Annotated in this window: 54 protein-coding genes, 2 tRNA genes, 2 pseudogenes and 1 CRISPR repeat array (1 of these 59 cut by a window edge); of the genes and pseudogenes, 26 read left to right on the forward strand and 32 right to left on the reverse strand. The window is 56.7% G+C overall.

Annotation, left to right across the window (positions count from 1 at the left end):
- Positions 1-127: 127 nt before the first annotated feature.
- From F3G95_RS08160 to F3G95_RS08240, 16 genes and pseudogenes are all read right to left on the reverse strand, one after another.
- Positions 128-1,576 (reverse strand): annotated as a pseudogene (locus F3G95_RS08160) (conjugal transfer protein TraE); the annotation flags it as partial.
- The gene (locus F3G95_RS08165) at positions 1,548-1,913 is read right to left on the reverse strand and encodes a PrgI family protein (RefSeq protein WP_112146658.1); all 366 of its coding nucleotides are present in this window, start codon (positions 1,911-1,913) and stop codon (positions 1,548-1,550) included. The gene F3G95_RS08165 and the pseudogene F3G95_RS08160, both read right to left, overlap by 29 nt.
- 13 nt (positions 1,914-1,926) lie before the next feature.
- Positions 1,927-2,793 carry a VirB6/TrbL-like conjugal transfer protein, CD1112 family gene (locus F3G95_RS08170; protein ID WP_117506353.1) on the reverse strand — a complete coding sequence of 289 codons (867 nt, stop codon included), beginning with the start codon at positions 2,791-2,793 and terminating at the stop codon, positions 1,927-1,929.
- Positions 2,794-3,120: 327 nt separating this feature from the next.
- Positions 3,121-3,498: a hypothetical protein gene (locus F3G95_RS08180; RefSeq protein WP_133303651.1), complete on the reverse strand. Its 378-nt coding sequence runs from the start codon at positions 3,496-3,498 to the stop codon at positions 3,121-3,123.
- A gap of 15 nt (positions 3,499-3,513) precedes the next feature.
- Positions 3,514-3,957, reverse strand: coding sequence for a hypothetical protein (locus tag F3G95_RS08185; RefSeq protein WP_015565208.1), 444 nt, complete (start codon positions 3,955-3,957; stop codon positions 3,514-3,516).
- Positions 3,935-4,417: a DUF3990 domain-containing protein gene (locus F3G95_RS08190; protein WP_117477590.1), complete on the reverse strand. Its 483-nt coding sequence runs from the start codon at positions 4,415-4,417 to the stop codon at positions 3,935-3,937. Before F3G95_RS08190 ends, F3G95_RS08185 begins: the two co-directional genes overlap by 23 nt.
- A gap of 85 nt (positions 4,418-4,502) precedes the next feature.
- Positions 4,503-4,718, reverse strand: a complete 216-nt coding sequence (locus F3G95_RS08195) for a Maff2 family mobile element protein (protein WP_055186938.1) — start codon at positions 4,716-4,718, stop codon at positions 4,503-4,505.
- 141 nt (positions 4,719-4,859) lie between these two features.
- Positions 4,860-6,626, reverse strand: coding sequence for a VirD4-like conjugal transfer protein, CD1115 family (locus F3G95_RS08200; protein ID WP_117506354.1), 1,767 nt, complete (start codon positions 6,624-6,626; stop codon positions 4,860-4,862).
- Positions 6,623-7,087 carry a PcfB family protein gene (locus F3G95_RS08205; protein ID WP_117950360.1) on the reverse strand — a complete coding sequence of 155 codons (465 nt, stop codon included), beginning with the start codon at positions 7,085-7,087 and terminating at the stop codon, positions 6,623-6,625. The genes F3G95_RS08200 and F3G95_RS08205 overlap by 4 nt, the downstream gene beginning before the upstream one ends.
- A 24-nt stretch (positions 7,088-7,111) precedes the next feature.
- A complete protein-coding gene (locus F3G95_RS08210) occupies positions 7,112-7,549 on the reverse strand; it encodes a DUF3846 domain-containing protein (RefSeq protein ID WP_149794563.1) in 438 nt (145 codons plus the stop codon).
- Entirely contained in the window at positions 7,476-7,676 is a 201-nt protein-coding gene (locus F3G95_RS08215) for a hypothetical protein (RefSeq protein ID WP_117536130.1), read from the reverse strand. The genes F3G95_RS08210 and F3G95_RS08215 overlap by 74 nt, the downstream gene beginning before the upstream one ends.
- Before the next feature lie 8 nt (positions 7,677-7,684).
- Entirely contained in the window at positions 7,685-8,107 is a 423-nt protein-coding gene (locus F3G95_RS08220; RefSeq protein ID WP_097839639.1) for a hypothetical protein, read from the reverse strand.
- A gap of 67 nt (positions 8,108-8,174) precedes the next feature.
- Positions 8,175-9,119 (reverse strand): ParB/RepB/Spo0J family partition protein, encoded by a 945-nt coding sequence (locus tag F3G95_RS08225; protein ID WP_097791889.1) that lies wholly within the window; start codon positions 9,117-9,119, stop codon positions 8,175-8,177.
- Complete coding sequence (locus tag F3G95_RS08230; RefSeq protein WP_149794564.1) at positions 9,076-9,912, reverse strand: ParA family protein; 837 nt, start codon at positions 9,910-9,912, stop codon at positions 9,076-9,078. The genes F3G95_RS08225 and F3G95_RS08230 overlap by 44 nt, the downstream gene beginning before the upstream one ends.
- Positions 9,912-10,781, reverse strand: a complete 870-nt coding sequence (locus tag F3G95_RS08235) for a DUF6017 domain-containing protein (protein WP_149794565.1) — start codon at positions 10,779-10,781, stop codon at positions 9,912-9,914. The genes F3G95_RS08230 and F3G95_RS08235 overlap by 1 nt, the downstream gene beginning before the upstream one ends.
- A gap of 125 nt (positions 10,782-10,906) precedes the next feature.
- Complete coding sequence (locus tag F3G95_RS08240) at positions 10,907-11,335, reverse strand: helix-turn-helix domain-containing protein (protein WP_133303652.1); 429 nt, start codon at positions 11,333-11,335, stop codon at positions 10,907-10,909.
- 285 nt (positions 11,336-11,620) lie between these two features.
- Here F3G95_RS08240 and F3G95_RS08245 point away from each other — a divergent pair, with 285 nt between their 5' ends.
- The 7 genes and pseudogenes from F3G95_RS08245 (at position 11,621) to F3G95_RS08275 (ending at position 17,434) form a co-directional block, all read left to right on the forward strand.
- The gene (locus F3G95_RS08245; protein WP_149794566.1) at positions 11,621-12,157 is read left to right on the forward strand and encodes a phosphatase PAP2 family protein; all 537 of its coding nucleotides are present in this window, start codon (positions 11,621-11,623) and stop codon (positions 12,155-12,157) included.
- A gap of 614 nt (positions 12,158-12,771) precedes the next feature.
- Positions 12,772-12,954 (forward strand): annotated as a pseudogene (locus F3G95_RS08250) (replication initiator protein A); the annotation flags it as partial.
- A 14-nt stretch (positions 12,955-12,968) separates the two neighbouring features.
- Positions 12,969-13,505, forward strand: coding sequence for an HlyD family efflux transporter periplasmic adaptor subunit (locus tag F3G95_RS08255; RefSeq protein ID WP_149794567.1), 537 nt, complete (start codon positions 12,969-12,971; stop codon positions 13,503-13,505).
- A 100-nt stretch (positions 13,506-13,605) separates the two neighbouring features.
- The gene (locus F3G95_RS08260; RefSeq protein WP_149794568.1) at positions 13,606-14,535 is read left to right on the forward strand and encodes a LysR family transcriptional regulator; all 930 of its coding nucleotides are present in this window, start codon (positions 13,606-13,608) and stop codon (positions 14,533-14,535) included.
- Between the two features lie 247 nt (positions 14,536-14,782).
- On the forward strand, positions 14,783-16,087 hold the full coding sequence (locus F3G95_RS08265) for a 2-hydroxycarboxylate transporter family protein (RefSeq protein ID WP_149794569.1): 1,305 nt from the start codon (positions 14,783-14,785) through the stop codon (positions 16,085-16,087).
- A gap of 15 nt (positions 16,088-16,102) precedes the next feature.
- A complete protein-coding gene (locus tag F3G95_RS08270) occupies positions 16,103-16,924 on the forward strand; it encodes an alpha/beta hydrolase (RefSeq protein WP_015563588.1) in 822 nt (273 codons plus the stop codon).
- Positions 16,925-17,224: 300 nt separating this feature from the next.
- Positions 17,225-17,434 (forward strand): hypothetical protein, encoded by a 210-nt coding sequence (locus F3G95_RS08275; RefSeq protein ID WP_149794570.1) that lies wholly within the window; start codon positions 17,225-17,227, stop codon positions 17,432-17,434.
- Here the strand turns inward: F3G95_RS08275 and F3G95_RS08280 are convergent.
- The 9 genes from F3G95_RS08280 to cas3 all read right to left on the reverse strand — a co-directional run bounded on the left by F3G95_RS08280 (position 17,405) and on the right by cas3 (position 28,986).
- A tRNA-Ala gene (locus F3G95_RS08280) sits at positions 17,405-17,480 on the reverse strand. The genes F3G95_RS08275 and F3G95_RS08280 overlap by 30 nt on opposite strands.
- A 71-nt stretch (positions 17,481-17,551) precedes the next feature.
- Complete coding sequence (locus tag F3G95_RS08285) at positions 17,552-18,403, reverse strand: DNA glycosylase (protein ID WP_149794571.1); 852 nt, start codon at positions 18,401-18,403, stop codon at positions 17,552-17,554.
- 54 nt (positions 18,404-18,457) lie between these two features.
- Positions 18,458-21,199: a CRISPR direct-repeat array (repeat unit 33 nt; unit sequence ATTTCTATCCACGCCCTCCGCGAGGAGGGCGAC).
- Between the two features lie 183 nt (positions 21,200-21,382).
- A complete protein-coding gene (gene cas2 / locus F3G95_RS08290; RefSeq protein ID WP_015565154.1) occupies positions 21,383-21,673 on the reverse strand; it encodes a CRISPR-associated endonuclease Cas2 in 291 nt (96 codons plus the stop codon).
- Positions 21,674-21,682: 9 nt separating this feature from the next.
- Complete coding sequence (gene cas1c / locus F3G95_RS08295; RefSeq protein WP_149794572.1) at positions 21,683-22,714, reverse strand: type I-C CRISPR-associated endonuclease Cas1c; 1,032 nt, start codon at positions 22,712-22,714, stop codon at positions 21,683-21,685.
- Entirely contained in the window at positions 22,711-23,382 is a 672-nt protein-coding gene (gene cas4 / locus F3G95_RS08300) for a CRISPR-associated protein Cas4 (protein ID WP_149794573.1), read from the reverse strand. The genes cas1c and cas4 overlap by 4 nt, the downstream gene beginning before the upstream one ends.
- On the reverse strand, positions 23,382-24,266 hold the full coding sequence (gene cas7c, locus F3G95_RS08305) for a type I-C CRISPR-associated protein Cas7/Csd2 (RefSeq protein ID WP_149794574.1): 885 nt from the start codon (positions 24,264-24,266) through the stop codon (positions 23,382-23,384). Before cas7c ends, cas4 begins: the two co-directional genes overlap by 1 nt.
- Before the next feature lie 3 nt (positions 24,267-24,269).
- Positions 24,270-26,033, reverse strand: coding sequence for a type I-C CRISPR-associated protein Cas8c/Csd1 (gene cas8c, locus F3G95_RS08310; RefSeq protein ID WP_149794575.1), 1,764 nt, complete (start codon positions 26,031-26,033; stop codon positions 24,270-24,272).
- Entirely contained in the window at positions 26,030-26,728 is a 699-nt protein-coding gene (gene cas5c / locus F3G95_RS08315) for a type I-C CRISPR-associated protein Cas5c (RefSeq protein WP_149794576.1), read from the reverse strand. Before cas5c ends, cas8c begins: the two co-directional genes overlap by 4 nt.
- Positions 26,729-26,805: 77 nt before the next feature.
- On the reverse strand, positions 26,806-28,986 hold the full coding sequence (gene cas3 / locus F3G95_RS08320; protein ID WP_149794577.1) for a CRISPR-associated helicase Cas3': 2,181 nt from the start codon (positions 28,984-28,986) through the stop codon (positions 26,806-26,808).
- 528 nt (positions 28,987-29,514) lie between these two features.
- Between cas3 and F3G95_RS08325 the strand changes: the two genes are divergently transcribed.
- From F3G95_RS08325 to citC, 3 genes are read left to right on the forward strand one after another with little or no spacing between them, the layout of a single operon-like run.
- Complete coding sequence (locus F3G95_RS08325; protein ID WP_149794578.1) at positions 29,515-30,369, forward strand: LysR family transcriptional regulator; 855 nt, start codon at positions 29,515-29,517, stop codon at positions 30,367-30,369.
- Positions 30,370-30,381: 12 nt separating this feature from the next.
- On the forward strand, positions 30,382-31,749 hold the full coding sequence (gene citG / locus F3G95_RS08330) for a triphosphoribosyl-dephospho-CoA synthase CitG (RefSeq protein WP_149794579.1): 1,368 nt from the start codon (positions 30,382-30,384) through the stop codon (positions 31,747-31,749).
- Positions 31,742-32,785 (forward strand): [citrate (pro-3S)-lyase] ligase, encoded by a 1,044-nt coding sequence (gene citC / locus F3G95_RS08335; protein WP_149794580.1) that lies wholly within the window; start codon positions 31,742-31,744, stop codon positions 32,783-32,785. The genes citG and citC overlap by 8 nt, the downstream gene beginning before the upstream one ends.
- 92 nt (positions 32,786-32,877) lie before the next feature.
- Here citC and F3G95_RS08340 read toward each other — a convergent pair whose 3' ends face one another.
- A complete protein-coding gene (locus F3G95_RS08340) occupies positions 32,878-33,732 on the reverse strand; it encodes a hypothetical protein (protein WP_149794581.1) in 855 nt (284 codons plus the stop codon).
- A gap of 137 nt (positions 33,733-33,869) precedes the next feature.
- Between F3G95_RS08340 and F3G95_RS08345 the strand changes: the two genes are divergently transcribed.
- Entirely contained in the window at positions 33,870-34,379 is a 510-nt protein-coding gene (locus F3G95_RS08345; RefSeq protein ID WP_149794582.1) for an AAA family ATPase, read from the forward strand.
- Between the two features lie 816 nt (positions 34,380-35,195).
- On the opposite strand, the gene F3G95_RS08350 is transcribed toward F3G95_RS08345, so the two are convergent.
- Entirely contained in the window at positions 35,196-35,879 is a 684-nt protein-coding gene (locus tag F3G95_RS08350; protein ID WP_149794583.1) for a gamma-glutamyl-gamma-aminobutyrate hydrolase family protein, read from the reverse strand.
- Positions 35,880-35,941: 62 nt separating this feature from the next.
- Positions 35,942-36,033, reverse strand: a tRNA-Ser gene (locus tag F3G95_RS08355).
- Between the two features lie 253 nt (positions 36,034-36,286).
- Here F3G95_RS08355 and F3G95_RS08360 point away from each other — a divergent pair.
- Together F3G95_RS08360 and F3G95_RS08365 are read left to right on the forward strand one after the other, a co-directional pair.
- The gene (locus tag F3G95_RS08360) at positions 36,287-37,306 is read left to right on the forward strand and encodes an alpha-hydroxy-acid oxidizing protein (RefSeq protein WP_149794584.1); all 1,020 of its coding nucleotides are present in this window, start codon (positions 36,287-36,289) and stop codon (positions 37,304-37,306) included.
- A gap of 5 nt (positions 37,307-37,311) precedes the next feature.
- Positions 37,312-37,950, forward strand: coding sequence for a nuclease-related domain-containing protein (locus tag F3G95_RS08365; RefSeq protein WP_149794585.1), 639 nt, complete (start codon positions 37,312-37,314; stop codon positions 37,948-37,950).
- 59 nt (positions 37,951-38,009) lie between these two features.
- Here F3G95_RS08365 and F3G95_RS08370 read toward each other — a convergent pair whose 3' ends face one another.
- Positions 38,010-38,960, reverse strand: coding sequence for an RluA family pseudouridine synthase (locus tag F3G95_RS08370; protein ID WP_149794586.1), 951 nt, complete (start codon positions 38,958-38,960; stop codon positions 38,010-38,012).
- Positions 38,961-39,180: 220 nt separating this feature from the next.
- Between F3G95_RS08370 and F3G95_RS08375 the strand changes: the two genes are divergently transcribed.
- The 8 genes from F3G95_RS08375 to F3G95_RS08415 all read left to right on the forward strand — a co-directional run bounded on the left by F3G95_RS08375 (position 39,181) and on the right by F3G95_RS08415 (position 49,523).
- The gene (locus F3G95_RS08375) at positions 39,181-39,918 is read left to right on the forward strand and encodes a hypothetical protein (RefSeq protein ID WP_149794587.1); all 738 of its coding nucleotides are present in this window, start codon (positions 39,181-39,183) and stop codon (positions 39,916-39,918) included.
- Positions 39,919-40,339: 421 nt separating this feature from the next.
- A complete protein-coding gene (gene alaS, locus F3G95_RS08385) occupies positions 40,340-43,000 on the forward strand; it encodes an alanine--tRNA ligase (protein WP_149794588.1) in 2,661 nt (886 codons plus the stop codon).
- 265 nt (positions 43,001-43,265) lie between these two features.
- Positions 43,266-43,598 carry a histidine triad nucleotide-binding protein gene (locus F3G95_RS08390; protein ID WP_015565136.1) on the forward strand — a complete coding sequence of 111 codons (333 nt, stop codon included), beginning with the start codon at positions 43,266-43,268 and terminating at the stop codon, positions 43,596-43,598.
- Between the two features lie 29 nt (positions 43,599-43,627).
- A complete protein-coding gene (locus F3G95_RS08395) occupies positions 43,628-44,167 on the forward strand; it encodes a phosphoribosyltransferase family protein (RefSeq protein WP_149794589.1) in 540 nt (179 codons plus the stop codon).
- Between the two features lie 87 nt (positions 44,168-44,254).
- A complete protein-coding gene (locus tag F3G95_RS08400) occupies positions 44,255-46,288 on the forward strand; it encodes a ComEC/Rec2 family competence protein (RefSeq protein WP_188117534.1) in 2,034 nt (677 codons plus the stop codon).
- Positions 46,289-46,352: 64 nt separating this feature from the next.
- Positions 46,353-47,381 carry a DNA polymerase III subunit delta gene (gene holA, locus F3G95_RS08405; protein ID WP_149794591.1) on the forward strand — a complete coding sequence of 343 codons (1,029 nt, stop codon included), beginning with the start codon at positions 46,353-46,355 and terminating at the stop codon, positions 47,379-47,381.
- Positions 47,378-47,995 (forward strand): DUF4093 domain-containing protein, encoded by a 618-nt coding sequence (locus F3G95_RS08410; RefSeq protein WP_149794592.1) that lies wholly within the window; start codon positions 47,378-47,380, stop codon positions 47,993-47,995. Before holA ends, F3G95_RS08410 begins: the two co-directional genes overlap by 4 nt.
- Before the next feature lie 157 nt (positions 47,996-48,152).
- Positions 48,153-49,523 carry a sodium-dependent transporter gene (locus F3G95_RS08415; protein ID WP_149794593.1) on the forward strand — a complete coding sequence of 457 codons (1,371 nt, stop codon included), beginning with the start codon at positions 48,153-48,155 and terminating at the stop codon, positions 49,521-49,523.
- Between the two features lie 54 nt (positions 49,524-49,577).
- Here F3G95_RS08415 and F3G95_RS08420 read toward each other — a convergent pair whose 3' ends face one another.
- Together F3G95_RS08420 and F3G95_RS08425 are read right to left on the reverse strand one after the other, a co-directional pair.
- Complete coding sequence (locus F3G95_RS08420; RefSeq protein WP_015565132.1) at positions 49,578-49,982, reverse strand: DUF1284 domain-containing protein; 405 nt, start codon at positions 49,980-49,982, stop codon at positions 49,578-49,580.
- Positions 49,979-50,551 (reverse strand): biotin transporter BioY, encoded by a 573-nt coding sequence (locus F3G95_RS08425; RefSeq protein ID WP_149794594.1) that lies wholly within the window; start codon positions 50,549-50,551, stop codon positions 49,979-49,981. The genes F3G95_RS08420 and F3G95_RS08425 overlap by 4 nt, the downstream gene beginning before the upstream one ends.
- A 221-nt stretch (positions 50,552-50,772) precedes the next feature.
- Between F3G95_RS08425 and guaA the strand changes: the two genes are divergently transcribed.
- The 5 genes from guaA (at position 50,773) to F3G95_RS08450 (ending at position 55,571) form a co-directional block, all read left to right on the forward strand.
- On the forward strand, positions 50,773-52,323 hold the full coding sequence (gene guaA / locus F3G95_RS08430; protein WP_149794595.1) for a glutamine-hydrolyzing GMP synthase: 1,551 nt from the start codon (positions 50,773-50,775) through the stop codon (positions 52,321-52,323).
- Between the two features lie 282 nt (positions 52,324-52,605).
- The gene (locus tag F3G95_RS08435; RefSeq protein WP_149794596.1) at positions 52,606-53,163 is read left to right on the forward strand and encodes a TetR/AcrR family transcriptional regulator; all 558 of its coding nucleotides are present in this window, start codon (positions 52,606-52,608) and stop codon (positions 53,161-53,163) included.
- A gap of 269 nt (positions 53,164-53,432) precedes the next feature.
- Positions 53,433-54,098 carry a hypothetical protein gene (locus F3G95_RS08440; protein WP_149794597.1) on the forward strand — a complete coding sequence of 222 codons (666 nt, stop codon included), beginning with the start codon at positions 53,433-53,435 and terminating at the stop codon, positions 54,096-54,098.
- A 300-nt stretch (positions 54,099-54,398) separates the two neighbouring features.
- Complete coding sequence (locus F3G95_RS08445; RefSeq protein ID WP_149794598.1) at positions 54,399-55,052, forward strand: DNA-3-methyladenine glycosylase; 654 nt, start codon at positions 54,399-54,401, stop codon at positions 55,050-55,052.
- A gap of 6 nt (positions 55,053-55,058) precedes the next feature.
- Entirely contained in the window at positions 55,059-55,571 is a 513-nt protein-coding gene (locus tag F3G95_RS08450; RefSeq protein ID WP_149794599.1) for a methylated-DNA--[protein]-cysteine S-methyltransferase, read from the forward strand.
- Between the two features lie 51 nt (positions 55,572-55,622).
- Here F3G95_RS08450 and gltA read toward each other — a convergent pair whose 3' ends face one another.
- Positions 55,623-56,302, reverse strand: the 3' end of a protein-coding gene (gltA, locus tag F3G95_RS08455; RefSeq protein ID WP_149794600.1) for an NADPH-dependent glutamate synthase. The gene runs 715 nt beyond the window's last position; only the last 680 of its 1,395 coding nucleotides appear in the window; its start codon lies off the right edge, out of view; it ends in the stop codon at positions 55,623-55,625.

Here is a 56,302-nt window from a genome sequence, read left to right on the forward strand (position 1 = left end):
CAGATTTCCCATATTGTCCTGTGAGCTTCCCAACGCCGGCTTTTGACCAGTGCAGGTCACAGTAGGGTTACTCCAAATGGATAGAGCAGTGTTTATACACAATACATTACGCGACTTCGTGTCGCACTTCTGCTTCCGGGTCGCAGATGATAATATCATCATCTGTCACCAGAAACGCATTGGTGATCTCACGCTTTGCTGAGAAACTTTTGCCAGAACCGGGAGTGCCGAGGATAAGCCCATTGGGATTTTTCAGCTTCTTGCGGTCAACCATGATGAGGTTATTGGACAAGGCATTCAAGCCGTAGTACAGCGATTCTTTTCCGCTCTGGTACAATTCCTGCGTGGTAAAGGGGATGAAGATGGCAGTGCTGCTGGTGGTCAGTCCCCGCTGAATCTCGATCTGGCAATCCGCCAGCGGCAGGCTGCTCATCAGACCCTGCTCCTGCTGGAAGTCCAGTCTGCACAGGTTGCAGTTGTGCTTCTGAGCGATGGAGCTTGCCTGAAAAACATTGTTTTCCAGTTCCTGTTCAGTCCTGCCGGTGTTCAGCACCAAAAAAGTGACGAGGAACATCCGCTCGTTCTGGCTCTGCAATTCTTTCAGCAGAGCCTTGGCATCCCTGCCGTAGGTCGCCAAATCCGACGGAATGATGTCAATATCATACCCGGCACGGATAGCTTTTTTCTGCTCCTCGATCTTGCTGCGGTCCAGTTCCGTGATGGTGCGTTTCACCGTCTTGATGGCACGGTTCTGGTCAACGGACTGGATGTGCATGGTAACGATCTGGCTGGAATCCATGTCCAGAAAATCCTTCAAAAGCTGGTCGCTGATGTCGGATGCCGTGATGCTCAGAAAGCTGACGGCGCAGAAGATACCGCCCATTTGGAAGGTGCGGCTGTTCTTGAAGGCAAAGGCGGTGGGCGCAATGGCATCCTTCGCGGAAAGCCCGCTTTTCACAAGGTCTTTCCAGTCAAAGTGAAACTTGGATGCGCCATCCATGTTGAACATATCATGCATGAGCTTCAGCCGCTGGACACCGTTCAGGGATTTTGCCTGCACCCCCAGCCGGTGGAAGTTATTCAGCAGGTCATTCTGGATGTGGTCGAGCCGGGGCTTGACCTGTGCCATGCTCTCGCCCTCCACACCAAAGGTGATGAATTTGGTCTTGGTCAGACCATTATTGCCCTTGGCGAGCTGCTGGCGCAGCATCTGGCTGTACTCCGCACGAACATCATCGAAACCGTCCTTCTGGAACGGAATGCGGATGCTCTTTTCAAACTCGGTGCTGTCGGTTGCCATGTTCACAAAGGACAATTCAAACTTAATGCTGGAATCGAAGAAGTTCAGAAAACTGCACCATTCCTCGAAAATGGCGGTCTTGTCCTCCTGCTGCGCCAACTGATAATTGATGTCCTGATACTGGATGGTGCGGGTGTAGTAGTTTGCTTTCACCCGGCAGGTGCCATCCTCAAACATCCGCTGCATGGGGATGGACTGCTGGGCGGTCCGGGGCACGGCGGGTTTCTGCGGTTTTTTCTTGCCGTCCTTACCGGTCTTTTTCCAAAACGGAATCATAGGTTGCGCCTCCCTTCATCAAAATCGCATAGTAGTTGTTGGTCTTGTAGGGGCGGATCTTCGGGCGGACAAACCGGGACTGCACATAGTACGACAGCAGCTTTTCCATGGGCTGACCGTTTTTCTCGTACATCCCAAGGAAGAACGCCGGCAGCATCACCGCCATCATACCGAGGGTGGCAGCAGTGTTGCCGCCGGAATCCCGGAGAACAAAAAACAGCGGCACTCCAATGAGAGCCGCTGTGCCAAAGCAGACAAGCTGCCGTTTGGTCAGGTTGAACGCGACCTTCGATTTCACTTTCGTCAGGTCACGGGGAACTGAAATATACGCAGCCAATAAAGCACCTCCTTTAGTGCGCTCCGAGGACGGATTTCGTCACCGAGCTGGTCTTGAACAGGCTGAAACAGAGCAGAACGGTGTAGCCCACAATGCTCCAAATGGAGTTGATGGCATCCCCGGAAATCGCTACGCTTTGGATCAGCACCGCATAAATGGCAACACAAATCAAGATCAGGAAGCCCTGAAAACCCAGTGCAAACAGGCATTTCAGGTAGTTCTGCCCCATGTGGCTCTGCTCGTGGTTGCCGAAGGTCGCCATGGGGATGGGCGCAAGGCTCACCATGCAGTAAATTTCAATCATTCTTCCGTAGACGATGACGAAAATAACGATGGACAGGATGCGCATGGTGATGCCAATGAAGAAGGACTGCAAAAACAGCCCGAACAGGGGACCAACGTCCATCTGCATCAGGCTGGATTGCAGCATGGACAAGCCAATGTCGTTGACACGGGTATTTCCGGCAATGATGCTGCTGGAATCGGATACCACCTTTTGGGTGACATCGAACACCGCCATCACGATGTCAAAAGTATTGCTGATGAGCCACACCGAAATAGCAGTCTTAAAAATCCAGCGCATGATGAGGGCAGGCTCAAACTGTGCCATATTGTTGTGCTGGGTAATCATCTCGATCAGTTCGTAACAGGCGATAAAGGTCAGGATGATGCCTGCAATGGGCAGCACCACGTTCCGGGACAGCGATTCGATCATGGCGAACACCCGTGGCTCAAAGCTGGAGGGCTTGGTGCCCACCTGCTGTGCGATGTTGCCAACCTGCGTGTTTACATCGTCGAACAAACCGGAGAGATTGGACATAATGCCTGCCGTCAGGATGCCTTTGATCCAGTCGGCAATGGCTTTGAGAACGGTTTCCATTCAGTCACCGTCCTTAGCTGAAATGGTTGATAAGGGTCTTGAGGAGATTCAGGAGAAAAATAATGTGGGTCAAAAACTGCATAATAGCACCGCCTTTCATGGATGGGTGGATAAAAACGCGGCTTGGAGCACGGACATTTAATAAAACTGCAAGCTGCAGAGGGCTTTCCGCTGCTGCTCAAGCCGCCGTATGGAACAATGCCCTCATTTCATCTATCATTTTTGATTGATGAATGATAGATGAAATGATATGAGCAAACACAAAAAGTGTTCGACGGAAACAAAAAAGCCGACTGCTTTTCGGCAATCGGCAAATCATAATCAAAGCTATATAGCTGTTTTTATAAGTCGGCGAACAGGAACCTTATGATAAACATCAAGGATGCGTTTTTCTCCATTTCGCCAAAAGGGGTTCATATAATAACAATCGCATTCTTTACAATACCAAATGTATTCAGCTTCTCCGTTGATCTCTAATGTGAATGCCTTCATTTTTAGAAGCGGATGCCACGGGCAATGTTTCTGAAGCTTTTCTTTTTGACGATCAGCTTTGCAAAGTCCAAAAAGCTTACCACATTTTAGAGGGGGCGGATTAAACTTAAAACGACTATCAATGGGATTTTCTATATAATCATTGAAGTTTGATAATCCAAGTTGATTGAGAGGTCTATAATGAAGCCCTGCATTATGTTGATTTTTTGCCATTATAACAATCCTTTCTCAAGCAAGCATTTTGCCCTCCAGATAGGAGCAGCGGAGATAATCAGGATTGGTGTAGTATACGTTGGAATTGAAATCGGAGATCTCATCCGTGATAAACGACGAAAAAACATCCAGAATTGCCTGTGCAGCATCTTCATCTTTCATGGTGGACAGCACCAGCCCCTGATACAGCATTCCGATGGAGGTTGCAGAAGGGACCGTATAGCGGCACTCCGCAGCAGTATCAAAATCCCCATCCGGGATGTTGAGATCTTCAATCAGCTCATCTGAAACCTGCTCAAAGGACAGACAGTGGTTTACTTCTGCCAGCCGGAGCTGCCGTTCGATGCCGGCTTTTGTGAAGTGACGAATCACATCCTGCCGATGATTTTTGGTCTTACGGGCGATGGTCTCGATCAGGCTGCAAACGTAGAGAACATCATTTTTCTGCTTTTCGGTCATGGATGGATTCACTCCTCTCAAAGGTCAGGCAGTGCAAAGCGTTTACGGTATGAAAGCTGATCTGGTGTGTTGGATGCTTGAACTTCGCCAATGCCCAAAATGCTTCACGGCTGATCTGCCCGGACGTAAATCCATTGACATAGTCCCAGATGGTGTCATCTGCCATGGGACCCTCCACAATATCATAGGGATGGGTTTCGCCTGCACGACATTTTGCAATGAAATCCAGCCATTCGTCCGACATTTCAGGGAAACGCAGGATTTTCAGGTCAGGATTCTCTACATAGCGATAGACGTTCACAATACCATCGGCAGAACGGCGGTCTGCCCAGCGGTAGGCTTGTTGATAGCTGTTCGTGCAGTAGAATCCCCAAGAAAAGTCCTTTGTATACCGTGTGATGCGGATTTCGGGATAGACAACTTCTTCTTTACTGCCATGATACAATAAAATCTCGCTCATCTGATTCACCTTCTGTATGTGAGATCGTTACTATGGCTTTCCTTATTATAAATATGTACCGGGCGGCAATCGCCGCCCGCTGTTCTTAACCGAACAGACCGCTCAGCAGGGGAATCAGGGTAATGCCCACCAGAGCAACGCCGCCGCCAGCCATGAGCTGCTTCATGCCCTGACTCTTGCTGCCGGGGTTGTCGTTACCATAACCTTCCAGCAGGTTGATGGCACCCCAAACGCCGAGACCGGCACCCAGAGCGACAACCAGAGTCTGAAGAACTTCGATAGCAGAGTTGAAGAATTCCATAGTCTTTTCTCCTTTATTATAAAGCGTTTCCGGTCGTTTGTACACACCCGAAATCTTGTAGTTTTACGTTGCATAACCGCAGCAAGGCTGATTTTCTGGTGCACCTTTCTGACCGGGATAAAAATAAAACCGCCTACCGGGTCAGGCAGACGGGAGCGAATCAGCATCCACCACGATGAACTCATCTCCGGGTTGGATTTTTTCTTTGCGGTTCAGATATTTTTCAATATCGAAGGTGTTTTTGGGGTCGTAGTCCGAGGTCAGCTTGTAGTTAGGGTGCTGGGTCAGGTCGTACTTGTCGCTCAAAAACGGTCTGACGCCACGCAACTGCAAAATACACTTGCCGCCGTCCAGCACCGCCAGCTCGTCCCGGCTCAACAATTCGTGGCCCATCTTTTGGAACGTAGTGCCGTAACTGGGGCTATTGCCACGGGTGTCTGAGGTGTTGAAGGCGTCGATGGTCTCCTTGCCCAGCATCTCGGACAAGTCTTTCAGGGTGGTCGGCTCACTGCCGCCGAGGAAAATCTGGCTGTCCATGTTGCCCACAATGGTATCCGCGTTATCCTTGTAAATGGCTTTCAACTGGCTTCTCGCCTGCAAAACAAGGCAGGCGGAGATCTCACGGCTGCGGATGGTGGCCACCAGCTTTTCCAGATTGGGAATCTGCCCGATGTTGGCGCACTCGTCGATGAGACACCGTACATGAACGGGCAGCTTGCCGCCGTATACATCATCTGCCTTGTCGCACAGCAGATTGAAAAGCTGGGTGTAGACCATGCTGATGAGGAAGTTGAAGGTGCTGTCCGTATCGCTCATGATGAGGAACAATGCCGTTTTCTTATCGCCCAGCGTGTCCAGTTGCAGCTCATCGTACATGGTAAGGTCACGCAGCTCTTGGATGTCGAAGGGGGCTAATCTGGCACCACAGGAAATGAGGATGGATTTTGCGGTCTTGCCGGCAGCCAGCTTGTAAAGTTTGTACTGCCGCCCGGCAAAGGAATTGGGCTTCTTTTTCGCCAGTTCTTCAAACAGCAGATCCACCGGGTTCTGATATTCCTCGTCATCCTCCAGCACCTGCATGGTGTTGAGCATTTCCAGCAGGGTGGCGAAATTTTGCTCCTCCACCGGGGCTTCATAATGCAGATAGGCGATCAGGGCAGTGAGCAAAAGACGTTCGCTTTTCTCCCAAAATGGGTCCCCACCGGACCCTTCGCCTTTGGTGTTGGTCATCAGGGTTGTGACCAGTTTGAGAATGTCCTTTTCGCTGTGGACATAGGCGAAGGGGTTATAGTGCATGGACTTTTTGAAGTTGATGGTGTTCAGGATTTTCAGCTTGTAACCGTTTTTCAGAAGTGCGTTCCCGCACTCGACCACGATACTACCTTTCGGGTCAGTGACCACATAGGAACTATGACATTGTAAAAGGTTGGGTTTAAGCCAAAATCTCGTCTTGCCGCTGCCGGAGCCTCCCACCACCAGCACATTTTTGTTCCGGGCGTTTTTGGGGTCCGGTGGGCGGTTGGACATCATCAGCCGTTCCGTTTTGGTCAGGATGATGTTGTCTGCAAACTTGGGTGCCATGAACGGCTCAATATCCTTGGCGGTGCCCCACCGGGCAGAGCCGTACTCCATGCCGTGGCGGTACTTCTTGGCGTTTTTTCCACGCAAATAGACCGCCAGCCGTAACCCTGCACCGCAGCACAAGCCCACCAGCAAATCGAGCGGATGCAAGCTGGGCAGCGGGTTCGCAAACGCCACCGGAACGGTGCCCATCATCGCCATGATCTTATCCCCCAGCTCTTTGCCCTCGGCAAGCCGCCACGCTTCGCCAATGTTGGTTGCCACCAGCCCCAGCAAAATATAGGGCAGATACAGTGCCAGCAGCTTTGTCAGCTTTTTCGTGGTCACAGTCCACGCTCCTGTTCCTTATGCCGGACTTTGCCGGGGAGTTCTGCCGCCGCCTGCACCAGTTCATGCAGTTTTGCCAGCACCGAGGGGCGTTTGTCTTTGTTCAGCAGAGATGCCGAATACTCTTTGAACGCCGAGTTGAAGGCTTCTGCATCCGGGGCTTTGAAAAAGACCAGATACCGGGGCGGCACTTCGGAGGTGTCCTTGCGGATGGCATAGTCGATGCCGTACTTTTTGGCGTAGCGTTCCAGCCCACGGATGCCGGTCTTGCTGATCTCCACGCTGGACACACCCCGGTTCTGCCGCAGAAGAGTGCGGACACTTTGCTTACCTTGGGATGTCTTGGACTGGTACAGCCGAAACGCCGCCTTTACCGCCCGCAGGACAGTCCGGGCAGACAGCTTTGTGGTGGAGATCATAATGTTGAATGACTTCTGTTCGATTTCTTCCTGCAATGCCATCACCTCCCGTGCAGCAGGGTGATTTTAGCGGTCATGCTCTGCCGGGGGCTTGGTGCGGGGCTTTTCTGCGGGAGGTTCATCAGGCACCGGCAGCACCAACAGACGGTTGCCTAGCTTCAGAAAGGCTTCCGGCTGATGGAAAAGCTGCTCGTACTTCTGCGCCAGTTCTGGGGTCAGGGATGCAAAATCCTCCTCGCGCAATCCCACCACTAGAAAGTCTCCGGCAATGGCATCATACATTTCTCCGTTTTCATCCCGAAGAGCACGGTTCAGGGGCAGACCCATGAGCTTACCATCGTCATTGCAGATGATAGCCACTGGGTCTGCAAAGGGGTAAACAGCAGCAATCGTGCCGCCCACCGCCTCCTGCAAGGCTTTCAGGTTGTTGTCAATCTCGACCTGCTGCGGATACTGTCCCGGTGCAATTTTCAGCACCGACAAGGTGTTCTCGTTCTGTTCCATTATCGTCCTCCTCGAATTTGATAGAGATCTCCTGCCAGGCATGGGCGGCGTTCAACAGAGCTGCCACGAAGAAGCCGAAAAAAGCGCCGGCTTCAAAAAATGCGAAACCGATAAAAAAGTTCAGCATGGCACACCTCACTCCATGCAGATGCAGGGCAGCTTCTGGTCGTCTGCCATCAGGGTGATGCTGTGGCTTGCCAGATACTTCTGGAACAGGTAGACTTCATCGATGGTCAGCGAGATGACCTCGCCGTCCATGTTGGTGCGAACAAGAATCACCGGGCCGGTCAGGTAGTGCTTTCCGCCCATCTTCAGCACCTGCGCCGGGTTGTAGCAGAGCAGCAGCGAGGTGTTGGGAAGGTTCAGGCAGGCATCATCCTCCTCAAAGCAGGGCAGGATGCCGGGAGCCTCGTCCAGCGTGATGATGGTCAGCTCCATATCCGGGGCAATGGCAGCGAGATAGACTTCACCAGGCTTTTTTCTGCCGTTCAGAATCGTGTAGATGCGAGTATCAATGGTGACTTTCTCGGAACGGATGTGAGTGGTAGTAAAGTTCATAGACGTTTCCTCCAAAATTTTTGCAAAATAAAAGACCCGGAACTGGGTCTTTTGGTTCAGTCTGCGATCAGCGCGCTTCTTCCTGCTTCTTCTGTTTTGCCTGTTGCTTTTTTAGTTGCCACTGGTCGAGCAGCTTGATGATGATGCTTTCCATCTGCCGGGGCGTGTAATTGCGTGGAAAGTATTTCCGCAGGGTTTCGTTTTTGATGGTCACGGTGTCCAGTTCGCTTTTCTTTTCCTCATTCATAATGTTGTAGACTGCATCATAGTCAAACTCACCCTGCTGCGCCAGCTTTTTTATCCGAATGGCTTGTGAAAGAGATGGTGCGTTCTGGGAAGCATCCATTGCTTCTAAAAAATCCTGTTGCTGTTTTTCGTCCAGATAGGACAGTTCTACCGCAGGGTTAAAAGAGATTTTTTTCTCGTCCACCATGTCGAGCAATTCAGGGACAAGGTTCGTCAGACGCACAAAACGCTGGACTTGATTGCGACTTTCGCCTGAATCTTTTGCTACTTTTTCATCGGCTCTCAACTTCGTCCCAACTTGGGACGAAGTTAAATCTGACCTAGCACCTTGATTTTTTATTGCATCCAGCTTCATCTTGTACGCAAATGCCCGCTCGCTGGGCAGGATGTGTTCTCTCTGCAAATTGGAATCGACCATCAATATCGTGGCGGCATCATCCTCCATATTTCGCACAATGACAGGCACGGTGTCCAGATTTGCAAGCTCTGCGGCGTGTTTCCGACGATGCCCGGAGATGATCTCATAGCCGCCCTCTGGTCTGGGGCGGGCAATCAGCGGCGCAAGCACACCGAACTGCGAAATGCTTTCCACCGTCCGGGTCATGGAATCATCGTCCAGAACTTTGAACGGGTGGTTTTTGAACGGGAAAAGTTCGCTGACGGGAATCTGTTGTACCTGCTCCCGCTGTTCTTCCTGCCGGGATTCTTCGGTCGAAAAAATATCATCGAGACCTTTCAGTGCTACGTTTAAGCCGCTTTTCGGCATCCACCAACACCTCCTTCGCAAGAGATTGATAGGCTTCTGCCACCTTGCTCTTGGGGTCATACTGGAAAATGCTCTTGCCGGCGGCACTGGTTTCAGCAGCACGAACAGACCGGGGAATGGTCTGGTCGAACACCTTGATTTTACTACCGTATGCCTGACGAATCAAAGTGTCGATCTGCTTTCCATAGTTGGTGCGGCTGTCCGTCATGGTGAGCAGGATGCCCTCGATTTTCAGCTTCGGATTGATTTTCTGCCGGTGTACCTTACAGATTGTCTGCAAAAGCTGCTCCAGACCTTTGGCAGAAAGATATTGAGCCTGTACGGGTATCAAAGCAGTATTTGCCGCCGCCAGTGCATTGATGGTGAGCATACCAAGGGAGGGAGTACAGTCCAGCAGGATATAATCGTACTCCCGTTTTGCTCCGTCCAACACCTGTTTGAGCATCTTTTCCCGGTTCATGCTGTTTACCAGAGCCACCTCCAATCCTGCCAATTCGATGTTGGCAGGGATGAGGTCTACGCCCTCTGCATGGTGCAGGATGCCCTCACCGGGTTGGATAGGCTGGTCGTTCATGGCTTTCTGCATCAGAGTAGACAATGTGGCAGGCAGCTCGTCCGGCTGCTGCCAGCCCATGCTGATGGTAAGACTGCCCTGCGGGTCAGTGTCCACCAGCAGAACTTTTTTGCCCTCCATCGCCAGCCCGATGCCCAGATTTTCACAGGTGGTGGTCTTGCCGGTGCCGCCTTTCTGGTTGACGATGGCTATCGTGGTTGCTTTCTTTGAAATTTTCATCACCTCCGATTCGCTAAGTCGTGGTTGGTTTGGTTCTGGTAGGAAAGCTGCATGGTGGTGGGCGCATTGTACAGAGAAGCGAGCAGATATTGTTTCATGTTACGGATCGGGCTGCTGTTCTCTGCAAAGCACTTCAGCACAAAGCGGATGTGGTCGGCGTTCAACTTCATAAACCGACTGCATACCACCTCGGCGGGCTTATCGTCCCCAGCAATGTGCAGCAGCTTACGGTTGGTAGCGCAAGTGTCCACCAGCAAGTCTACGATCTGGTAGATAATGTCCTTGTCATCCGGGCAGAGCCGGAGCAAAAGGTCTATCTCCAAAGACTGAGAAAAATAATCTTCCAGTTGGGTGCGTTTGCTCATCCCATCCGCTTCTTCAGAATTGAATGGATCAGTCTCACTCATTTCAGTATCATTCTCTTTAGTCTTATTACATCGTGATTTTGAAGGGTCTTGACTTGCGTTTTTGAAGCCTCCAGAATCGTGAAAATCACGATTTTGGAATATTGATTTTGACGATTCTGCCGAAAAGTTCTTCACATACACCAAACTTGGCTTTCCCAGACCTCTGCGTTTTCGTTCAATCAGACCAAACTTTTCGAGTTCCCGGAGCAGCTTGGTCGCTTTGTTGTCTGCGCAACACAACGCCCTCTTGACATCCTCTATCGTGAAGATGATGAACACCCGGTTCTGCTCGTCCAGCCAGCCGTTTTTCACAGACAGGCTCATGCGGTCCAGCAGGATGCCGTACAGGGTTTTTGCATCGGTGGACAGACTCTGGAACCGTGGCTCCTGAAAAAGAGCCTTGGGAATGCGGTAGAATGAAAACAGTTCTCCGGCTTGTCCGTAAAAGTAGTCAAGGGTCATGTGGCTTTTTCAACGTTTTGCTCCAGCTTGTGTTCAAAAAATCAACCGCCTTTCGTTTGAAAATAAAAAGCGCACTCTTTTCTTATTGAAAAGTGGTGCGCTATGTAATATAATGGCTATATAATTTAGCTATCCAAAAGATAGTCGATGAGATATTCTTTCGGAATCATGAAAGATCGTCCGACTTTCAGGCAGCGAATTCTATGTTGATGGATTCTTCTGATGATGGCAGTCTGGCTTTTGAAACCGAGTAAAGTTGTTGCTTCTTCGACAGACAGCACATCAGGATAGTTCACAAATAATTTTTTATAATACTCTTTTGCTTGATTTTGATTCATTATCCTTGACTTTCCTTTCGTTTTGTGCCTAAGCAGAGGAGCGTTTTGCCCTGCATCCCTCCTGAACATCCCTCCAATTTCCATTTGGGCGGTCCAAACCGAAAAAACAGAGTAGAGGAAAAACGCATCGAAAAATCGTGGATATTTCAAATTATTGTTCGTTGAGGCGTGAATTTTGCCTTTGCACAGTGGGAACCAGATATCACTAGATATCACTGGATGACACCAGATGGAAGATGAGGATAAAAACTCAAAATCCCTTGTGCTAATAACACGTGTGGGTTCGACCCCCACCACCGGCATAGAAAAGCCGACTGAGAGGTATTCTCAGTCGGCTTTTCTTTTTAATTTTTCCCTTGTCCATCAGGAACGCCGGGAACTGAAATGCTGCAAAACTCAGCGGCGGAGCCGGCTGTTTTAACTACTGTTTAAGACTTTGTGGTTTTCTGTTCATAAACTTCTGGTATCCTGTACATAACGAAACGAGAAAGAGGGAGCTTTATGAACGCCGAACTCACTTTCCTGCAATTCCTGCAATCCCTGCACAGCCCCATGCTGGATGGAAGCATGTGTTTTATTACCCGTCTGGGAGACTCCGGTATTCTCTGGGTGACGCTGACAGCGGTGCTGCTGGTGTTCCGCAAAACGCGGCGGGTCGGATGTGTGCTGGCAGCGGCGCTCCTCATCGACGCTGTCCTCTGCAATCTTCTTCTCAAGCCACTGGTGGCCCGCGTCCGTCCATGCGGCATCCTTACGGAGGTACAACTGCTTATCCCGTACCCGGACGATTTCTCCTTTCCTTCGGGCCATACGGCGGCGTCCTTCGCCTCGGTGACAGCCCTCTGGCTGGCCGGGAAAAAGCAGTGGGCGATGGCGACTCTGCCGGTAGGCGTTCTCATCGCATTCTCGCGGATGTACCTCTGTGTCCATTACCCGACGGATATTCTGGGCGGTGCCATTTTGGGAGCCGCCTGCGGATGGGCGGGAGCATGGCTCGTAAAGAAAGCAGAGCGCCGAATGGCCATCCCGCAGAACTGAAAAAAGAAGAAGAGACCGCGGTACAGCAGCTTGCTGTACGGCGGTCTCTTTTGTTATGAGGCAGACCCGCTTATCTGAGGGAACATCCCGGTTTTCCGCAAAAGCCAAAAAGGCATGCAGGCAAAGCAATGCAGCCCCAAAATCGACTTCAGTAAAAAGAAAAGCACCATACTTCCTGCGAAGTACAGTGCTTTTTTGGTGGAGAATAGCGGGATCGAACCGCTGACCTCTTGCATGCCATGCAAGCGCTCTCCCGAACCACCTTGAAACGCACCCCCAGAAAAGCGTGTGTGAATGGGTATGATTTGGCGTTAATACGCCAAATTTGGTTGAAAAATGATTTTCTGCCCAACAATCAGCATAGCAGCATGAGAACAATTTAGGCACAGAATTCATTTGGCTGTATTTTACAGTCGGATTTACCTGCTGTCAAGATGTTTCATATCATTCATGCCGCTAAAGTGAGTCAATACTCTTCTATTTCAAATTACATAGCGCAATTTCGACCACCAAAATCGAAGTTGCGCTTTTTTCATTCCTCAATAAATTTTTTCACCGGAGGTTTTTTACAATGTTTATATCTCATTGTTGCTTTCAGCCCTTGACACAACCGTATGACCCTTGACTACTTTTACGGACAGGCCGGAGAACTCTTTTCGTTCTTCCGCATTCCAAAGGCTCTTTTTCAGGAGCGGCGGTTTCAAGATCTGTCAACCGATGCAAAAACTCTGTACGGCATCCTGCTTGACCGTATGAGCCTTTCTGTTAAAAATGAATGGTTTGACAAAAAAGGTCGAAGGTCGGCGACACCATGGGCAGCAGTTCTTCCACCACCGAGACGATGTGCGTCATCTACGATTTGAGCTACCTCGAGATGACGCTGGACGTCGATGAGCTGGACATTCTCGACATTCAGGTGGGCCAGAAAGCAGAGATCACCGCCGACGCCATCGACGACTGCACCTTTGAGGGCGTCGTCACCAGCATCTCCTCCGCCGGCACCACCACCGGCAGCACCACCACCTACCCTGTCACCATCCGCATCGACGACACCGGCAGCCTCATGCCCGGCATGAACGCCACCGCCGCCCTTGACATTCCCCCTTGCCGGCGTTATGTTATTGTTAAGGCGACAGCCGGTTTCGCCGTCTTTCGCCTCATATTAAAATCGCTCTTGTTTTATAGCTGTCTGGACTTTACACAAAATTTGGGAAAGATCCATTTTTGTCTAACTTTTGGGGTTCATTTCAGTATCCGGAGTCTCTTTTTTGGCATTTTCTTCAATGTTTTTGCAATTGGAATCTATAGTTTCGATAGCTGTTTTCTTTCAACGGCATGGATAAGCTAGACCTTATTGCTTTGCAGAAACAGCACATCACCCGAAATTTTAATTATTTTCGCTCTGATTCTGATATACTATCGTTAAGACATCGATTTCGGAGGTCCACATGGATACAAGTATTTTCCGTTATGTGCTCGAGGTAGAAAAATACAGAAACATCACCCAGGCGGCGAAGCGACTGTTTATCTCGCAACCGGCACTGACCAAACAGCTGAATAAGCTTGAAAAAGAGTTGGGCTTTTCGCCTTTTGACCGCACGCACAGCCCGATCAGCGTTACACCACAGGGCGAAATTTTTCTCGATTTTGCTCGGCGCTATGTGCAGCTCGAAAGCGAGATGATGGATAGTCTTCGACAGTTTAATCAGATTCCAGCAGAGCCTGTACTGATTGCCACAACGCATCGTGGTGGCGCCTACGCTGCTGTTCAGGCAGCACCTTTCATGATGACACATCCAGAGATACATCTCAGTTACCTGAATCGCAACTCTCAGCAGTGCGAAGAAGAGCTGGAAAGCGAATCCATCGACTTAGCCATCTATACTGAACCTGTACACTCCGAAAACATCGAGTATATGCCAGTACAGGAGGATCCGCTCGTATTTGTCATTCCACAGGAATCACCGATTCTGGAGGACCTAGATATCTCCGATAATTCACTCGAGCATCCGGTTGAAATCGACATCAGCCGTTTCCGTAATCCGTCGCTCCGATATATTCTGGCGACGCCAGGTCAGGGGCTGTATGATGCCGAAAAATCTTTTTTCAGAAAATATCACATCACACCGATTCATCCGCAGCGTATTGATTATGTTGACACGCGATATCTCGTTGCCTGCAGCGGCTGTGGCATCGCCCTGTTGCCGCACACGACGATTCGTAATTCATCTACTGGTCAAAACCCGGTCTATGGCACGATAAAAGGCGATACGCTGTATCGTTATGTCATCGTCGCCCGAAAGAAGGGCCGCAACTTATCCCCTTCTGCAGAAATCGTCTGGCGCTACATGATCAGCGCATCTGCTAAAAATCGATAACATTTTGGAATCAGGTTCATAACAGAAAAAGGAGAAGCACTCGTCATTCAATTTGCAGTACAGAGCGAGTGCTTCTTTTTCTGTTTTATGGCGCTATGTCCATTCCAAATGGTTATCGTCCCATAGAGGAATCGCCATTGTCGCAATCTTGCACAATTACTCCCATTTTTGTACAATACATTTATCAAATTTGCCGGCAAATAAAAGTGCTTTAAAAATTCTGTATCACTTTTTGGGAGGATTTACTGTGAATAAGTTAAAGGAAACGAAGATCCTTGGGTTCCCTCTGTGGATGTACCTTATATTCAGTATACTGATGATGGTGATGGCAGCCAATGACTGGATGCTGACCAACATGGTCGGCGCACTCGCCTTCGCGATGATCATCGGCACGCTGCTCGGCTGGGTCGGTGACCATATCCCGGTCTGGAAGACCTGGTTCGGCGGCGGCATGCTCTTCTCTTGCCTCGTAGCCGGCGCGATGAACACCTTCCACCTGATCGGTGAAGGCTCGATGGAAGCTCTGAATACCTTCAACGGCTCCACCGGTTTCCTCGATCTCTACATTCTCGTCCTGATCACCGGCTCTGTGCTCTCGGTTGATCGTAAGATGCTCATCAAATCCTTCGCCGGATTCGTTCCGACGATTCTTGCAGGTATTGCAGGTGCACTCGGCCTCGCTGGTCTCGTAGGTGCCATCACTGGCGTCGGCGCAATCGAGGCGATCGCCACCTATGCAATTCCAGTCATGGGCGGTGGCAATGGTGCCGGTATCACACCGATGAGCAAGATGTGGGCTGCTGCAACCGGCGGTGATGCCTCCTCCTGGTATGCATCTGCCTTTGCAATCATCAGCATTGGCAATCTCTGCGCCGTCTTCATGTCTGCACTGCTGAACAAGCTCGGCCAGATCAAGCCATCCATGACGGGTAATGGTCGTCTCATGGTCAGTGAAGAAAATGTCAGCACGAAGTCCAGTGACGTGAAGCCGACCGCAGCCGACTACGCAACCGGTCTCGCACTCGGTGTCGTATGCTTCAATGTAGCTAACCTCTACGCAAAGCACATCTCCATCATCAACCATGCAAACCTCGGCTTCAGTATTCATACCTTCGCTTTCATGGTCATCCTGATGGCGATTCTGAATATGACGAATATCCTGCCGGAAAACGTGAAGGCCGGCGCAAGGGGCATGCAGCAATTCTTCGTAAAGTATATGTCCTTCCCACTGATGATTACCGTTGGTATCGGTACGAACCTCGCAGACTACGCGAAGGTCTTCACAAACCCAGCGTATATCGTCATCATCATGGCGACTGTCATCGGTGCGATGATCGGAACCTTCATCGTCGGTAAGCTGTTCCACTTCTATCCTGTAGAAGGAATGCTGACTGCCGGACTCTGTATGGCAAACGGCGGTGGTGCCGGCGACGTACAGTGTCTCGGCGCTGCGCACCGCATGGAGCTGATGTCCTATGCTCAGATTTCTTCCAGAATCGGTGGTGCCATCATGCTCGTCATCGCAAGCTTCATTTTCGGTAAATTCCTGTAATCCTGGAGGTACCTTATGGCAAATCAGAATCCTTTGGCTACGAATCTCACGCTTGAGCAGCAGAAAAACCTGTTCGGCAATGCTTACTTAAATATGCTCTGGCACTGTCCGACCGACCTGCGTTTCCACTACTGGGTGCATCTCCCAGACTACTACTACGACGAAGAGGAGCATGAGTACTCTCTCCTCGTCATCATCCATGGAACCGGCTGTGCAATCGAAGAGTACATCAAGCAGGCGAAGGAACTCGCCGACAAATATCATATGGCTGTGCTTGCGCCTATGTTCCCGGGTGGACTCATTCAGCGCGATGACTTCAACAGCTATAAGCTCCTCTCCTGCGACGGCATCCGCTATGATCTGATTCTCCTCGATATGATCGAGGATATGGCGAAGCGCTATCCAGGCGTTCACACAGATCAGTTTTTCATGTTCGGACACTCTGGTGGCGGGCAGTTCGTAAACCGCTTCCTGCTCGCTCACCCTGATCGTCTGAAGGCCTGCTCCATCGGTGCACCTGGCCGTCCGACCTTCCTGAATCCAGACGAGGACTACTTCTGGGGTATCCGTGATTTCAAGGATTACTTCGGTTATGATGTCGACCTCGAAGCCGTAAAGAAGGTACCCGTCCTCATCAGTGTCGGCGAGCTCGACAACAAGTTTATCGGCGACTCCCCGTATGGCGATAACCGCGTAGCCCGTATGAAGAGCCTGCAGAAAAATTTCCAGGAGCACGGCGTCCATACGGAGCTGACGATCCTTCCGGGCTTCGCCCATGAGGCTGGTGAAAAGGAACGAGTGCAGGCCGCGCAGAAATTCTTTATCCAGTATTTATAACTCAAACTACAGTTTTTTGAATTTCCTTTCTTTGTACCCTCTTTTTAAAAGAGGGTACATTGCGTATTTCTTGCTTTTCCTTCATACTTGCGTACTTTTAGCAGATTATGAAAGCAAGCAGAATTTCTATTCTACGGAATCAACTATTCTGCACTGGAAGCTGCCGTCCGGCGAATCCAACAGGATGTTGATTTCCTGATGAAGTATCTCCCCAAGGTGCCTGATGATGCCTATGTGAAAGTGGAGACCACGAAGATTCTCAAACAGCTTCGATCTCACTCCTTACATTGAGGGGGAGTGATGCGTCCACCTGCAAAACAGTCGGACATCGAACAAGCATTTTCAAAAACAACGAAACAGCAAGAATTGGGGGTTGTCGTCCATGCGCCTGCAAAATCAGGCATTTGGCTGATTTTCAGTGTGACCTCCAAGAAAGCAAAAAGAAAAGCACCGTACTTCAAACGAAGTACAGTGCTTTTTTGGTGGAGAATAGCGGGATCGAACCGCTGACCTCTTGCATGCCATGCAAGCGCTCTCCCAGCTGAGCTAATCCCCCATGGCTGGTGTGCCGTCCCTGACGACGTGTGTTATTATACCAGCCAAATGGAGAGTTGTCAATAACTTTTTTTATTTTTTGTGAGCGACGCTGCGGCTGGTGCTGCGTTTGTAGTAGAACAGGTACTGCTGTACGATGCCAGCCTGCTGATCATAGGAAGGAAAAGGGTCGCGGCCGCCGAATTCCTCATCAATGAGTCGCTGTATCCAGACATCAATGGGAGCCATCGCGGTACGGCCATAGCCAAAGAGGCAGACGCAGTTTGCTACCTTTTTGCCGACGCCGTCCAGCTCGAGGAGGCGGGAAAAGAGCACGTCGTCGGGCAGCGCCGCCAGAGCACCGAGGTCGAGTGCGCCGCTGGAAGCCTGAGCGGCAGCGTTCTGGATGTAACGGGTGCGGTAGCCCAGACCACAGCCCATCAGCTGCGCCTCAGAGAGGCCGCAGAGCTGCTGCGGGGTAGGGAAGAGGAAAACTTTATCGCCTTCGGCACTGAGCGGTTCGCCGCAGCACCGGGCAAGGTGTTCCACGGCGGTGCGGATGGCCGGAATGCTCTTGCGCTGGGAGATGAGAAAGGTGATGAGCATTTCCCATGGGTCCTGATGCAGGATTCGGATGCCCTGCCCGAAATCGAGCGATTTGTCCAGATAGCTGCTCTGTCCCGCCAAGCTGCACCGCAGCGCGGCATAGTTCCGGCCCAAATCAAAGTAGTCGGCCCAGTACTCCCGATCTGAGCCATACCATGCGGCGTCGTATTGACCATCGCCCAGCGGAGTCAGATAAAGAAGTGCGCTGCCGGAAAGAAAGCGGTAGCGCCCGTCGGACAGCTTCTGTGGCCGGAAGCACTGGCCGCTTTCGATGATCTTGTCGAGGTCAAAGTCGTCCTGGATGGCGACGAGCTGATGGGTGAGGGAAACTGTATGCATGGAAAACTCCTTTTTGGAAAAATTGTGGCGATGCCCGATTCGCGGTGGAAACTGGTTTCTATCCGTACCCTCTGCGGGGAGGGTGACGGGCGGCGTGGCAAAGCCGAACGACACCAGTTTTAGCATTTCTATCCACGCCCTCCGCGAGGAGGGCGACGGGCCTGCTGGAGGCACTGCCTACCATCATCGAATTTCTATCCACGCCCTCCGCGAGGAGGGCGACAAAAAGGACAATCTGCCTACCCGGCAGGAGAAGATTTCTATCCACGCCCTCCGCGAGGAGGGCGACTCTTGCTCTTTTCAGGTTTGGCGGTAGACTTGGAAATTTCTATCCATGCCCTCCGCGAGGAGGGCGACGTTCGACGACGTGAGTGTGGAGAAGGCCGAGAAATTTCTATCCACGCCCTCCGCGAGGAGGGCGACCGTTCAAGCAGCTGCTCAAGCAGGCGGGCGTGCTGATTTCTATCCACGCCCTCCGCGAGGAGGGCGACCAGAAAGATCCGTTCGGTGACTCCATCATGGTGATTTCTATCCACGCCCTCCGCGAGGAGGGCGACCGGTGAGCCAGGCACTGGTGTGGTGCAGCGTGGTATTTCTATCCACGCCCTCCGCGAGGAGGGCGACTACGTTCCGGGATCCCCTCCCGCTGGGGCACGGAGATTTCTATCCACGCCCTCCGCGAGGAGGGCGACCTATGTTGTTTATATTGTCAGCAGGGCAAAAAATTTCTATCCACGCCCTCCGCGAGGAGGGCGACCCGTCCACTCGCCCAGCCGGGGCAGCGTAGTGGTATTTCTATCCACGCCCTCCGCGAGGAGGGCGACGTTTGAGCCGACCAGCGAGAGGTACATTCCGTCAAACTATTTCTATCCACGCCCTCCGCGAGGAGGGCGACCTTGCGGACCTCCCGGACGAACAGCGCGAATACATCATTTCTATCCACGCCCTCCGCGAGGAGGGCGACGACCTCAGCCGTGAGGTGTTCGTTGATGAACTGGATTTCTATCCACGCCCTCCGCGAGGAGGGCGACTCTGCTTTGTGGACTTCTGCTCGCGCTCGGTACGATTTCTATCCACGCCCTCCGCGAGGAGGGCGACTTGAGTGCATCGGGCCGCGGCACGGTGCCAAGAAAATTTCTATCCACGCCCTCCGCGAGGAGGGCGACGGCCACCGTCAAGGATCTGGCGCTGGAGCTGGTCATTTCTATCCACGCCCTCCGCGAGGAGGGCGACATTTCCTTACGGAAGACGAAGACGTTATAAACGGATTTCTATCCACGCCCTCCGCGAGGAGGGCGACCCTGCAGCGCGGCTTCGACAACCAGAGCGTCATATTTCTATCCACGCCCTCCGCGAGGAGGGCGACCACGGCCCTCACTGCTGTGCTGGTGAGCGCTGTACTTATTTCTATCCACGCCCTCCGCGAGGAGGGCGACTACACAAGCCCTTGCCCGTGACCAGCGCCGCTTTGACATTTCTATCCACGCCCTCCGCGAGGAGGGCGACCCAGATCGGCGTTGTACTCGAGGCCGCCGACCTCATTTCTATCCACGCCCTCCGCGAGGAGGGCGACGCGACCAGTCTGTTTGCCCAAATTTTATCCATTTTATTTCTATCCACGCCCTCCGCGAGGAGGGCGACCTGAGCTGATTTTGCAAACCAGAGCGCCGGGGCAATTTCTATCCACGCCCTCCGCGAGGAGGGCGACCAAACAGCAATCTGATCGTTGAGCGGGTAGCGTAAATTTCTATCCACGCCCTCCGCGAGGAGGGCGACAAGGATACAAACTTATTTTGGAGGTTACTATTATATTTCTATCCACGCCCTCCGCGAGGAGGGCGACGCTCCGTTCCCCGGCCCCGGATGCTCCCGCAGCAGTAATTTCTATCCACGCCCTCCGCGAGGAGGGCGACGTCATTGTGGGAGACGTACTTGTTTGCTGTGGTGGAATTTCTATCCACGCCCTCCGCGAGGAGGGCGACCCGTAAAATGTGAGGTTGGATGATGTCAAAAAGATTTCTATCCACGCCCTCCGCGAGGAGGGCGACTGCGCGGGGAGATGGGAAACCTGACCCCCGGAACAATTTCTATCCACGCCCTCCGCGAGGAGGGCGACTGCGACATCATCAGCCGCGACGCCTATGCGCGCCTATTTCTATCCACGCCCTCCGCGAGGAGGGCGACTGCACCGCTGAGCAGCTCGCGCTCAAGGCTATGCAATTTCTATCCACGCCCTCCGCGAGGAGGGCGACGTGCTTTTTGATTTTCTTCAAATGATGCCAATTCCAATTTCTATCCACGCCCTCCGCGAGGAGGGCGACGGGAGTGTACATCTGCGAGGCCTGCGGCACCGATATTTCTATCCACGCCCTCCGCGAGGAGGGCGACCAAGCCCCTTGCACCTCCATTTTATTTTTTTATTATTTCTATCCACGCCCTCCGCGAGGAGGGCGACTCCCGAAGGAACCTCCTAAGTCTCTGAACTGCATCATTTCTATCCACGCCCTCCGCGAGGAGGGCGACATTAATGCACGAAAGAATTGCGGCTGTACTGCTTGTATTTCTATCCACGCCCTCCGCGAGGAGGGCGACTAAATGTCTTTTCTTCAACAGGTTCGTGCCAACCAAATTTCTATCCACGCCCTCCGCGAGGAGGGCGACACTTTACGAAAGAGAGTGCTGAGGCCGAGGCAAAGATTTCTATCCACGCCCTCCGCGAGGAGGGCGACAATGTGTCTTGCAAATATCGACAAGCGGATGAAAATTTCTATCCACGCCCTCCGCGAGGAGGGCGACAGCAAAAACAGAGACAAAATCTCTATTTTCAAACAAATTATACAACATTCTGCACGAATTTAGAAGAGCCTTGATTTACAACGGGTCAAAGAACTATCCAAATCATGCAAAACGACTCAAAAATCCGGTGCGAAGGTGCCGGAAAAATGCTGAGAACTCACCCTTCGCACCGGGGCGGGAAACTCAGAACAACAGCAGGCCGTCCTGCTCGAAGGGCGGATGAACGCCGATATGCTCCACCTTGCTCTTATAGTTGTTGCCCAGCTGGTAGAAGCGCAGGCTGTCCAGCGCGGGATCGATGAGGGCCGTCAGCTCCGCCTTGAGAACGGCATACTGCGCGGCATCCAGCAGACACTCGAACACGGAGTTCTGCACCCGCTGGCCGTGGTCCACACAGCGCTTGGCGACTTTGCGCAGACGTTTGCGCCCGGCAGGAGTTTCGGTGTTGACGTCGTAGGTGATAAGGACCAGCATACACATCCCTCACTTCCAGAAAAATGGCGGGTAAAGCTCCATATCGCCCCGCAGGGTGCGGGCCAGAAGCAGAGCCTGCACATAAGGCACGAGGCCCCACGGAAGCTTTTCGTTCAGGAACGGGTGGGTGATGGTCTCCTGTTTGCGGGTCTGCCACCCGCCCAGAAAGGCGCGGCGGCCCTCATCGGTGAGAAGAACAGCCCCGTTCTCCTGCTTCTGGAAATGCTTCGGCGTCATGATTTTCTGGTTGATGCAGGAGAGCGCAAAACGGTCGGCGTAAACAGTGCGCAGCTCTTCCATGAGGTCGAGGGCGAGGCTCCTGCACCCGGGCCGGGCGCGGTGGAGAAAGCCGACGTAGGGGTCGAGGCCCACACTCTGAAGAGCCGCTGTGCAGTCGGAGGCCAGAAGCGAATAAGCGAAAGAGAGCAGGGCATTGGTATTGTCCAGCGGCGGGCGGCGGCTCCCGCCGGGGGAGGCAAAAACATCGTGCTGCTGCAGGGTGAGGGAATCAAAGCAGTCGAAATACCGCTGTGCCGCCTCGCCCTCCAGGCCGCGAAGCTGGTCGAGGTCGTCGCACTGCTCGATGAGGGGCAGCGCTGCCGCCAGCTGGGCGCTGGTGCGCTTGAGCTGTTCCACCGGCACCCGCTGGGGGTGGTCGCGGGTGGCCCGTTCCAGCACCCAGCGGGCGTTATAGACTTTGCCCAGGATGAAATTGCGCGCATAGAGACAGCTCTCTGCCTCGCTGTCTGCGATGCGGTACTGGGTCTGCCGCAGCAGGACGTTGCCCCGCTCTTCGCCTACAGCCCGGGCCAGAAAGCGGCCCTGCGGGCTGAAAAAGCTCAAATCGACCCCGAGGCGGGCGCATTTGCCCATCAGGGCAGGGCTTGCGCCGGGATAGCTGAAGCAGACGATGCCTTCCAGCGTGTGGAGCGGGACCCGGCCCATTTCAGCCTTGTTGCAGAGCAGGACGATGTTCTCCCCCTCGAGGGAAAGGTAGGCGTCCTTGTTGAGGACGTAGAGCGTGTTCAAAAACTTTCTCATGGCGCGGCCTCCTGCATCTCGTCCAGATGGGTGCGGAGATAGGCTTTTGGGTCGGCACGCTGATACAGCACGGGGAGGCAGAGCTCTTTGAGGGAGCAGGCGCTGCAGTGGGTGCCGGGCTTCGACTTGGGGGTATAGCCCCGGGCAAAATAGGTGTGCATCTCATCGGCCATCTTCTGGGTGGCCTGGCGGAGTTCTTCGGTCAGCGGCACGACCTCCCGCCGCCGCGTTTCCTCGTAGAAGAGCGCACCCTCCGGGATGCTGCACACCAGCATCTCTTCCAGCGCCATGGCCTGTGCGCAGAGCTGCAGCCGGTCGGCGTCGCTGGCCTTGGCGCGGCCATGCTTGTACTCGACAGGCATGGGCTTCCAGAGTCCTTCCGCGTTTTGCAGCGGGATGCCCTCCGGGTCGGCCCGGAACTCGACGACGTCGCAGTTTCCGCTCAGGCCCAGCCGACGGCTGACCACCTGCATTCCTCGGGTGATGAGCAGGCCGCCGCGCCGTTCGGTCTGGTTTGCGTCATGACAGCGGGCGTGGTCGAGCTGGCCTTCGACGGTGCGGCGGTTCTCCGCCCACTGCTGTTCCAGATGGATGAGCGCCCACTGGCGGCGGCAGAAGCAGAAGTGCTGGATGCCCGACAAGGGCAGCCAATCGTCCGGGCCGCCCATCAGGACAGCCTCTCGCAGGTGACTCCTTCCGGCAGAGTGTCTGCCACCGTGACGGTGTAGTCGCGGTAGCTGCGGGCGGCGCCCACATCGGGCTTGCGCTCGACGGTGACGGAGTCGAAGAGCTTGTAGGCCGGGGCATTGCCCAGCTCAGAATCGTGCTTGAACACGATGAGCTCCCGCACGGCCATCTTGCCCCGGGCGGCGCTGTGGTCGTTCTCGAACATATTCAGGATGGCAGTCCACAGAAGCTTTAAATCATCCTCGGAGAAGCCGGTGGTCTTCCGGGCGAGGTTGGCCGAGACATAGCCCTCGGCGCGGTAGAGGGCGTAAGGCACGATGTGCTTGCGGCCCATCTCAGTACCCTTCTTCTCGGCATCGGCCTCGGTGGTGATGGCCACGCGGGTGATGGTGACTTCCTGCGGGACGATGGGGTCCACCGACCGGGCAAAGCTCAGCTGGACGGGGCCGCGCACCTGACCGCAGTTCAGCGCACCCTTGACGAAGGTGGTCATGACAGCACCGAAGGTGCGGATGTCGAAGTAGTTCTCGCACATATAGTCCCGCAGCCTGGAATCGATGTCGGGGTCGGCCTTTTTGGCGGCTTTCAGGTCGGGGTCGATGCCCAGAGTTTTGATGGCCTCGGCGTCGCTGCGGTTGAGGGGAACGCCGTCCTTGATGTAGATACGATAGCCTTTTTCGTCCTCTTTCAGGGTCTCGACATAGTTGCGGATCTTCCGCTTGAGGCAGACATCGGTCACCAGACCGTAGCCCGTCTCGGGGTCGATACGGGGCATATTGCCTGCGTCGGGGTCGCCGTTGGGGTTGCCGTTCTCGACGTCGAACAGGATGACGAAATCATAGCGGTTCTTGATGGGCTCAGACATGGTTTATTCCTCCTCATTCTTTTTGGCGTAGCGTTTCTGGGTCTGGTGGTAGTAGCCGATCTCAAAGGCACCCTGCTCCGGCAGGCTGAGCCGTGCCGGGAAGCCTGTCTCGGGCAGCTGGGCCATCAGCTCGGTGAGCTGTTTGCTGAAATGCACCTCGTTGGGGGTGCTCATCTTCTGCAGATGCTTCTGAGCCAGCTTGACCAGCGTAGGGAAGGCCGTTGCCGGAGTGGCACAGGCCGAGTTGAAGTACCGGTCTTTGATGGTGGCATTGATGCCGGGATTGGCGACGCTCTGGATCGTCTCCAGCACAGAGAAGAGACGCCCCAGAACATAGGGGACATTGCTGCTTTCGTTCAGGCTCACGGTAAATACCTCCTTGTTGAGCTCGGTGGGGTAGTTGCGGAGATAGTAGGCTTTCAGGATGGCGGCGCGGCCCCGGGTGACTTCCCGTTCGGCCCGGATGCGGAGGGTCACGCCGTTGAGCAGAGTGGCGGGGTACGGCCCGCCGGTGAGGATGGCCCGGAGCAGATCGCCCACCAGCTGAGGCGATGGATTTTTGTCCCGGGATCTCTGGTTGACCGTCTCCTGCGCCAGCGCCCAGACCGACAGGTTTTCCCGCTTGTCGAAGGCGGGGCGGGTGATTTCGAGCCGGTCGGCGTGGTCCTGCAGATTTTTGGCAAACTGTCCGAAGCTGCTGTGCAGGAAGAACCGGACAGAGAGCCGGGCCGCGTTGGGCGAGATGCCCAGCACATAGAAGTTCTGGTTCGGGTCCAGCTTGTCATCGAGGAAGGAGACGGGGCGTCCCTGAGAAAGGGCTTTCAGTGCGGCGGCAAGGTCGCTTTCCGAGACGCCGCGCGCCTCGGAACCGCCGCAGAAAAACATCAGCATGGCGTTTGAGTAGGCGGGAACGGCGTTTTCGGCCCAGCAGACGATGGTGGTGTCGCCGATGCGCTGACAGCAGTTCCGGTCAGCCAGCAGCAGATTGAGGGCCGTGGTGTAGGCGAAAGCCGCGTACTCGCTGACGGGGGCGTTGGCACCCTGCTCATGGCCATAGGAGCAGAAAGCGGGCGCATTGAAGGAGACCAGCGCCGCACCGGCGGCCTGTGCGCCCATCACACCTTTGATGGCGGGGTGGATGCGGGCGATGCCGGCCTCTTTGCCGGTGATGAGGCAGCGGGCCGTCTCGGCGTCGGCATCAGAGGTGTCAAAGGCGGACTGCCAGGCGTCCCGGATGGCGTCATCTGTGGTGGCCAGCCAGTGGGCGCCGTCGGGGGATTCGTAGCCGAACACAAGGTTCGCGTTGTTGTTCAGGTCGGCCCACTGCTCTGCCAGCAGCGGGTGGGTGGGGGCTGTATCCGGCTCCCAGCTGTCAAAAAAGGCGAGGATGGCTTTGGCGGCAGGGGAGTCCACGCCGTCGAGAACCTTGTGGTGAAGGGCGGCACAGGCCTCGAAGCACTGGCGGGAGCGCTCGGGCTTGCCCTTCTCGTCTGCGCCCAGCAGATAGGACGTATTGTCGCACAAAAAGTTCGCGGCGACGCCGGAGGCGCGCTTGACCCGGTGGGGGACAGGGAGCTCACGGGGGGCGATGACGGTCTTTTTGCCCTTGGGGACTTCCTGCCGCAGGTCGTTGAGGGCGAGGAGCTGGCCGTCGGGGCCGAGGCGCAGTTCATAGCTGACCTTGAACTTACTGTCCCAGCCGGGGGCCTCCACCTTGCCCTGCTTCAAGAGCTGTTCATAATAGGCGGTGAGTGCTTGGAGTATCATGTAAACACCTCCACGTCCCGGCATTCCATCACGCCGTCCACCAGTTTTGCGCGGAAGAACTGGCTGCGGATGTTGGCCGGATCAGAGTAATCGAGGCTGTGGAGCATGAAGCCGAGGTCCTGCGTGACCTTCAGCGCCGGAATGCTGCCGCCCGGCCATTCCCGGAAATTGGCCGGGAACTCCCGGCACCCGAAACAGGGCTGGTGATAGCACTGACCTTTGCGCAGGCGTCGGCGCAGGATGTCCTGGAACTTGCCGGGATTGTCGCTGGGGGCGGCCTTGTCCGTCAAATCAAAGTGGCACTCGATGACGTAGTGGACGTCCTGCAGGACCATCGCGGCCCGCTGCTGGATGTCCTCCGAGGTGTAGAGCACCGGCGGCGTGCCGCCCTTGGCCGCACTGAGGGCGGCGGAGGACAGCAGGGTGGACTTGACCTCGTTGCGCCGGATGTTGGTGAACCGGATGGGCCGCTGGGTGTACTCCTCGGTGGACGCTTCGTCCTCGGGGTCAAGGCCGAAGGGCTTGAGCAGATAGATGGCATCGATGGTGTAGCGCAGCCCGGGGTGCCAGTAGATGGCCTCCACAAGGCCCCGCGCAGCGGATGGAGTGATCATGTCGTAGCTCACACGCTCGGTCTTCATTTCCGGACGAGTGAAACAAGCATAGTCGCCCCATACCTCAATGAGCATGGACATCAGCATCGCCTCCTTTCTAGGTGAAGTTGAATTTTCAGACGAAGATGAATGTTAGCCATTGCAACCACCTCTTTCTTTTAGAAGTAAAGGCCGATGCCCGTCTCCACATCCATGGCAAGGCCGGTCTTTTCACTGTAGCAGCTGGTGTCGGTGAGGATGGCGGAACCATCGGGCCGCAGTTCCAGCGCCCCGGCGGCGTCGAGCTTGTCGAACTGGTCCTTATAACAGGAGACACTGTAAACGCCCAGCTTCCGCAGCAGCGTCCGGGTGACGTGTCCGCTTTGCAGTTGTTCACAGAGGGCCGCCCCCTCGCCGACGGGCAGATAGACCGTGCGAGCAGCGTTCTCGATAAGGCGGAATTCCTCCGCCACCTGTGCAAAGGGGAGCTGGCAGCCACGGATGCCCCGGAGAAAGGCACCCAGAATCCCATGTTTGTCTATAGCGTTGGGAACGCTCAAATCAGAAGGCATGCCGCGCAGCTCAAGAAGCTCCTCAAAGTAAGCTTTGATGGCTTTGGGAGTGTCGAGCATGGATTGATGCCGGGCGGTGTAGTCCAGCGCGCTGACGTTCTGCCTGAGCATCTGGGGCGTGGAACACTCGTCCAGCCGGAACCGGTAGACGATGCTTTCCTCTGCGCCCCGCCGCCCCTCGCGGTTGCAGCGCCCGGCAGTCTGTAAGAGCGAGTCAAGACCGCACTGCTCCCGGTAAGCGACGGGAAAATCCACGTCCACGCCCGCCTCGATGAGAGAGGTGGACACCACCCGGCAGGGCAGACCCTTTTTCAGCCGCTGGCGGATGGCGTCCAGCTGACGGCGGCGGTCGGCGGCGCAGAGCAGGGTGGTCAGGCAGTAGCTGCCCTCGGCGGGCAGAGCAGCGTAGAGCTGCTGGGCCGTCTTGCGGCGGTTGACCACGCAGAGCACCTGCGGATGATTTGCCAGCCGGGCGGCGAACTCCTCCTGCGGCAGGGTGCCGAGGTCTTGCAGGGTGGTGCGCCGGAGCACTTCGTAGAGGCGGGCCGCGTCGGGCGTGATCTCCTGCGGGTGGAGCTCCGGCGCAAAGTGCCGGAACAGCGGCTCAAGGGCAGGCTGGGTGGCCGTGCAGAGGATGGCCGTGGAGTGGTAATGCTGGATGAGCTGGGCGATGGCGCTGACGCAGGGGGCAAGGTAGTCGCCCGGGAGGGTCTGCGCCTCGTCGAAGATGATGACGCTGTCGGCGATGTTGTGGAGCTTGCGGCAGCGGCTGCTGCGGTTGGCGTAGAGCGACTCGAAGAACTGCACCGCCGTCGTCACCACGACGGGGGCGTCCCAGTTTTCGCTGGCCAGCATCTGGCGGTACTGGGCGGGGGTCAGGTCGTCCTGCTCAACAGTCTTGTACTCGGCGTTGGAGAAGTCGGCCAGAACATTTTCTGCGCCCAACAGGCCCGAGAAGACGGCGGCGGTCTGATCGATGATGGACATATAAGGGATGACGTAGATGACCCGCTTCATCTTCTGGGCGGCGGCGTGCTCCAGCGCAAAGGCGAGGGAGGCGAAGGTCTTGCCGCCGCCGGTGGGTACGGTGAGGGTGTAGAGCCCCTGCGGGCCGTGCGCGCCTTTCTCGAGACAGGCGCGGAGGACGGTGTTGCGCTGGACGCTGACGGGTGAGGGCGACTCGGCCCTGAGATAGCGCTGCGCCTGTGCCGAGACGATGTCCCGCAGCGCGGCGATGTCCGTGCCGCTGCCCCGGGGTGCGGCCTTGCCGTCCATGAAGGTCTCGGTGTCGATGAAGTCGGCGTCTACGAGGCAGGAGTAGAGCATCCGGGTAAAGAACGCGAGGCTCAGCGGGTCGGCGCAGGCCCACGCGGGCGGCGTCGAGGCGGGGAGCGTTACTTCCTGCCAGCCGTCGTAGGGGGCTACCGGCTTCTTGCTCCGGCCAAACAGGGTGGCGTCGCCCGGGTCATCGGCGGGGCTCCCGCCGTCGGGCAGGCCGCTGTGGTGTCCGGCCACGGCAAAGGCAGTGTGGAGATGTTGGCGAACCCAGGCCTCCTGCGCCCCGGCGGTGGAGTGGTCCACCTTGGGGCCGCCTTTGAGCCGCAGCTGGAAGGCGTCGCTGTACTTCCCGACGTCGTGGAGCCACGCGGCAAATTCGGCCTCGCTCTGCGCCCCGAAGGGGGCTGCGAAGGAACCGGCCAGTCTGGCAGTGCCGGCGAGATGGTCGTAGACGGTCTGGGTGCGGGTGCCGTCCTCGCTGATGTGGGCAAGACGTGTGGAGTGCTCCATAAAATGACCTCCTGACTCTGGTTTGCAATAAGGATACGCTTTTGAAAAAGCGGCTGTCAACAAAACGCGCTTTTCAACGAAAAATTCTGGGACGTTGCACAAAAAACAGACGGAAAAATCTGCAATGTGCCAAAGAAGAAAGAAACGAGTATTTTCTTGTTTTTATGATAATGCAAATAATGTCCAATAAACTGGACTTTTTCTGATTTTTCAGGCAAAAATGAAAAGAGAACTGCGTTTGCTGTACTGCGGGAGGAAGACCGCCCGTCGGCAGAGAAAAAATGAAGATGTTGTGTACAACAACGCCGCATTAAGATGGAATTAAGGCAGGGTTAAGAAAACTGCAAGAAAAGTGCTGAGTTATTCCATCTGGGAATGGACTTTCGGGAAAATCAAGGCGAATATCCCCCTTTTCATTTACTGAAATCTGTTGTATTATGAATAACAGATATGGAATCTGAGCAAAATGCGCCTGGATGAAGCGCAAACAGGAATGATAAAATAAAGGGCAATAGGGGGAGAGCTACGATGGACGAAAAAGATTACGAGCTGCTGCACGCGCTGGACGAGACGCGCAACATCACCCACGCAGCGGACAAACTGTACATGACCCAGTCGGCACTTTCCAAGCGCATCAAGGCGCTGGAACAGGAGCTGGGGGTGGAGATCGTCCTGCGCTCACGGCAGGGCATCCGCTTCACGCCGGCCGGTGAACAGGTGCTGCTCCACAGCGCCGCCGCCGCCCGCGAGATGGAAAAGATGCGCCGCCAGCTGGCCTCCATCCAGGGCGAAGCCTGCGGCACCCTGCGGGCAGGCATCTCGGTGAACTTCTCCTACTACCGTCTGCCCGAGGTGCTGACGGAATACCACAAAGCCTACCCGAAGGTACGCCTCGACATCGCTACCGGCCACAGCCGGAACATCTACCAGCAGATGCTGGATTCCTCGCTGGACGTGGCAGTGCTGCGGGGCGAGTATCCGTGGGACGGCACCCAGTTCCTGCTCTCGCAGGAGAATATCTGCCTGATCTGCAGCGAGGAGAACAAGGACAGACCCATCTCCGATTACCTTTATATCGACCACAGCAGCGACGCCACCATCAGCGCCCAGATGGCCCGCTGGCGCTACGAGAACGGCGTGACCAACGATGCGGGCAATTTTGTGGTGGATAACATCATGGTCTGCCGCGAGATGGTGGAGCGGGGCCTTGGCTGGGCGCTGATGCCGGAAGTGGCGCTGGAGAACTTCAAGGGCTATGTCAAGCCCTGCACCTTCGAGAACGGCGAGCCCTTCGTCCGGCGTACCTATATTTTCTGCCAGAGAGACGCAGCCGCCCTGCCGCAGGTGCAGCTCTTTATGGACATGCTCAAAAAGCACCGCTGAGAGGAGAAAAACATGGAAACGACTGTTTCGCTGATCCAGATGCTGGATGCACGGGAGCGCCGGGTGCAGCACCAGCAGGAGCTGCTGGCCCGGTACCACAAGCCTCTCATCTGCTTTACCATGAATATCTGCGGCCCGGTAAAGGATTCGTCCCTCATCCGGCGGGGCTTTGGGCGGGGGCGTCAGCTGCTGCGCCAGCAGTTTCTGCGGGCAAAGCTGACGCCGCTGTATCAGGACGCCGTCCGGGAAGTGACCGGCTGTGAGGCATTCTATGTGCTGGACGCCGACCCGCTGACCATCAAGAAATTCACCACCGACATCGAGGACGCTACCCCGCTGGGGCGGCTGTTCGACATGGACGTCATCCGTCCGGACGGCCTCAAAGTGGACAGAGAGGAGCTGAACCTCGAAGGCCGCCGCTGTCTTATCTGCGGCGGGCCTGCTAAGGTGTGCAGCAGCCGCCGCATCCATACCGTGGCCGAACTGCAGGAAAAGACGACGGAGATCCTGACCGAGGCCCGGGACGCGCAGGACATCGCCGACGCGGCCCGTCTGGCCGTCCGCGCCCTGCTCTACGAAGTGACCACCACCCCGAAGCCCGGCCTTGTGGACCGGCGCAACAGCGGAAGCCATAAAGATATGGACGTCTTCACCTTCATGGACAGCGCCGCGGCGCTCTACCCCTATTTTGAAGCCTGCGCCCGGACGGGCCGCGAGACGGCGGAACAGCCCGCGCCCGAGACGTTCGCGGCCCTGCGGCCTCTGGGTCGTGAGGCCGAGGGCGAGATGCTGGACGCCACCGGCGGCGTCAACACCCACAAGGGCGCGGTCTTTTCGGTGGGCATCGTCTGCGCGGCGCTGGGACGCCTCGACCGCTCCCTTTGGGCCGACGCTGCCCGGGTGCTGGCGGAAGTATCCGCCATGACGGCGGGCCTGACCGAGAAGGACTTTGCAGGCGTCACTGCCGAGAACGCCGCTACCGTGGGCCAGAAGCTTTATATCCGGTACGGCATCACTGGTGTGCGCGGGCAGGTGGAAGCTGGACTTCCCGCAGTGCTGAATGTCGGTCTGCCGGTGCTGGAAGAGGGCCTTGCCAAGGGTTACGACTTCGACCGCGCCGGCGGCGGCGCACTGCTGGCCATCCTGGCCAACAGCACCGATACCAACATCATTGCCCGCTCGAGCCGGGAGCGTCAGCTGGCCCTCACCGAAGAGCTGAAAGCCCTTCTCGCCCAGATACCTTACCCGGATAAAGATGCCCTTGCGGCGCTGGATGACCGGTTCATTGCAGAAAATCTCTCGCCCGGCGGCAGTGCCGACCTGCTGGCGCTGACCTGGCTGCTCCATTTTGTTACTACTGAGGGGAATATCGATGAGTGAATATACCATTTCGCAGGTCTATCCGACCGATAAAACCGTTCTGGCCCAAATCGACACACTGCTGGGTCAGGAGGGCATCCGCCGCGACGGCAATCTGGACTACATCTGCGCCATGTTCGACGAGGAATACAACGTCATCGGCACCGGCAGCTGCTTCGGCAACACCCTGCGGTGCTTCGCCGTCAGCAGCGCCCATCAGGGCGAGGGTCTGCTGAACCAGATTATCACCCACCTCATCGAGGTGCAGTGCGCGCGGGGGAATATGCACCTGTTTCTCTACACCAAGGTGAAAAGCTCCAAGTTTTTCGGCGACCTCGGCTTCTACGAGATCGCCCGGGTGGAGGATACCCTTGTCTTCATGGAGAACCGCCGCGACGGCTTCGGGGCCTATCTGCGCGATCTGGAAAAGACCAGGACCGAGGGCAAAAGTGCGGCCCTCGTCATGAACGCGAACCCTTTTACCCTCGGTCATCAGTATCTTGTGGAAAGAGCCGCTGCCGCCTGCGACACGCTCCACCTGTTCGTAGTCAGTGAGGACGCCAGCCTCGTGCCTTTCGCCGTGCGCAGGAAGCTGGTGGCGGCGGGCGTGGCCCATCTGCCGAATGTGGTGCTCCACGACAGCGGCCCCTACATCATCTCGAATGCCACCTTCCCCAGCTACTTCCTGAAGGATGAGGCAGCTGTCATCGACGGCCATGCCCGGCTGGACCTCGCCGTCTTTACGAAAATCGCGGCGGCGCTGAACATCACTGCCCGCTATGTGGGCGAGGAGCCTGCCAGTCAGGTGACGGGGCTTTACAACCAGATCATGTGCGAGCAGCTGCCCAAAGCGGGTATCGAGTGTGTCGTTGTACCCCGCAAAGAAGCAAACGGCAAGGCCATCAGTGCTTCCACCGTCCGCCAGTGCCTGCAGAGCGGCGACTGGGATACCCTCGAGACGCTGCTGCCCAAGACCAGCCTCGACTATTTCCGCAGCCCGGAGGCAGAGCCGGTGCTGGTACGCATCCGCAATGCGGGCAATGTCGTGCATTACTGAGAAAAACTTCCTCTCTCTCTGTGGTCATGACAACGAAAAGTGCAAACCAAAAAAGCAGACGCTGCACAAAGCGTCTGCTTTTTTGGTATCATTCAGTTTGTGGTCTGGGCGGCGGACTGTATCATCTTCCAGACAGACTCGATGCTCTGGCGTATCTGAGCCAGCGTGGCGATGTCCTCGTCACTCATCCGGGAAGCCGGGGGAGAGAGCACCGTCTTGGCAGAAGTCACCGTGCCGGTGAGCTGGATGTGGACGTTGTGGTCCGGGATGGTCAGCAGCACATGGATGGGCGTGGTCTTCGAGAAGAGAGCGTCCGTCGAAAAGCCGAGCACGAGGGTCGTGCCGTCGGCTGCGGCGGGGAACTGATAGTAGCGGTAGCCGTCTCGCGCGGCGGAAGGAGAGACTTTTTTCAGCCCTTTGAGCGAGAGGGTGAAGCCGGAAAGGTCCTGCAGCTCGACCTTGTTCGTCTCGACGCCCAGCACGGCGGCAGCCTGCGTCTGGGAGATGTAGTCTCCCAGACTCCACTCGGGCAGAAGAACACTTGCGAGGGAGAGTTTATCGGTGACAGCCTGACGCAGAACGGTGTAGAGCTGCCCGATGTCGAAGAGCGTCTCTTCCGAGTCGATATAGACCCGGGTGAAGGGAGACGTCTTGACGGAGTCGTCTTCGTTGAGCTGGTAGAAGGAAAGCTGCAGCTTTCCGGGCGCATACTGCCCGCTGACGCTTCCGCTGGAAGCGTTCACCCGCTCGAGGATGTTCAGCAGCGGCGGCTTATCCGGGCTGTTGGGCGCTATCTCATACCGGAAGGTGAAGGATGCACCGGTTTGCAGAGCCGAGATTTTGCTGTGCAGCTGGAAAAAGACCACGCCCACAGCGGCCGCTACGGCCACCAGCACGACCGCTAAAGCAACAAACAGCGGATTGACACGTTTTTTTGGAGATGCCATCTGCAAGACCTCCTGTCATAGACTCTATGATTATAGCATACGAGCAGGCAGACGAAATGTCAAGCCGGAACTTGACGTTATCAGACGGTCAGCGTATACTGTCTGGTACGTCTTATATAAGGTAAAGGGAGGCAGAGATGAAAATAGCGATACTTGGCACCAGCGGCAGCGGAAAATCCACGCTGGCAAAGCGCCTGGGGGAGAGATACGGCCTGCCGGTGCTCCATATGGATACCGTGCATTTCCTGCCCGGCTGGGTGGAGCGGCCCTTCGCCGAGGAAGAAGCCATTGTCCGGCAGTTTCTCGACGAGAACGCAGGCGGCTGGGTCATCGACGGCAATTATAGCAAGACCTGCTATGCCCGTCGGCTGAAAGAAGCGGATAAAATCATCGTGCTCTGGTTTTCACCGCTGGTCTGCCTTTGGCGGGCGATACGGCGCTGGCAGCAGAACAAAGGCCGTGTGAGGGAGTCGTCTGCGCCCGGGTGCGAAGAGAAGATAGATGCCGAATTCGTCCGCTGGATCCTCCACGATGGGCGTACAAAGCAAAAGTGGGCGAAGATGGAGAGGATCGGGGAAAAGTACCCCGAAAAGTATGTGATGATACGAAACCAGCGGGAGCTGGATGGGTTCTTAAAGGAACTTTGAACTGGTTGTCGCGCCGGTGGCGCGGGGGTAGAGCGCGGTTACGCGAGGTTAAGTTCTCTTTTGCGTGCCAAAAGAGAACTAGAAATGGTTCTCGCGCCTGTGCGCGGGGCAGAGCGCTTTTTCATTAAGGCTAATGGTTCTCTTTTGATGTCAAAAGAGAACCAGAAAACCACCAGCGATTTCGACGCGCTGGATCCACGAGAAAGGGGCTGCTCGCCCCTTTCAGACCCCGAAGGAGTAGTCGAAACGGAAAAAAGCTAGTCGCTTCGCTAAGACGGGTTGCGGTGCCCAGCGACCACTTCGTGCCTTGAGTGGCACTCGTGTCCTGCTGACCGCGGCCCCAACAGCTCCTCCCTGTATCCGCCGCAGGCGGCGGTCGTCGCTGTTGCACATTTTTCTCACTTCTCCGATTTACGGCTTCGCCGATGGTGTTACGTTTCAGCAGGACTTTACGTTCAGCAAGGGCGTAAAGTCTGCTGCGAAGCAGCAAATTGGAGAAACGAGAAAAAAGCGTTAAGCGCAGCGACTAGCTTTTTTCCGTTTCGACCTCATCTTCGGAATCGTTAAGGGCGAGCAGCCCTTAACTCGTTGCGGGGAGAGTGGAGTCCAGAGGTAGGGAGGGGGGATTCGAAACACCCCTCCCTATCTCTGGCCCGCGCGGAGCGCAAAGCCGCTTGACCAAAAGAAAAAACCAGCCCCGCGCCACCAGCGCGAGAACCAGCTCAAAGAAAAAACCAGCCCCGCCTCTGGCCCGCGCGGAGCGCATAGCCATTTGACCAAAAGAAAAAACTGACCCCGCGCAGGCGCGCGATACACTTAACCTTTACAGGCTTCGACAAACGCCCCAAACAGCCCCTGCTGTGCCGGGTCCGCGTCGCTGAGCCACTCCGGGTGCCACTGGACGCCGAGGCAGAAGTGCGCGTCCGGCTTTTCCAGTGCTTCCACAATGCCGTCCTCGCTGAGGGCGGCTATTTCTAATTCGGGGGCAATGCGGTCTGCCGCCTGATGGTGCTGGCTGTTGACGAGCACGGTGTCCTGCCCCAGCAGGCGGGACAGCAGGGTCCCCCGCCGCACCGTAACGGTATGGACTTTCGCCCAGTGGTCATTGTGGGGAATGTGCTCGAAAGGCTTGATGTCCTGATACAGCGTGCCGCCCAGCACGACGTTCATCACCTGAATGCCCCGGCAGATGCCCAGAACCGGCTTGTCTGCCGCGAGGAACGCCCGCAGCAGCTTCGGCTCGGCGGCGTCCCGCAGAAGGTTCGGCTCGCCGCAGGCGGGGATGCGCTCCTGCCCGTAGAAGGTAGGGTCCATGTCACCGCCGCCCGGCAGCAAGAGTCCGTCGCAGGTCAGCGCTTCGGCTGCAGCGGCATCCGGGTCGGAAAGCTCTACCCAGTGTACCTCGGCACCGGCCCGGGCCAGACTTTCCACATATTTTGACTGTGCGGTGGTAAGCTCCGGGTCAGTGCTCATCCGGGGCATGGCGATGGTGACAGACATAACAAGCATCCTTTCAACTTCTGGATATAACAAAAACCCAGAACCATCGGTTCTGGGTTTTGTGGCGGAAAGATGGGGATTCGAACCCCAGAACGCTTTTGACACGTTACACGATTTCCAGTCGTGCGCCTTAGACCAACTCAGCCATCTTTCCACATCTTCAGTTCTCAGTGCTTCGGGCCGCGGCCCTCAGCGCTCCACTATAATACCTGAAAGAAGGTCTTTTGTCAAGCATTTTTTCAAAAAAGTTTGCATTTTTTCAAAAATGACGCAGCTTCGATGGCTAAAAATGAAAAGGAGACGAAGACCCCCTTGACGCAGGCGGCAAACGGGGCTATGATGAGGGCAGAGAGTATGCAGAGCGGGAAACTCTGCGGAAAACAAAAGGAATTCAGGAGGAAAAACAGATGAATTATTCAGATGTTTTGGCCAATGCCCGCGAGTGCATCGGCAAATACTGCAAGGCCTGCCCGGTGTGCAACGGCGTGGCCTGCAAGAATCAGATCCCCGGCCCCGGCGCAAAGGGCGTGGGCGACACGGCCATCCGCAATTATAATAAGTGGGCCGACATCCGTGTGAACATGGATACCCTCTGCGAGAACGGCACCCCCGACACCCACGTGGAGCTGTTCGGCCGCAGCTTCAAATACCCCTTCTTCGCCGGCCCTGTGGGTGCGGTGAACCTCCACTACTCCGATACCTACACCGACATGACCTACAACGACGTGCTGGTGCGCGCCTGCGCCGAGAGCGGTATCGCCGCCTTTACCGGCGACGGCACCAATCCTGACGTTATGACCATGGCCACCAAGGCCATTGGCAATGCCGATGGCTGCGGCGTGCCGACCATCAAGCCCTGGAACATCGACACCATTAAAGAGAAGATGGCACAGGCCAAGGCCAGCGGCTGCTTCGCCGTGGCAATGGACGTGGATGCCGCCGGTCTGCCCTTCCTCAAGAACATGACCCCTCCGGCCGGCAGCAAGAGCGTGGCCGAACTGGCTGAGATCGTCAAGCTGGCCGAGCGTCCCTTCATCGTCAAGGGCGTCATGACCGTCAAGGGCGCGCTGAAGGCCAAGGAGGCCGGTGCCGCCGCCATCGTGGTATCCAACCACGGCGGCCGCGTCCTCGACCAGTGTCCTGCTACCGCCGAGGTCCTGCCTGAGATCGCCGCCGCCCTCAAGGGTACCGGTGTCAAGGTCCTGGTGGACGGCGGCATCCGCACCGGTGTGGACGTCTTCAAGGCACTGGCACTGGGTGCGGACGGCGTGCTCATCTGCCGCCCCTTCGTCACGGCTGTCTACGGCGGCGGTGAGGAAGGCGTCAAGTGCTACATCGACAAACTGGCCGGTGAGCTGGCCGACACCATGCAGATGTGCGGCGCGCACTCCATTGAGGAGATTACCGCAGATATGGTGCGGGTCTAAAATTTATGATTTGGGTTATTGTGCTTGTCCTGATATGCTATGTCATAGTGAGCTTTGGAGGCCGGAACAGAGGTCAATGCGGCGAAAGCAAAATCTATGACACATTGGAAAAACTAAGCGGCTGTAAGGCGATGCTTCCGAATTGCTATCTCCCGACAGAAAATGGAGACGTTACAGAAGTGGATTTGATTCTGATTCATGAATCGGGAATCTATGTGATTGAATCCAAAAACTACAGCGGTTGGATATTCGGAAGTGAGAATCAGAGATATTGGACGCAAAGCTTTTCTGATGGAAAGGGCGGCAGCCAGAAGTATAAATTTTATAACCCAATCTGGCAGAATGATACGCATATAAAGGCGCTTCAATGGGTTTTGGGAGATACACGAGTCAATATTTACTCTTACATTGTGTTCGGAGACGAATGCAGGCTGATGGATATTAGACAAAATACGGATAACTATTATGTGGTACAAAGAAAAGAACTTCTGTCGAGCGTAAAGGCAAATGCGGAAGCGTACGGAAGCCTATTGTCCGACGAAATGATTGACCGGTACTATCGTGAACTGTATCCCTATACACAGGTATCAGAAGAACAGAAAATGGAACACGCCAGAAAGATACACGAAAGGTATCATATGTAAACAAAAAGCGGCATCGCAGACTGAAACTGCGACGCCGCTTTTGTTTGTATGATCAAAAATTACTTCAGCGTTCCATCCAGCACCTGCTGATAGTACCACGGTTTCGGGGCGTGGAAGGTCTTGCCGCTGAGAAACTCGAAATCGGGCTGGTTGAAGTGGGGCATGGTCAGCTCCCACGCACAGAGGGCCTGATATTTGAGCTTCAGTTCGCGGTTGGCGGTATTGTTGCCGTACTTGCTGTCGCCGAGGATGGGGCAGCCGATGCTTGCCATGTGGGCGCGGATCTGGTGGGTGCGGCCGGTGATGAGCTGCACCTTGAGCAGAGCCAGACGGCCGGAGACGGCGATGGTCTCGTAGCGGGTCTCCACGTCCTTGGCACCCGGCTGCTTGTCCTCCACGATCTTCACGATGCCGCGGTCGGCGTCCTTGAGCAAGTAGCCGCCGAGGGTGGCGTCCGGGGGCGTGGGACGGCCAAAGGTGACGCAGAGGTAAGTCTTTTTCACCTCGCGGCTCTTGATGGCGGCGAGGAACAGTTCCTCGGCCTCCGGCGTCTTTGCGATGATGACAAGACCGCTGGTGCCGGTGTCGAGGCGGTGGCAGAGGGCGGGGGTGTAGACGTCATTCTCCTTGTACTCGCCCTGCTGGTTGAGGTAGAGCAGAGCGCGGTTCAGCAGGGTGTCGTCGTCGGGACCGTCCACAGCGAGGCCGGCGGGCTTGTTGACGATGAGGATCTGCGGACAGTCGTACACCACCTGCGCCGGGCCGCGGGCGTTTTTCCACGCCGGGCCGTCCACACGCTTGTCAGCGTCCAGAACATCGTCAAGGATGAACAGCTTGATCTCATCGCCTGCCATCACGCGGGTGGAGAGCGGCTGCTTTTTGCCGTTCAGTTTGATTTTATTTTCACGCAGGGCCTTGTTCAGACGGCCTGGGTTCAGCGCGGGGAATTGCTGCATCAGATAGTTGTCCAGCCGGGTGGGGGCGAGACATTTTACTTTCAATATTTTCACGGAAGTTTCCTCTCTAAATTAAGAATAGGTTAAGATTTGCTTTTATTGTAGCGAATCCGCCTTCTTACGTCAAGTTGGTTGTTTACTTTTTCAAAAAACAAGAGTATACTGTGCCGGTGCAAAAAGAATTCATCGGAATTTAACGATGGTTTCATCATCGAATCTCCATTTATGGTATAATGAGAGCCTTACATGATTGAAGAGGGAAGAAGGTATTGATATGACGAACGACAAGAAACGGATGCTCCTTGCAGGCGTTCTGGCTCTGGGGATGCTGGCCGGATGCAGCTCTGCCAGCGCTGCCAGTGCCGCCAGCGGCATGGCCGGTTCGATGCCCGCCGCCAGTGAAGTGGAAGAGGTGAGCAGCGAAGTGCGCGTCCTGCCCGGCGAAGAGGGCGTCATGATGCCCATCGACCAGGGCAGTCTTGAAGAGATGAAGACCGGCTCCTATAAGTTCGCCGCGAACATCTCGAGCGTGGACACCAAGAAGCGCCAGATGACCCTGACGGTCTACGGCTACGACGCTTACCGCGCCGAGGACGTGGACGCGCTGGATGTGGGCAGCGTTTTCAGCACCCATCTGGACGGCGCTGTGGAAGCACAGAACGTGACTGTGGAAAAAATCGAAAAGAATGAAGAGAACGGCACCGTCTCCATCAACGGCGGCATCGAAGAGGGCGGCGTAGACCTCTGGCGCAGCGGCGACATCTACCGCACCGTCACCTACGACGACTACCCGGTCTACTACATGATGGGAGAACTCGTGCTGCCCGTGGACGACAGTGTGACCCTCAGCGACAGCTCCGCCAGCGTGGACGCTGTGCCGGTGGAGACGAGCGGCATCATCGAGGTGGGCAAGGCCGTCTCGGAGGACAAGGACAACTGGACGCCTTACAACACCACCGTCTTCACAAAGGACGGCGTCGTTAGCAATATCCTCCGCATCTGGGTACCGTGACGCGCGATTTTTGGGAAAACCCGTTGACAAATGGCCTGACTATGCTATAATCTGAAATGAACGCAAAGGAGCAGTATGCCCTTTGCGCGTGAATGGTAATTATGGCAAATGGCAAGGATGGGGCCAGAAGGATGTGTGCCGCCGCCCAGAGAGAACGCCCTTGGCTGAAAGACGTTCCGGCAGAGCATTTTTTACGCCACCCCGGAGCTTCCGGCGAAACAAACCGGACGCTGCGCAGCGTTACAGCGCACAAAGCGGCAGGAGCGCCCCGGCGGCATTTCTGCAATTTGGGTGGTACCACGGAGCTTTTCAGACAGCCTTCGTCCCTTTTCGGGATGAGGGCTGTTTTTTGTTTTTTGCCCGACTGCCATAAAAACTGCGTCCGGAGGAGGACGCCGATACACGAGGAGAGATTAAAACTATGCAATGGACCGGTTTGAATGAACTGCGTGACAAGTACCTTACCTTCTTTGAGGGCAAGGGACACCTGCGTCTGGACAGCTTCCCGCTCGTCCCGAAGAACGACCCCAGCCTGCTGCTCATCAACAGCGGCATGGCACCTATGAAGAAGTGGTTCCTCGCTCAGGAGGAGCCGCCCCGTCATCGCGTGACTACCTGCCAGAAGTGCATCCGCACCCCTGACATCGAGCGCGTGGGCATCACTGCCCGCCACGGCACCTTCTTCGAGATGCTGGGCAACTTCTCTTTCCAGGATTACTTCAAGGAAGAGGTCATTCCCTGGGCATGGGAGTTCCTGACTTCCGACGAGTGGATGGCTATCCCGAAGGATAAGCTGCACATCTCCGTCTACAAAGAGGACGATGAGGCTTACGACATCTGGACCAAGAAGGTGGGCGTTGCCCCCGACCACATGGTCCGTCTGGGCAAGGAAGACAACTTCTGGGAGCACGGCTCCGGCCCGTGCGGCCCCTGCTCTGAGATCTACTTCGACCGCGGCCCCGAGTACGGCTGCGGCAAGCCGACCTGCGGCGTGGGCTGTGACTGCGACCGCTATATGGAGATCTGGAACCTGGTGTTCAGCCAGTTCGACGCCGACGGCAAGGGCCATTACGAGCGTCTGGCACGCCCCAACATTGATACCGGCATGGGTCTGGAGCGTCTGGCCTGCGTGATGCAGGGCGTGGGCAACCTGTTCGAGGTCGATACCGTCCAGAGCGTGCTGCACCATGTGGAGCACATCGCCGGCAAGACCTACGGTGCCGACCCCAAGGAGGACATCTCCATCCGCGTCATCACCGACCACATCCGCAGCTGCACCTTCATGGTGTCGGACGGCATCCTGCCCTCCAACGAGGGCCGCGGCTATGTGCTGCGCCGTCTGCTCCGCCGCGCTGCCCGCCATGGCCGTATGCTGGGCATCAGCCGCCCCTTCCTCGTGGAGCTGGTGGAGACGGTCATCCAGTCCAGCGAGTCCGCTTACCCCGAGCTGCGTGAGCACGACGCCTATATCAAGAAGGTCATCGGCACCGAGGAGGCAAACTTTGCCCGCACCATCGACGCCGGCATGAACATCCTGAACAACATGATCGACGGTCTGGAAAAGGCTCACGAGCACCTGCTGAAGGGTCTGGACGTCTTCAAGCTGAACGATACCTTCGGCTTCCCCCTCGACCTGACCAAGGAGATCGCTGCGGAGCAGGGCATCGAGATCGACGAGGAAGGCTTCCACGCCGAGATGACCAAGCAGAAGGAGCGCGCCCGTGCAGAGCGCCTCAAGAAGAACATCTCCGGCTGGAGCGAAGACCTGTTCGGCACTCTGACCGCTGAACCCACCGAGTTCGTGGGCTACGACACCCTCAAGAGCGACAGCGTCGTTGTGGCTCTGAGCGACGAGGAGACTCTGACCGACGCCATCGCCACCGACGAGCAGGCCAAGGAAGGCGTGCTGGTCGTTCTCGATAAGACCCCGTTCTACGCTGAGATGGGCGGTCAGGCCGCAGACCACGGCGTTATCACCGGCGCTGAGTGCGTGCTGCGCGTGCAGGACGTCAAGAAGACCCCGAAGGGCTACTACGTCCACACCTGCACCCTCGAGAGCGGCATCGTCCATGTCGGCGACCATCTGACCGCCCGCGTGGATAAGGAATACCGCATGGCCATCGCCCGCAACCACACCGCTACCCACCTGCTGCAGGCAGCTCTGCGCGAGGTCCTGGGCGACCACGTCCATCAGGCGGGCTCCTATCAGGACGCTTCCATCACCCACTTCGATTTCACCCACTTCAGCGCTGTCACTCCCGAGGAGCTGGTCCGTGTGCAGAAGATCGTCAACGACAAGATCTTCGAATCGATGAACGTCACTGTCAAGGAGATGCCCATCGAAGAGGCCAAGAAGCTGGGCGCTATGGCTCTGTTCGGCGAGAAGTACGGCAAGGTCGTCCGTGTTGTTGATATTGAGGGCTGGTCCACCGAGTTCTGCGGCGGCACCCACGTCAAGAACACCGCTCAGATTGGCGGCTTCAAGATCGTCAGCGAGTCCTCTGTTGCTGCCGGCATCCGCCGTATCGAGGCTGTCACCGGCCGCAATCTGCTGATCCGTGCCAATATGCAGGAAGCGATGCTGCACACTGTGGCGAACACCCTGAAGGCAAACAACGTCGCCGCTCTGCCCGTTCGTGCGGAGGCTGTCATGGCTGAGAACAAGGCCATGAGCAAGGAGCTGGAGGACATCAAGGCAAAGGTCGCTGCTTCCAAGGTCACCAGCCTGTTCGACAACGCTGAGACCGTCGGCGACGTCAAGATCGCTTCCGCTTACTTCACCGGCACCTCCGGCGACACCCTGCGCGGCATGTGCGACACCATCCGTGACAGTGCCAAGGCTGCTGCTGTGGCTGTTCTGGTGGGCAAGTCTGACGACAAGATCACCATGGCCGTTACCGTGACCAAGGACGCTCAGGCAAAGGGTCTGAAGGCCGGCAATCTCGTCAAGGAGATCTCTGCCATCGCAGGCGGCAAGGGCGGCGGCAAGCCTGATTTCGCTATGGCCGGTCTGAAGGACGAGACCAAGATCGACGAGGCTCTGGCAGCTGTCAAGGGCATCGTGGAGAAGCAGCTGGGCTGATGTTGGGACAAAGGAGCTGCGCGTGAAAGGCTCTCCCTTTGGGAGAGCTGTCACCGCAGGTGACTGAGAGGGCAAGCCTGTGGCCCCAGAGCTGCGGCAGCGTGATAGGCAAGAGCTTTGTCAGAGCGATAGTGTCGCTGTGCTTTTAATTTCTTGTCAGCGTCCTTGCCCTCTCCGTCTGCTTCGCAGACACCTCTCCCAAGGGGAGAGGCTTGACAATACGCCGCAGTATCCAGATGATAGAAAGTAGGAAGGAGCGATTCCCATGGAAGATTGTCTGTTTTGCAAAATTGCAGCGGGGGACATCCCCTCGAAGAAGCTCTATGAGGACGAGCAGGTGGTGGCATTCTATGACATCGCCCCGCAGGCCAAGGTGCATTTCCTGGTCATCCCCAAAAAGCACATTCCCTCGGCCGCTGCGCTGACCGAGGAAGACGGCGCTCTGCTGGGCCATGTGTTTGCGGTCATCGCAAAGCTTGCCAAGGAGCAGGGCCTCGACAACGGCTACCGCGTCATCTCCAATGTGGGCGAGGACGCCGGCCAGACCGTCAAGCATCTGCACTTCCATGTTCTGGGCGGCGAGAAGCTGCCTGTCTGATTCCGAAAAAGTAAGGGAGATCGTTGAATATGGCTAAGACTTATACGCTGAATGTCGCGGGCCTGACCCGTGAGCTGACCATCTGCAAGGTGAACGACCACATGGACATTGCGGCCTTCATCATGCTGGGCGACGCCGAGCTGACGGTGGCTGCTGCCGCTGAGCTGCTCAAGAAATGCCCGGATTTTGACATCCTGCTGACCGCTGAGGCCAAGGGCATCCCGCTGGCTCACGAGATGAGCCGCCAGAGCGGCAAGCCCTACGTCTGCGCACGCAAGGGCGTCAAGCTGTATATGCCCGACCCTGTTGTCGTCGAGGACCAGTCCATCACCACTGCTGGCAAGCAGAAGCTGGTCATCGACCGCAAGGAGCTGGACAAGATGAGCGGCAAGCGGGTGCTGGTCGTGGATGATGTCATTTCCACCGGCGGCTCTCTCAAGGCTCTGGACAAGCTGGCCGAGCAGACCCAGTGTACCATCGTGGGTCAGGCCGCCGTTCTGGCCGAGGGTGATGCTGCCCAGCGCAAGGACATCATCTTCCTCGAGCCGCTGCCTCTGTTCCTCCACTAAACCGATATGCGACGCCCGCTCTGCGCGTTCTGCCTGAGTGCGCTGGGTGTGTTAGCGTTGTGCTCATTTTTGCCGCAGATGGGGCTTTTGCTGCCGTCTGCGGCAATTTTTGTTGTCTTCTGCCTGCTGGTCTGGTGGAGAGGCGGGGCCGCGAGAGGGTATGCGCTCTGCCTGCTTCTGGGCGCAGTGCTGGGCGTCGGCATCATGAAAACGACCGGCGCGCGGCTGGCAAAGATACAGGACGCCTACGCCGGAAAAGAAGTGGCCCTCACCGCCGAAGTGGAGAGCACAGGCCGCGCTTACACGGCGGGCCGGGTGAGCGCCGTGCTGATGGTGGAAAAAGTGGACGGGGAAGCTGTCCACCTCCGGGTGGAGTGCGCCAGTCTGCCCAAATGTGAGGCCGGAGGCCGCATCCGGGGCCGCTTTTCGCTGGATGTGCCGGATGCCACCCAGCGTCTGGACGACTACGCCGACGGCATTGTCCTCAGCGCGGAATATCTGTCCGGGATGCTTCGTCTTGGGCCCAGCGAAAGCTTCCGCGCCCGGACGGCTCGGCTCCAGGCGGCGCTGAGCCGCGCCCTGCGAAAAGGCATGGCCGAAAACACTGGCGGCGTTCTGGCTGCGATGGTGGTGGGCGACCGGAGCCATCTGACTTCGACTCTCCGCAGTGCCTACCGGGGCGCGGGGCTTTCCCATGTGCTGGTGGTGAGCGGCCTCCATGTCACCCTCTTCTGCGGCCTGCTGGATGCTCTGCCCCACAAGGAGCGGGAGCGCAGCCGGGCTTACCGCCGGATGCGGTCGCTGCTCCGGGCCGGAACGGCCCTTCTGCTGGTGGGCATCACCGGCGCGACGCCCTCTGTCCTCCGGGCGGCGGTGGCGGTCTGGGTCAGCTCCCTCGGCGTCTGGGTGGGAGGCCCGGCGGATACGCTCACCTCGCTGGGCGCGGCAGGCGTCCTCATGTGTCTGGGCAACGGGTACGCGGTCTATGACGTGGGCTTCGAGCTGTCGTTTGCGGCAGTGATGGGAACACTGGCCGGTGCTGAGTGCGCAGGGCGTGGGCGGGAGCGCTATTACGACAGAAAGAAGAAGCGGAAGAGCCGCCGGGAGAAACCATCCCGCGCGGTGCTCCTCTTCCGGCGCTTTGCGGGCGGCGTGTGGGACTCGCTTTGCGTCTCCCTCTGTGCCTCGGCGGCGACCTTCCCGGTGCTGGTGCTGCGGGGGATGAGCACGACGGTCTGGGCTGTGGCGTCGGGCGTGGCCGTCCTCTGGCTGGTGGGGCCGATGCTGAGCTTCGGCCTCGGTGCAGCTCTGCTGGGTCTGGCGGCCCAGAATTTCGAATCCTTGCCTTTGTTTGAGATCATCCGCCGCCCGGCGGCTTTCTGTGCCGAAGGGCTGGCATGGCTGATGAACGAGTGGGCTTTCCGGGTGTCCATTCTGCCGGGAGCGTCCCTCTGGTTTGATGGGACCTATGCCGCACTGGTGTGTCTTGCGCTGATCCTGCTCTGCGCAATGGCAATGCGGCGGCACATCCGGCTCCGGGTAGCTCTGCCGACGGTCATTCTGCTGGCAGCGCTGGCCTTCGGGCTGGAAACGGCCCTGAGCTGGAATGTGGTGAACATCGAGCTGGTGGGGACCCGGGCTTCACCCGCTGTCATTATTACCCAGAGAGAAAAGGCCGTCGTCCTCTTCCGGGGCGGCAGCACCACCCGGCGGGCGGTGGAAAGCCAACTGGAAAAGCGGGGCGTAAAGACGGTCGAGCTTCTGGTTGACCTGCGGATGCAGCCGGAAGAACCCTGCCGTATCGAGGCCCAAAAGCGCATCAATGCCGCTGCTCTGGCCGAGAAAACCACCCGCCGTGCTTCCTGCGGCGGGGGGGGCTTGGGACTTTTCCGCACCCCGCAGGGCTGCATTCTGCGGATGCGTGTCGGCGGGCAGAGGTTCATCACCCTCAGCGGCACCGTCCGGCCTGCAAAGCCCATCCGGGCCGAGTGGCTGCTGGCCTCGTCGGCAAGGCCGGAGAATATCCGGTACACCGACTGCCTGACCCTGAGCAGCAAATACCGCTGGATGGAGGGAGACGCAGAGCCTGTCTCGCGGCTGCGCCTCCGTCTCGAGGGGTGAGCGCTTTTCAAAGCGGGCAGAGTATGATAGAATAAAATAATCCTAATACAAAGGAGCCGATCATTTGGCAACGGAAACGAAACTCCGGCAGCTGGCCCAGGGAGGCTGTCCGGTCTACTATTTTTATTCCAGCGAGCGCTATCTTGTCCGACAGGCTGTGGCCCGGGCGGCAAAGCTTCTGGCCGAGGGTGAGGACGAAGAGACGACCGTTCTGGACGGTGCTGCGCCCGAAATCGAGCAGCTCATCATGGCGGCAGGCACCATCTCCTTCTTCGGAACGCGGCGCGTGGTGCTTCTGCCCGAGGTGGACCCCGCCGCCTACAGCGACAAAGACCTCGACGAGCTGTGCGCCACGCTGGCCAGCCTCGAGAATGCCGTGGTGGTGCTGGGCAGCGTGTTCGAGATGGAGCGCAATAAGCTCAAGCTGGGCAAGCGGGCGCAGAAGCTCATCGCCCAGTGTACTAAGGTCGGCTTTGCCGAAGAGCTGGCCAAACCTAAGCCCTACGAGCTGAAGGTCATGATGATGGACCGCGCCAAGGCGCAGGACACCACCCTCTCCGAGGGTACGGCGACGGCCCTGCTGGAACGCTGCGGCGAAGACCCGTTCCTTCTCGAGAACGAGGTGGACAAGCTCTGCGCTCTCTCCGGCTACCAGACCGTGACCACGGCCATGGTGGCCGAGATGGGGACTGTGAGCCTCGAGGCCGACGTCTTCGAGATGATACGGATGATCACGGCGAAAAACGCCACCGGTGCCTGCAAAAAGCTGCAAACGCTTCTCCGCCTGCAGCAGGAACCCATCCCCATCACGGCGGCCATGATCGGCAGCTATGTGGACCTCTATCGGGTCAAACTGGGCGCAGCCAAGCGGAAGAGCTACAGCACCGTGTTCAAGGATTTCGGTTACAAGGGCAGCGACTACCGGCTCAAGCGCTCTGCCGAGACAGCCAGCCACTACACGCTGCCCCAGCTGGAAGCCTGTATGCAGATTTTGCTTGAGCTGGACAAGAGTCTGAAAAGCCAGCCCGTGAGCGCGCAGACCCTGCTGGAAACGGCGCTCTGCCGTCTGGCGATGGCGGGAGGAAGAAGATGAGCGAGAAACTGGAACTGCTGCACACCGACCGTGTGCTCATCGTGGAGGGCAAATACGATGCGGCCCGTCTCTCCCACCTGACCGACGCCATGATCCTGCTGACGGACGGCTTCGGCATCTATAAAGATAAGAAGCGTCAGCAGCTCTTCAAACAGCTGGCCCACAAAAACGGCCTTATCCTCCTGACGGACTCCGATGCGGCGGGCTTCCGCATCCGCACCTACATCACGAATCTGGTGGGGGAGAAGAACGTGGTGCAAGCCTACGTTCCGGCCATCCACGGCAAGGAAAAGCGGAAGGCTCAGCCCGGCAAAGAGGGGCTTCTGGGGGTCGAGGGCGTGGACGATGCCCTCGTTTTGCAGGCGCTCCGGGACGCTCTGGGCGAAGAAGCTGGCATTGCCCCTGCAAAGCCGGAGGGGCGGCAAATTACTTATACCGACCTCTATGAGTGGGGGCTTTCGGGTACGGCGGGCTCGGCTGAGCGGAAAACAAAGCTGCTCTGCGCTCTCGGCCTGCCGCCCCGGCTCTCGAAAAAAGAGCTGGTGGAAGCCCTCAACCGCCTTTACAGCTACGAGCAGCTGGACGAAATGCAGTCGGAACTGCTCAAAACATGAAAATACAGCAAACTCTCCTGAGAAAAACATGAAAAAGATTCAAGCAATACTTCTGGGAAATTTGCCGTAAGCTGTGATATAATCAATATACTGTGCGCCCGTCGTGGACGAAACGACGGGCGCAGATCTTTGCAAGGTGCAATAAAGGAGACAATCAATGGAACGCGAAAAACTCAAATCGAGACTCGGGTTCATCCTCCTTTCCGCCGGCTGCGCGATCGGCATCGGAAATGTGTGGAAGTTCCCTTACATGGCAGGTCAGGGCGGCGGCGGCGCTTTCGTGCTGTTCTACCTGCTGTTCCTCGTCATTCTGGGTCTGCCTATCATGACCATGGAGTTCGCCGTGGGCCGTGCCAGCCACAAGAGCCCGGTGCGCGCCTATCAGGCCCTCGAAAAGCCCGGCCAGAAGTGGCACATCCACGGCTACTTCACCCTCATCGGCTGCTACCTGCTGATGATGTTCTACACCACGGTGGCCGGCTGGATGCTCCACTACTTCTACATGACCGCTGCCGGTAAGCTGGTGGGCCTTGACGCCGACCAGGTGGCTGGCAAGTTCACCGAGATGCTGGCAAGCCCGCTGACCATGGGCTTCTGGATGGTGGTCGTTGTGGCCATCGGCATCTTCGTCTGCGCCCGCGGCCTGCAGAACGGCCTCGAAAAAGTCACGAAAGTTATGATGATCGCTCTGCTGGTCATCATGGTGGTGCTGGCAGTCAACAGCATGTTCATGCCCGGCGCAAAGGAGGGCCTGACCTTCTTCCTCGTACCCGACTTTGAGCGGATGAAGGAAGTGGGCATCGTCAATACGCTGGTGGGGGCCATGAATCAGGCGTTCTTCACCCTGAGCCTCGGCATCGGTGCAATGGCCATCTTCGGCAGCTACATCGGCAAAGAGCACGCCCTGCTGGGCGAGAGCGTCCGCGTCGTGGTGCTGGATACCTTCGTCGCCATCACCGCCGGCCTCATCATCTTCCCGGCCTGCTTCACTTATGGTGTGGACCAGACCAGCGGCCCCAGCCTCATCTTCATCACCCTGCCCAACATCTTCGCAAATATGGCGATGGGCCGTCTGTGGGGCAGCCTGTTCTTCCTGTTCATGGCCTTTGCGGCGCTTTCCACCGTGCTGGCCGTCTTCGAGAACATCATCTGCTGCGGCATGGAGCTGACCGGCTGGAACCGTCAGAAGTCCAGCCTTATCAACTTCTTCCTCATCATCGCCCTCTCTCTGCCCTGTGTGCTGGGCTACAACGTCTGGGCCTGGGACGGCTTCGCCATCTTCGGCGGTGCGGTGCTGGATGTGGAGGATTTCCTCGTCAGCAACCTCTTCCTGCCGCTGGGCTCCCTCGTCTACCTGCTGTTCTGCGTCACCCGCTACGGCTGGGGCTGGGACAACTACAAGAAGGAAGTCAACACCGGCAAAGGCCTCAAGATGCACGACTGGATGCGCGGCTACCTGACCTATGGTCTGCCCCTCATCGTCCTGTTCATCTTCGTGTTCGGCCTGTACGATAAGTTCATCGCCTGATAAAACAAAAATACGGGATGCGGCATTTTGCAGCATCCCGTATTTTTTATCGCTTTATTTCACATACCGGCCTTCGCAGATATTCTTGCAGCAGGCGCTGATGGGGAACCAGCAGCAGTCGCGGCAGATGTCGGCGAGGATCTCCGGCGTGGCCTTGGCGTCGATCTCGCGGATGAGGTCCTGGTAGACGTAATCCTTTTCCTCGAGGCCGAAGTATTCCACCGTCTTTGCATCGTAGCGCTTGACCTTTTCCTGCGTGTCGCAGAGGTCAGTCCCCAGCTTGTTGGGGCAGCAGGAGCAGAGGGTGTCAGTGGAGAAGGTGAGGTGGATGGTGGTGCCGGGAACATCCCGCAGCTGATGCACCACGTCGGTCATGTGGGCCACGAAATCGTTGTCATAGCCTTTGCCGGAGTAGCCCTGCGTGCAGAGCAGATGATGGGGACGAAGTACGATGCTCATGCTTTCAGCCCCGGAATGCGCTTCCGCAGATTCAGGCCGATGGCGCAGGCCAGAACTGCCTTGATGATGGCAGTGGGGATGAAGGGCAGGACGCAGGCGGTGATACCCACGGCGATGGTGCTGTGGGCGACGACCACGAACATTGCAACGCCCACCACATAGTTGATCACCGTGCCGACGATAACAGCGGTGACGAAAGCACCCTTGAAAGCGTCACGGTGCTCCACGCCGAGGCCGATGATGTAGGCCATCAGGGGGAAAGAGATGAGGAAGCCGCCGGTGGGGCCGACGAACTTATCGAAACCGCCGGAGAAGTTTGCCAGCACCGGCACGCCCACAGCGCCCAGTGCCAGGTACACCAGCGTAGCGATGGCGGAAAGCTTGGAACCCAGCACCACAGCAGCCAGCGTGATGGCGAAGGTCTGCATGGTCATGGGGACGCCCAGAGGCATCGGGATGGAGATCTGGGCCATGACGGCAATGACGGCGGCGAACAGACCTGCATAGCAGATGTCCCGCACAGAGAACTTGGACTTGGTGGCCGCAGCGGCCTGGGTGTTCTGACTCATAAGAATTGTTCCTCCTATACGTTCTGGCCCAAAGCGGCCATGCTCCCAGTATGGCAGACTGCAAACGCTGCGTCAACTTTGGATTTGCGAAAGGGTTTACAATTCGAAACGAAAAACAAAACAGAAAAATACACAAAAGATGTCGCTTTTGGTTGTGAAATGTGCTATACTAAATCTTAGCTATAAGAAGCACACCAGTGATATATAGAGAGGAGAACATCATGCAGCATGAAACCGTGATCGTGCTGGACTTTGGCGGCCAGTACAATCAGCTCATCGCGCGCCGCGTCCGCGAGAATAATGTCTACTGTGAGATCTATTCCTATAAGACGGACCTGTCCGTCATCAAGGCGAAGAACCCCAAGGGCATCATCTTCACCGGCGGCCCCAACAGCGTCTATCTGGAGGATTCGCCCACCGTCGACCCCGAGATCTTCAGCTGGGGTGTGCCTGTGCTGGGCATCTGCTACGGCAGCCAGCTCATGATGCACCTGCTGGGCGGCCACGTCTGCCGCGCCCCCGAGCGTGAGTACGGCAAGACCGAGGTCTTCGTGGACAACAGTAGCAAGATGTTCACCGATGTGCAGCCCTCCACCGTCTGCTGGATGAGCCACAACGACTATATCGAGCAGGCTGCGCCCGGCTTCAAAATCACTGCCCACACCGTCAACTGCCCGGTGGCCGCAGCTGAGAACGAGGAAAAGGGGCTGTATGCCGTTCAGTTCCACCCCGAGGTGCTCCACACCGCTGAGGGCAAGAAGATGCTGCACAACTTCGTGTACAACGTCTGCGGCTGCACCGGCGATTGGAAGATGGACTCCTTCGTGGAAAACAACGTCGAGGCCCTGCGGAAGCGCATCGGCAGCGGCAAGGTGCTCTGTGCCCTGTCCGGCGGCGTCGATTCCTCCGTGCTGGCTGCCATGCTGGCCAAGGCCATCGGCAAGCAGCTGACCTGCGTCTTTGTTGACCACGGCCTGCTGCGCAAGAACGAGAAGGAAGAGGTCTGCTCTGTCTTCGGCCCCGGCAACGCCAACGGCTTTGACATCAACTTCATCTGCGTGGACGCCCGTGACCGCTACTTTGCAAAGCTGGCCGGTGTCACTGAGCCGGAGCGCAAGCGCAAGATCATCGGCGAGGAGTTCATCCGCGTCTTTGAGGAACAGGCGAAGCAGATCGGCAAGGTCGATTTCCTCGCACAGGGTACCATTTACCCCGATGTCGTCGAGAGCGGTCTGGGCGGTGAGTCCACCGTCATCAAGAGCCACCACAACGTCGGCGGCCTGCCCGACACCGTGGACTTCAAGGAGCTGGTCGAGCCTCTGCGCAACCTGTTCAAGGACGAAGTCCGTCAGGCTGGCCGTGAGCTGGGTCTGCCCGAGTATCTGGTCAGCCGCCAGCCCTTCCCCGGCCCCGGTCTAGGCATCCGCATCATCGGCGAAGTGACCCCCGAGAAGGTCGCGATCGTGCAGGACGCCGACGCCATCTGGCGTGAGGAGATCGCCAAGGCCGGCCTCGATAAGGAGATCAGCCAGTATTATGCGGCTCTGACCAATATGCACAGCGTCGGCGTTATGGGCGACGAGCGCACCTACGACTACGCCGTGGCCCTGCGCGCCGTCACCACCACTGACTTCATGACCGCCGAGAGCTACAATATGCCCTGGGACGTGCTGGGTACTGTCACCAGCCGCATCGTCAATGAGGTCAAGCACGTCAACCGCGTGTTCTACGACTGCACCGGTAAGCCGCCGGCCACGATTGAGCTCGAGTAATAAAAATTTGCCTTCCGGCTTTTTGAACCTCTCGAAAATAGAACAGAACAACGTATAAAAACAGCCCTGCTTTCAAGATTTTTCGCTTGAAGGCGGGGCTGTTTTCGCGTCCAAAGCAACAGAAAAAATAACACCCGAGGAAGAATCAAACCAGTATCACGGTTTCTTCTTCCCTGGGAAAGCCAGAGCTTCCAGCCGGCCCGCGACTTATGAAATCCTCTTGACAAAGTGGGAATGGGCAGTATAATAAAAATGAACATTGTTCATATTGAGGGTGACTACATGAATACGATCGTGACATCCAAGGAAGAGATCTTAAAAAACAGCCGTGAGCTTATCCGGGAAAAGGGCTGGACGGCAGTCAGCATCCGTTCTGTCGCCTCGGTATGCGGGGTCTCGGTCGGCTCGATCTACAACTATTATGACTCCAAGGCTGAGCTTATCAGCGCCACGGTCGAGAGCGTCTGGTGCGAAATTTTCCACCGCCCGCAGGACGAGGCCGTATTTCAGGACGTGCAGACCTGTGTCAAATGGATGTACGAGCGCATGGCCTACGGCTGTGAGCAGTATCCCGGATTCTTCACACTGCACTCTCTCGGCTTTATGCAGGAGGACAAGGCCGATGGCAAACGGCAGATGCAGCAAGTCTGGCACCATATCTTAAACGGTCTGTGTACGGTGCTGCAACAGGATGCTAAGATCCGTCCGGGCGCTTTTAATGAGCAATTCACCGTTGAAAAATTTGCCGATGTTCTGTTTTCGCTTATGCTGTCTGCTTTGCTGCGGCAGGACTACGACCCCGCCGCTGTGCTGGAGATCGTGCGCAGAACCTTATATTGACCGCATTTTCTTCCCACACTGCTGTGGGAATTTTATAACGTCCAAATTGAACACTGTTCACTCAAAGGGGACCCTCATAGGAACGTTCATCGCAGGATCCTGCTGCGGCTTGCCTGCCTTGTGTGGAGCACTGCCAGCTTCAACATCCTGCGCTTTGGATGCAACTATGCCAGGCAAGCCCCGGATGACCGTAAAAACTAAGACGACCCTGCAAAAAAAAAAATGCAGTGTTACAATCAATTTGATCTATCGACAAGGAGCGATCAACTATGCAAGCAATCGTAGAAACTGTTTTTGATGCGGTGTATCTGGTATCCGTCATCACCATCGGTATCCTGATGATCCGCGGCTGCAAGGGCAGCCACCAGTTCAAGCTGTTCGGTCTGATGGCTGTCGTTCTGGGTGCCGGCGACTCGTTCCATCTGATTCCCCGTGCTCTGGCTCTATGCACCACGGGTCTTGAAAACTTTACCGTTCCCCTGGGTCTGGGTAAGTGGATCACCGCTGTGACAATGACTGTCTTTTATGTGCTGCTGTACTATGTCTGGCGTGAGCGCTACCGGGTCAAGGGCAGCAATGGCCTGACTGCCGCCGTCTACGGTCTGGCTGCTGTGCGTGTTATCCTGTGCATGATGCCGCAGAACCAGTGGCTGAGCGACGGATCCCCGCTGTCCTGGGGTATTTACCGTAATATTCCTTTTGCACTGATGGGCCTGCTGATCATCGTGCTGTTCTACCGCAGCGCCAAGGAGCATAACGACTCGGCTTTCCGCTGGATGTGGCTGACCATCGTGCTGAGCTTCGGTTTCTACATTCCCGTTGTTCTTTGGGCCAATGCCATCCCCATGATCGGGATGCTGATGATCCCCAAGACCTGCGCCTATGTGTGGACCGTTCTCATCGGCTATTCTGCTATGAAGAAGGAATGTAAGTGATTTGTACACCGTACCGATAAAAAGCAGGGCTGTCACTTATAGCAATTCAATTTTTTAATGCAACAGCAACAACCTTGAATTGCATATCGCAAATATGCTGTTTGAATGTTGCGCTAATTTCTTGACTTGCGATAAAAGAGAGCCGCATCCTGAACGTCCAAGAATAGGCTTGTCAACAAACCTTCAGCGCCCTGCTTTTTGGCAGGGCGCTTTTATATTGCAAAACTTCGTACGTTCTGTTATAATCAAATCGACAACTGATGAGCAAACGAAAGGTTGTAACGAAAGAAGGCGGGACAGATGTATTTCCAATACGGCGAAGCGGAAACGGCGTATCTGAGCGCAAAAGACGAGCGGATGGCGGCGGTCATCGCACAGGCGGGACACATCGAGAGGGAAGTGGATACCGACCTCTTTTCGGCGGTGGTACACCACATCGTCGGCCAGCAGATCTCCACGAAAGCGCAGGCGACCATCTGGAAGCGGATGCGGGACGAGTTCGGCGTGGTGGATGCAGCTGCCGTCCTCGGAGCCGGGGTTGAGAAGCTGCAGAGCTTCGGTATGACCTTCCGAAAGGCTGAATACATTACGGACTTTGCCCGGAAAATCGAGAGCGGAGAATTTGACCTCGAGGGTATCCGGCAGAGGCCGGACGATGAGGCCATCCGGGAGCTGAGCGGCCTGAAAGGCGTCGGTGCCTGGACGGCAGAGATGATATTGCTCTTCTGTATGCAGCGGCCCGACGTGTTCAGCTACGACGACCTTGCCATCCAGCGTGGGCTGCGGATGGTGTACCACCACCGAAAAATCGACCGGAAACTGTTCGAAAAGTACCGCCGCCGGTTCAGTCCCTATTGCAGCGTGGCCAGCCTCTATCTCTGGGCGGCAGCAGGCGGCGCGGTGCCGGGTCTCAAGGACTACGCAACGGCCCAAAAGCCGAAAAGGAAGGGGTGAACCGTCATGACCTATACGATGCATTACGATTCGCCGCTGGGAAAGATACTGCTGGCAGCAGACGAAGAAGGGATGAACGGAGTATGGTTCGAGGCACAGAAGTATTTTGCGGCGAAGCTTCCTCCAGAGCATGAAGAGGGGACAATGCCGGTGCTGGGAGACACCTGCCGCTGGCTGGACGTCTATTTTTCAGGCCGGGAGCCGGACTTTACTCCGAAACTCCATCTTATCGGCTCCGATTTCCGACAGGCGGTGTGGGCGCTGCTACTGCAGATCCCCTACGGACAGACCACGACCTACGGCGCACTGGCAAAACGGCTGGCGGAGATAAACGGCGGAAAGCGCGTCTCCGCGCAGGCCGTGGGCGGCGCGGTGGGGCATAACCCTGTTTCCATCATTGTTCCCTGCCATCGGGTGGTGGGCAGCGACGGCAGCCTGACCGGCTACGCGGGCGGCATCGACAAGAAGATACGCTTGCTGACGCTGGAAAACGCAGAGACGGCAAATCTTTACCGATAACAAAAAGCAGGCCATCCCGGCGGGATGACCTGCTTTTGCTATATGTATCGTTTACTTGTTCTGGATGTACTCGTCGATGGCCTTGGCGGCAGCCTTGCCTGCGCCCATGGCCTTGATGACGGTGGCGGCACCGGTGACGGCGTCACCGCCGGCGTACACGCCCTCGCGGCTGGTCTTGCCCTCATCGCCCTCGGTGACGATGCAGCCGTGCTTGTTGGTCTCGAGGCCCGGCGTGGTGGAGCGGATGAGGGGGTTGGGGCTGGTACCCAGGCTCATGATGACGGTGTCCACGTCCATCGTGAACTCGCTGCCCTTCTTCTCGATGGGGCGGCGGCGGCCGGAAGCATCCGGCTCACCCAGCTCCATCTCGATGCAGGTGATGGCCTTGACGAAGCCGTCCTCATCGGGCAGGATCTCCACGGGGTTGCAGAGGGTCTTGAAGATAATGCCCTCTTCCTCGGCGTGCTCGACCTCTTCCTTACGGGCAGGCAGCTCAGCCATGCCGCGGCGGTAGACGATGTAGACCGTCTCAGCGCCCAGACGCAGGGCGCTGCGGGCAGCGTCCATTGCCACGTTGCCGCCGCCGACGACGGCGACCTTCCTGCCGGTGCGGATGGGGGTCTTGCTGGTGGGCAGATAAGCCTTCATCAGGTTGGAGCGGGTGAGGAACTCGTTGGCGGAGTAGACGCCCTTCAGGCTCTCGCCCGGGATGCCCATGAAGCGGGGCAGGC

Origin of the sequence: Faecalibacterium sp. Marseille-P9312, assembly GCF_902497445.1 — a bacterium.
Classification (GTDB): Bacteria; Bacillota; Clostridia; order Oscillospirales; family Ruminococcaceae; genus Faecalibacterium; species Faecalibacterium longum.

Bases quoted from the DNA above. Each gene is read 5' to 3' on its own strand.
- F3G95_RS08215 (WP_117536130.1), bottom strand. From the start codon at position 7,676: ATGCTGAACTTTTTTATCGGTTTCGCATTTTTTGAAGCCGGCGCTTTT.
- F3G95_RS08415 (WP_149794593.1), top strand. From the start codon at position 48,153: ATGGAACGCGAAAAACTCAAATCGAGACTCGGGTTCATCCTCCTTTCC.
- F3G95_RS08450 (WP_149794599.1), top strand. From the start codon at position 55,059: ATGACCTATACGATGCATTACGATTCGCCGCTGGGAAAGATACTGCTG.
- F3G95_RS08445 (WP_149794598.1), top strand. From the start codon at position 54,399: ATGTATTTCCAATACGGCGAAGCGGAAACGGCGTATCTGAGCGCAAAA.
- F3G95_RS08375 (WP_149794587.1), top strand. From the start codon at position 39,181: ATGACGAACGACAAGAAACGGATGCTCCTTGCAGGCGTTCTGGCTCTG.
- F3G95_RS08225 (WP_097791889.1), bottom strand. From the start codon at position 9,119: ATGCCGAAAAGCGGCTTAAACGTAGCACTGAAAGGTCTCGATGATATT.
- F3G95_RS08345 (WP_149794582.1), top strand. From the start codon at position 33,870: ATGAAAATAGCGATACTTGGCACCAGCGGCAGCGGAAAATCCACGCTG.
- F3G95_RS08210 (WP_149794563.1), bottom strand. From the start codon at position 7,549: ATGGAACAGAACGAGAACACCTTGTCGGTGCTGAAAATTGCACCGGGA.
- F3G95_RS08425 (WP_149794594.1), bottom strand. From the start codon at position 50,551: ATGAGTCAGAACACCCAGGCCGCTGCGGCCACCAAGTCCAAGTTCTCT.
- F3G95_RS08260 (WP_149794568.1), top strand. From the start codon at position 13,606: ATGGATACAAGTATTTTCCGTTATGTGCTCGAGGTAGAAAAATACAGA.
- F3G95_RS08395 (WP_149794589.1), top strand. From the start codon at position 43,628: ATGGCTAAGACTTATACGCTGAATGTCGCGGGCCTGACCCGTGAGCTG.
- F3G95_RS08170 (WP_117506353.1), bottom strand. From the start codon at position 2,793: ATGGAAACCGTTCTCAAAGCCATTGCCGACTGGATCAAAGGCATCCTG.
- F3G95_RS08275 (WP_149794570.1), top strand. From the start codon at position 17,225: ATGCGTCCACCTGCAAAACAGTCGGACATCGAACAAGCATTTTCAAAA.
- F3G95_RS08180 (WP_133303651.1), bottom strand. From the start codon at position 3,498: ATGGCAAAAAATCAACATAATGCAGGGCTTCATTATAGACCTCTCAAT.
- F3G95_RS08365 (WP_149794585.1), top strand. From the start codon at position 37,312: ATGATTTGGGTTATTGTGCTTGTCCTGATATGCTATGTCATAGTGAGC.
- F3G95_RS08220 (WP_097839639.1), bottom strand. From the start codon at position 8,107: ATGAACTTTACTACCACTCACATCCGTTCCGAGAAAGTCACCATTGAT.
- F3G95_RS08440 (WP_149794597.1), top strand. From the start codon at position 53,433: ATGCAAGCAATCGTAGAAACTGTTTTTGATGCGGTGTATCTGGTATCC.
- F3G95_RS08435 (WP_149794596.1), top strand. From the start codon at position 52,606: ATGAATACGATCGTGACATCCAAGGAAGAGATCTTAAAAAACAGCCGT.
- citC (WP_149794580.1), top strand. From the start codon at position 31,742: ATGAGTGAATATACCATTTCGCAGGTCTATCCGACCGATAAAACCGTT.
- F3G95_RS08325 (WP_149794578.1), top strand. From the start codon at position 29,515: ATGGACGAAAAAGATTACGAGCTGCTGCACGCGCTGGACGAGACGCGC.
- guaA (WP_149794595.1), top strand. From the start codon at position 50,773: ATGCAGCATGAAACCGTGATCGTGCTGGACTTTGGCGGCCAGTACAAT.
- F3G95_RS08410 (WP_149794592.1), top strand. From the start codon at position 47,378: ATGAGCGAGAAACTGGAACTGCTGCACACCGACCGTGTGCTCATCGTG.
- cas8c (WP_149794575.1), bottom strand. From the start codon at position 26,033: ATGATACTCCAAGCACTCACCGCCTATTATGAACAGCTCTTGAAGCAG.
- alaS (WP_149794588.1), top strand. From the start codon at position 40,340: ATGCAATGGACCGGTTTGAATGAACTGCGTGACAAGTACCTTACCTTC.
- F3G95_RS08285 (WP_149794571.1), bottom strand. From the start codon at position 18,403: ATGCATACAGTTTCCCTCACCCATCAGCTCGTCGCCATCCAGGACGAC.
- citG (WP_149794579.1), top strand. From the start codon at position 30,382: ATGGAAACGACTGTTTCGCTGATCCAGATGCTGGATGCACGGGAGCGC.
- F3G95_RS08255 (WP_149794567.1), top strand. From the start codon at position 12,969: ATGGGCAGCAGTTCTTCCACCACCGAGACGATGTGCGTCATCTACGAT.
- cas1c (WP_149794572.1), bottom strand. From the start codon at position 22,714: ATGAGAAAGTTTTTGAACACGCTCTACGTCCTCAACAAGGACGCCTAC.
- F3G95_RS08350 (WP_149794583.1), bottom strand. From the start codon at position 35,879: ATGTCTGTCACCATCGCCATGCCCCGGATGAGCACTGACCCGGAGCTT.
- F3G95_RS08245 (WP_149794566.1), top strand. From the start codon at position 11,621: ATGAACGCCGAACTCACTTTCCTGCAATTCCTGCAATCCCTGCACAGC.
- F3G95_RS08195 (WP_055186938.1), bottom strand. From the start codon at position 4,718: ATGGAATTCTTCAACTCTGCTATCGAAGTTCTTCAGACTCTGGTTGTC.
- F3G95_RS08270 (WP_015563588.1), top strand. From the start codon at position 16,103: ATGGCAAATCAGAATCCTTTGGCTACGAATCTCACGCTTGAGCAGCAG.
- F3G95_RS08340 (WP_149794581.1), bottom strand. From the start codon at position 33,732: ATGGCATCTCCAAAAAAACGTGTCAATCCGCTGTTTGTTGCTTTAGCG.
- F3G95_RS08390 (WP_015565136.1), top strand. From the start codon at position 43,266: ATGGAAGATTGTCTGTTTTGCAAAATTGCAGCGGGGGACATCCCCTCG.
- cas3 (WP_149794577.1), bottom strand. From the start codon at position 28,986: ATGGAGCACTCCACACGTCTTGCCCACATCAGCGAGGACGGCACCCGC.
- F3G95_RS08235 (WP_149794565.1), bottom strand. From the start codon at position 10,781: ATGACCCTTGACTACTTTTACGGACAAGCCGGAGAACTGTTTTCATTC.
- F3G95_RS08190 (WP_117477590.1), bottom strand. From the start codon at position 4,417: ATGAGCGAGATTTTATTGTATCATGGCAGTAAAGAAGAAGTTGTCTAT.
- F3G95_RS08205 (WP_117950360.1), bottom strand. From the start codon at position 7,087: ATGGCATTGCAGGAAGAAATCGAACAGAAGTCATTCAACATTATGATC.
- F3G95_RS08360 (WP_149794584.1), top strand. From the start codon at position 36,287: ATGAATTATTCAGATGTTTTGGCCAATGCCCGCGAGTGCATCGGCAAA.
- F3G95_RS08230 (WP_149794564.1), bottom strand. From the start codon at position 9,912: ATGAAAATTTCAAAGAAAGCAACCACGATAGCCATCGTCAACCAGAAA.
- cas4 (WP_149794573.1), bottom strand. From the start codon at position 23,382: ATGGGCGGCCCGGACGATTGGCTGCCCTTGTCGGGCATCCAGCACTTC.
- cas7c (WP_149794574.1), bottom strand. From the start codon at position 24,266: ATGTCTGAGCCCATCAAGAACCGCTATGATTTCGTCATCCTGTTCGAC.
- cas5c (WP_149794576.1), bottom strand. From the start codon at position 26,728: ATGTCCATGCTCATTGAGGTATGGGGCGACTATGCTTGTTTCACTCGT.
- F3G95_RS08185 (WP_015565208.1), bottom strand. From the start codon at position 3,957: ATGACCGAAAAGCAGAAAAATGATGTTCTCTACGTTTGCAGCCTGATC.
- cas2 (WP_015565154.1), bottom strand. From the start codon at position 21,673: ATGCTGGTCCTTATCACCTACGACGTCAACACCGAAACTCCTGCCGGG.
- F3G95_RS08420 (WP_015565132.1), bottom strand. From the start codon at position 49,982: ATGAGCATCGTACTTCGTCCCCATCATCTGCTCTGCACGCAGGGCTAC.